This window comes from Bradyrhizobium iriomotense (genome assembly GCF_018129405.1).
Taxonomy (GTDB): domain Bacteria; phylum Pseudomonadota; class Alphaproteobacteria; order Rhizobiales; family Xanthobacteraceae; genus Bradyrhizobium; species Bradyrhizobium iriomotense_B.
On the sequence record NZ_JAFCLP010000001.1, the window covers coordinates 1 to 57,671 of the forward strand.

The 57,671-nt window shown below is 62.5% G+C and carries 37 protein-coding genes (1 of these 37 running past the window's edge); 5 read left to right on the top strand and 32 right to left on the bottom strand.

Annotation, left to right across the window (positions count from 1 at the left end):
* The coding region (locus JQ592_RS00005; RefSeq protein ID WP_246820061.1) for a DUF5801 repeats-in-toxin domain-containing protein at positions 1-3,380 on the bottom strand (3,380 nt) is incomplete at its 3' end.
* A 240-nt stretch (positions 3,381-3,620) separates the two neighbouring features.
* On the opposite strand from JQ592_RS00005, the gene JQ592_RS00010 reads away from it, so the two are divergent.
* On the top strand, positions 3,621-4,049 hold the full coding sequence (locus JQ592_RS00010) for a hypothetical protein (RefSeq protein ID WP_246820062.1): 429 nt from the start codon (positions 3,621-3,623) through the stop codon (positions 4,047-4,049).
* 62 nt (positions 4,050-4,111) lie between these two features.
* On the opposite strand, the gene JQ592_RS00015 is transcribed toward JQ592_RS00010, so the two are convergent.
* Positions 4,112-4,486 (bottom strand): hypothetical protein, encoded by a 375-nt coding sequence (locus JQ592_RS00015; protein ID WP_211400886.1) that lies wholly within the window; start codon positions 4,484-4,486, stop codon positions 4,112-4,114.
* A 111-nt stretch (positions 4,487-4,597) separates the two neighbouring features.
* Positions 4,598-5,128: a hypothetical protein gene (locus tag JQ592_RS00020; protein ID WP_246820063.1), complete on the bottom strand. Its 531-nt coding sequence runs from the start codon at positions 5,126-5,128 to the stop codon at positions 4,598-4,600.
* Positions 5,129-5,717: 589 nt separating this feature from the next.
* Here JQ592_RS00020 and JQ592_RS00025 point away from each other — a divergent pair.
* Positions 5,718-6,089: a hypothetical protein gene (locus tag JQ592_RS00025; RefSeq protein WP_246820064.1), complete on the top strand. Its 372-nt coding sequence runs from the start codon at positions 5,718-5,720 to the stop codon at positions 6,087-6,089.
* A gap of 128 nt (positions 6,090-6,217) precedes the next feature.
* On the opposite strand, the gene JQ592_RS00030 is transcribed toward JQ592_RS00025, so the two are convergent.
* Positions 6,218-6,490 (bottom strand): hypothetical protein, encoded by a 273-nt coding sequence (locus JQ592_RS00030; RefSeq protein WP_211400887.1) that lies wholly within the window; start codon positions 6,488-6,490, stop codon positions 6,218-6,220.
* Between the two features lie 98 nt (positions 6,491-6,588).
* Here JQ592_RS00030 and JQ592_RS38165 point away from each other — a divergent pair, with 98 nt between their 5' ends.
* On the top strand, positions 6,589-7,770 hold the full coding sequence (locus JQ592_RS38165; RefSeq protein ID WP_246820065.1) for a hypothetical protein: 1,182 nt from the start codon (positions 6,589-6,591) through the stop codon (positions 7,768-7,770).
* Between the two features lie 12 nt (positions 7,771-7,782).
* Here the strand turns inward: JQ592_RS38165 and JQ592_RS00040 are convergent, their stop codons facing one another.
* Positions 7,783-7,998 (bottom strand): hypothetical protein, encoded by a 216-nt coding sequence (locus JQ592_RS00040; RefSeq protein ID WP_211400888.1) that lies wholly within the window; start codon positions 7,996-7,998, stop codon positions 7,783-7,785.
* 199 nt (positions 7,999-8,197) lie between these two features.
* Here JQ592_RS00040 and JQ592_RS00045 point away from each other — a divergent pair, with 199 nt between their 5' ends.
* A complete protein-coding gene (locus JQ592_RS00045; protein WP_211400889.1) occupies positions 8,198-8,557 on the top strand; it encodes a hypothetical protein in 360 nt (119 codons plus the stop codon).
* Positions 8,558-8,614: 57 nt separating this feature from the next.
* On the opposite strand, the gene JQ592_RS00050 is transcribed toward JQ592_RS00045, so the two are convergent.
* From JQ592_RS00050 to JQ592_RS00140, 19 genes are all read right to left on the bottom strand, one after another.
* Complete coding sequence (locus JQ592_RS00050; RefSeq protein ID WP_211400890.1) at positions 8,615-8,947, bottom strand: hypothetical protein; 333 nt, start codon at positions 8,945-8,947, stop codon at positions 8,615-8,617.
* 268 nt (positions 8,948-9,215) lie between these two features.
* On the bottom strand, positions 9,216-9,464 hold the full coding sequence (locus JQ592_RS00055; RefSeq protein WP_349630430.1) for a PilZ domain-containing protein: 249 nt from the start codon (positions 9,462-9,464) through the stop codon (positions 9,216-9,218).
* On the bottom strand, positions 9,465-9,764 hold the full coding sequence (locus JQ592_RS00060) for a PilZ domain-containing protein (RefSeq protein WP_211400891.1): 300 nt from the start codon (positions 9,762-9,764) through the stop codon (positions 9,465-9,467). It lies immediately after the preceding gene.
* An 804-nt stretch (positions 9,765-10,568) separates the two neighbouring features.
* Entirely contained in the window at positions 10,569-11,102 is a 534-nt protein-coding gene (locus JQ592_RS00065) for a hypothetical protein (RefSeq protein ID WP_246820066.1), read from the bottom strand.
* A gap of 105 nt (positions 11,103-11,207) precedes the next feature.
* The gene (locus JQ592_RS00070; RefSeq protein ID WP_211400893.1) at positions 11,208-11,744 is read right to left on the bottom strand and encodes a tetratricopeptide repeat protein; all 537 of its coding nucleotides are present in this window, start codon (positions 11,742-11,744) and stop codon (positions 11,208-11,210) included.
* A gap of 108 nt (positions 11,745-11,852) precedes the next feature.
* Positions 11,853-12,251: a hypothetical protein gene (locus JQ592_RS00075; RefSeq protein WP_211400894.1), complete on the bottom strand. Its 399-nt coding sequence runs from the start codon at positions 12,249-12,251 to the stop codon at positions 11,853-11,855.
* Positions 12,252-12,263: 12 nt separating this feature from the next.
* A complete protein-coding gene (locus tag JQ592_RS00080) occupies positions 12,264-13,919 on the bottom strand; it encodes a type II and III secretion system protein family protein (RefSeq protein ID WP_211400895.1) in 1,656 nt (551 codons plus the stop codon).
* A 431-nt stretch (positions 13,920-14,350) separates the two neighbouring features.
* Positions 14,351-14,776, bottom strand: a complete 426-nt coding sequence (locus JQ592_RS00085; RefSeq protein WP_246820067.1) for a TadE/TadG family type IV pilus assembly protein — start codon at positions 14,774-14,776, stop codon at positions 14,351-14,353.
* Positions 14,776-16,101, bottom strand: a complete 1,326-nt coding sequence (locus JQ592_RS00090; protein ID WP_211400897.1) for a pilus assembly protein TadG-related protein — start codon at positions 16,099-16,101, stop codon at positions 14,776-14,778. Before JQ592_RS00090 ends, JQ592_RS00085 begins: the two co-directional genes overlap by 1 nt.
* An 8-nt stretch (positions 16,102-16,109) precedes the next feature.
* Positions 16,110-16,577: a hypothetical protein gene (locus JQ592_RS00095; RefSeq protein WP_211400898.1), complete on the bottom strand. Its 468-nt coding sequence runs from the start codon at positions 16,575-16,577 to the stop codon at positions 16,110-16,112.
* Between the two features lie 15 nt (positions 16,578-16,592).
* Positions 16,593-17,495 carry a type II secretion system F family protein gene (locus JQ592_RS00100; protein ID WP_211400899.1) on the bottom strand — a complete coding sequence of 301 codons (903 nt, stop codon included), beginning with the start codon at positions 17,493-17,495 and terminating at the stop codon, positions 16,593-16,595.
* A complete protein-coding gene (locus JQ592_RS00105; RefSeq protein WP_211400900.1) occupies positions 17,492-18,424 on the bottom strand; it encodes a type II secretion system F family protein in 933 nt (310 codons plus the stop codon). The genes JQ592_RS00100 and JQ592_RS00105 overlap by 4 nt, the downstream gene beginning before the upstream one ends.
* On the bottom strand, positions 18,421-19,857 hold the full coding sequence (locus tag JQ592_RS00110) for a CpaF family protein (RefSeq protein ID WP_211400901.1): 1,437 nt from the start codon (positions 19,855-19,857) through the stop codon (positions 18,421-18,423). The genes JQ592_RS00105 and JQ592_RS00110 overlap by 4 nt, the downstream gene beginning before the upstream one ends.
* Positions 19,854-21,050, bottom strand: coding sequence for an AAA family ATPase (locus JQ592_RS00115; RefSeq protein ID WP_211400902.1), 1,197 nt, complete (start codon positions 21,048-21,050; stop codon positions 19,854-19,856). Before JQ592_RS00115 ends, JQ592_RS00110 begins: the two co-directional genes overlap by 4 nt.
* Entirely contained in the window at positions 21,050-22,006 is a 957-nt protein-coding gene (cpaB, locus tag JQ592_RS00120; RefSeq protein WP_211400903.1) for a Flp pilus assembly protein CpaB, read from the bottom strand. The genes JQ592_RS00115 and cpaB overlap by 1 nt, the downstream gene beginning before the upstream one ends.
* Before the next feature lies 1 nt (position 22,007).
* Complete coding sequence (locus tag JQ592_RS00125) at positions 22,008-22,514, bottom strand: A24 family peptidase (protein ID WP_211400904.1); 507 nt, start codon at positions 22,512-22,514, stop codon at positions 22,008-22,010.
* Positions 22,515-22,595: 81 nt separating this feature from the next.
* The gene (locus JQ592_RS00130; protein ID WP_349630431.1) at positions 22,596-22,763 is read right to left on the bottom strand and encodes a hypothetical protein; all 168 of its coding nucleotides are present in this window, start codon (positions 22,761-22,763) and stop codon (positions 22,596-22,598) included.
* A 169-nt stretch (positions 22,764-22,932) separates the two neighbouring features.
* The gene (locus JQ592_RS00135; protein ID WP_211400906.1) at positions 22,933-23,145 is read right to left on the bottom strand and encodes a hypothetical protein; all 213 of its coding nucleotides are present in this window, start codon (positions 23,143-23,145) and stop codon (positions 22,933-22,935) included.
* A gap of 430 nt (positions 23,146-23,575) precedes the next feature.
* Complete coding sequence (locus JQ592_RS00140; protein WP_211400907.1) at positions 23,576-24,067, bottom strand: pilus assembly protein N-terminal domain-containing protein; 492 nt, start codon at positions 24,065-24,067, stop codon at positions 23,576-23,578.
* A 167-nt stretch (positions 24,068-24,234) separates the two neighbouring features.
* On the opposite strand from JQ592_RS00140, the gene JQ592_RS00145 reads away from it, so the two are divergent.
* The gene (locus JQ592_RS00145; RefSeq protein WP_211400908.1) at positions 24,235-24,534 is read left to right on the top strand and encodes a hypothetical protein; all 300 of its coding nucleotides are present in this window, start codon (positions 24,235-24,237) and stop codon (positions 24,532-24,534) included.
* A gap of 142 nt (positions 24,535-24,676) precedes the next feature.
* Here JQ592_RS00145 and JQ592_RS00150 read toward each other — a convergent pair whose 3' ends face one another.
* The 8 genes from JQ592_RS00150 to JQ592_RS00185 form a co-directional block, all read right to left on the bottom strand.
* Positions 24,677-24,958: a hypothetical protein gene (locus tag JQ592_RS00150; protein WP_211400909.1), complete on the bottom strand. Its 282-nt coding sequence runs from the start codon at positions 24,956-24,958 to the stop codon at positions 24,677-24,679.
* Positions 24,959-25,517: 559 nt separating this feature from the next.
* Positions 25,518-25,781, bottom strand: coding sequence for a cold shock domain-containing protein (locus JQ592_RS00155; RefSeq protein WP_211400910.1), 264 nt, complete (start codon positions 25,779-25,781; stop codon positions 25,518-25,520).
* 86 nt (positions 25,782-25,867) lie between these two features.
* A complete protein-coding gene (locus tag JQ592_RS00160) occupies positions 25,868-26,701 on the bottom strand; it encodes an efflux RND transporter periplasmic adaptor subunit (RefSeq protein ID WP_211400911.1) in 834 nt (277 codons plus the stop codon).
* Positions 26,698-28,698: a preprotein translocase subunit SecA gene (locus JQ592_RS00165; protein ID WP_246820068.1), complete on the bottom strand. Its 2,001-nt coding sequence runs from the start codon at positions 28,696-28,698 to the stop codon at positions 26,698-26,700. The genes JQ592_RS00160 and JQ592_RS00165 overlap by 4 nt, the downstream gene beginning before the upstream one ends.
* Positions 28,699-28,705: 7 nt before the next feature.
* Positions 28,706-30,856 carry a peptidase M50 gene (locus JQ592_RS00170; RefSeq protein WP_211400913.1) on the bottom strand — a complete coding sequence of 717 codons (2,151 nt, stop codon included), beginning with the start codon at positions 30,854-30,856 and terminating at the stop codon, positions 28,706-28,708.
* A 10-nt stretch (positions 30,857-30,866) separates the two neighbouring features.
* A complete protein-coding gene (locus JQ592_RS00175) occupies positions 30,867-32,600 on the bottom strand; it encodes an efflux RND transporter periplasmic adaptor subunit (RefSeq protein WP_211400914.1) in 1,734 nt (577 codons plus the stop codon).
* Positions 32,601-32,851: 251 nt separating this feature from the next.
* The gene (locus JQ592_RS00180; RefSeq protein WP_211400915.1) at positions 32,852-33,661 is read right to left on the bottom strand and encodes a SapC family protein; all 810 of its coding nucleotides are present in this window, start codon (positions 33,659-33,661) and stop codon (positions 32,852-32,854) included.
* Positions 33,662-33,691: 30 nt separating this feature from the next.
* Positions 33,692-57,671: the 3' portion of an LEPR-XLL domain-containing protein gene (locus JQ592_RS00185; RefSeq protein WP_211400916.1), read on the bottom strand. Its footprint extends 4,514 nt past the window's final position; only the last 23,980 of its 28,494 coding nucleotides appear in the window; the start codon falls outside the window, past its right edge; the stop codon is at positions 33,692-33,694.

The following is a 57,671-nucleotide window of genomic DNA, read 5'->3' on the forward strand; positions in this document are numbered from 1 at the left end:
ACCTGCGATGAAGCGTTCACGGACGCCGTCACCGCCGGACCGTCGTCATGGAACAGGATCTGGCTGCCGACGTTCACCGCGTTCGACGAGGCCGTGTCGGCATCGCCGTCCGTCACCGTCACGATCACCGACAGCGCGCCGTTGGTCAGGCTCGTCGTCTCGTCGTAGCTGGTCCCGCCGGTCGGGTTGTGCAGCGACAGATACTGCTCGACCGTCACCACGCCGGTCGTGCCGTCCATCGAGATCGCAAACGCAACCGTGGTCGGCTGCCCCGCCACCACGCCCAGCACCAGGGTCGAGGAGATCTGCACCAGGTCGACCTGCGTGCCGTCCGTCAGCGTCACCCCGGAGGCGCCGGCCACCGCTGCCAGCGCGTAGCTGGTGCTGCCGCTCGCCGCCGGACCGTCCGCGCCGAATGCCGGATTGATGGTCACCAGCGCGCTGCCGCTCGACGCCGTCGAGATGTAGCCGGTGCCGGCAACGTCGAGGTCGTTGCCCGCCGTGTAGCCGGCCGGGACCAGCGTCGCCGGCGTGCTCGTCGGCGGCGACCCTGCATTGGTATTGCCTTCGTCCAGAACGACCTGCGCTTCTACGTTCAGGGAGGCCGTCACCGCCGGACCGTCGTCATGGAACAGGATCTGGCTGCCGACGTTCACCGCGTTCGACGAGGCCGTGTCGGCATCGCCGTCCGTCACCGTCACGATCACCGACAGCGCGCCGTTGGTCAGGCTCGTCGTCTCGTCGTAGCTCGACCCGCCGGTCGGGTTGTGCAGCGACAGATACTGTTCGACCGTCACCACGCCCGTCGTGCTGTCCATCGAGATCGCAAACGCAACCGTGGTCGGCTGACCCGCCACCACGCCCAGCACCAGGGTCGAGGAGATCTGCACCAGGTCGACCTGCGTGCCGTCCGTCAGCGTCACCCCGGAGTTGCCGGCCACCGCCGACAGCGCATAGCTGGTGCTGCCGCTCACCGCCGGACCGTCCGCACCGAATGCCGGATTGACGCTCACCAGCGCACTGCCGCTCGACGCCGTCGAGATGTAGCCGGTACCGCTGACGTCGCCGTCGTTGCCCGCCGTGTAGCCGGCCGGGACCAGCGTCGCCGGCGTGCTCGTCGGCGGCGAGCCTGCATTGGTATTGCCTTCGTCCAGAACGACCTGCGCTTCTACGTTCAGGGAGGCCGTCACCGCCGGACCGTCGTCATGGAACAGGATCTGGCTGCCGACGTTCACCGCGTTCGACGAGGCCGTGTCGGCGTCGCCGTCCGTCACCGTCACGATCACCGACAGCGTGCTGTTGGTCAGGCTCGTCGTCTCGTCATAGCTCGACCCGCCGGTCGGATTGTGCAGCGACAGATACTGCTCGACCGTCACCACGCCGGTCGTGCCGTCCATCGAGATCGCAAACGCAACCGTTTGCGTCCCGGTGACAACACCCAGCACCAGCGTCGCCGACGCCTGGACAAGATCAACCTGCGTGCCGTCCGTCAGCGTCACGCCGGAGTTGCCGGCCACCGCAGACAGTGCGTAGCTGATGCTGCCGCTCGCCGCCGGGCCGTCCGCGCCGAACACCGGGTTGATCGTCACCAGCGCGCTGCCGCTCGACGCCGTCGAGATGTAGCCCGTACCGCTCACATCGCCGTCGTCGCCCGCCGTATAGCCGACAGGCAACGCGATCGCCGCCGCCTGGCTCACCGGCGGCGCCCCCGCATTGGTGTTGCCTTCGTCCAGAACGACCTGTGCTTCCCTATCCACGGTCGCCGTCACCGCCGGACCGTCGTCATAGAACGTCACCTGCGGGCCGAGATCGATGCTCGCGCTTGCCGTGTCACCGTCGTTGTCGATGATCGTCGCCGTCAGCGTCACCGCACCGCTGGCAATGCTGATGCCCTCGTTGAGATCCGGGCTGGTGCCGTCGGCTTCCTTCACCGCGCGGTTATCCGTGAACGTCACGAAACCATTGCTGTCGACCGACAGCGTGAACACCAGCAGGTCGCTTGCCGCGGTGTGGCCTTCCACCGTCGTGCCGTTCATCACCAGCACGACAGCTTCGCCGGTCTGCGCGTCCACCAGGCCGCTCGACTTGGAGACATCGATCGACAGCGCATAGCTGATCGGATGCTCGGAATCGGGCACGCCATCCGCACCCGAGATCGCCTGGAAAATACCGCCGAACCACGCGGTCATCGCGTTGATGCCAGTGGGGGTCGAGCCGTCGATGCCGTTGGTCGCAGCCGTCAGGTTGCTCTCGTCGACGAACAGATTCGGAACCGATTGCTCCTCACCGTCCAGGACGACGTGAATCGACGGACCATCGTCCTGCAATGTCAGATGCGGGCCGACGTCGATGCTCGCGCTCGCGCTCTGGCTACTGTTGTCGGTCACGGTGACCGTGAGCGAGACAAGACCGGCAGGCACATGCGTGCCCTCGCTGACGTCGCCGTCCTCGCCGCTGCCTTCATGCACCGAGCGCAGATCCGTCAGCGTCAGCTTGCCGCTGGCATCGACGGACAGCGTGAAATCCTGCGGGCCACTGGCCGCTGCAGCCGCATCCTTGCCTTCGCGGCCGACCACGACTCCGTTCTCCAGGAACAGAAACACGTGATTTCCGGTCTGCGAATCGATCAGCCCGGTGTCCACGCCCGGCGCGCTGATCGACAGCGCAAAGGTCAGGGACTGCTGGCCGCCCGGCACGTTGAGCGTGACGGACAAAACACCCGACGCCACCGTACTCGCCGAATCAGGCGTGGAGCCGTCGATGCCGTTCGTCGCTGACGTCAGGAAGCTCTCGTCGACCACCAGTTCGGGCAGCGTGCCCAGCGCAATCGTCGGAGCCGGCGGGATCGGCGTCTGCGGGATAAAACCGGTTGGCGGCTGATCTGGAGTCCGCGGCAGATCCTCCGGGCCAGCCAGGATGTTGGTGGGCACCGGCGGCAGCGGATCGACAATGGGAGCGCTGAAGTTCGCGCCGCTCGCCTGCGCGTTGTTTTGACCCAGCGAGTCGCCGGCTGCGGGGAGAACGGACGAATCGGTAATGATCGGGAAGGCGCTGGCGAACTCGGCGACTGTCAGATCGCGACCCGGCGCAACCTGGATGGTGAGATTGCCGAGTTGATCGTGGCGGGAGTCGAAGAACGGCTCGACCGTCACCGTGGAGTGATTGTCGAAAAGAATGATCAGCTTCTCGCCGATATGAACGAGCGTAATCTTCTCGTTCGCAATAGCCGAAAAGTCGACTTGAACCTTCTGGTCATATCCGAGGTTCAAAACGACCGCCTGATCGGCGAATGGTTTGGTCAGCTTGAAAATGCGTGGCGGCGAGGCGCTATTCGAATTTCCGGCACCAGTAACCTGGGCAACCCGAAATTGCTCATTCATGAAAATCTCTCCGCCAAAAGGACGTGAAGTGAAAAATTGCAGGCAAATTTACGTCGAAGTGTATCTTTAAGCTATTGTTAACCCCGGCGAGGGTCAAGAAAACTATTTGGTTAATCAATACTTTCGATCAGGATGTGGTAAAGGGACCGCGCGGCCGCGATATGTCGCAAAACGGGCCAGATAAAAGCCGTTTTGGCGCATGTCGCTCCAGGCCCTGAAGCGCGGCAGCTGGAGCAAAGGATGAGGAAATTACTGGTAACGGCGGTGCTGGCCGGATCTTTCGGGTTGCATGCCGCCGCAGCTCAAAACCAGCCGGCGCCGGACGCCCAGATGGTCGAACGCACGGTCAAGGCCCAGCCGAACAAGGACACTCAGATCGGGCTTTACATTAACGTCAGACCCGATTGCACCTCCGGCCCGCTGCCAACCATCCGATTGGCGACCTCCCCGACGTCGGGAAAGGTCGTCGTAAAGCCCGGTAAGGTGAAGGCGACCAACTACAAGGCCTGCCTGGCGCTGGAAGTGCCGGCTTACGTGGCCTTTTACAAATCGCCTCCGGACTTTGTCGGCGACGATACGCTGACCATCGAGGTCAAGTATCCCGGCGGACGGACCGAGATTCAAAAGATTACGGTCAACGTCGCAGGACCCGGCGGCCAGAAGATCTAGGGCAAAAGATCATTGCGGGCTCGGCGCAAACGTTGCGCAGCCATCGTCGACCGGACTTGAATTCAGTCCACCCGCGTGACCTCACATTGGCTGCGTGAGTTCGGTCCGACCACGCCGATATTGACGTTCTTGAACTGGTAGCTCTCATGCGCGGGAACAGGCTGGTTGGCCCACACCAGAACTTTCGTCGCGCGCTCTCGATCGTCGTCGATCCAGCAAGTCAGCTCGACACTGTCGATCTTCTTGTCGGTGCCGTTGGAAAGCACAAAACTGGCGATGCCGTAATTATCGGCCCGCCGCGTTGTCTGGAATGAGTCGATCTTGACCAGTTCACCCAGGCCCGAGGGTGCAGCGGGCGGTTGCGTATCTTGCGCCGCCGCCGCGTCAATCAGGGCGCACAGCCCCACACAGCAGACGATCCCGGTCAACGTCCTCATTGCACGCCTCATCCCCGAACGCGGCGATACTTCCGCGTCTGCGGGGCTGGCGCAAGTGCCTGCCGCTATTGCGGCGCGGAAACTGCGCAGCGGCCTTGCGGTGGCGCAACGTCAGTGAGAGAGCGTCTTCGCGCCCGAATTCTGCTCCGGGCCGGCACTGCAATCGCCGATCCGATGTGCCACGACCAGCTCGACTCGCGGCATCTGCCCCTCACTCAGCTCGTTCTGCTCAGTGTAGGACTCCTCGCTATGAACCGTGATCACCGTGCTGACGGGGCCCATGAAATCGCAACGGTTCGCGAAAGTGTATTGATTGTTCTTCTTCTCGGGTCTCGCAGAGACGCAGCTGCCGACCGAGGGAGACGAGAACGTCGCCTTCATCGAGACGGTCGGATCGACACAGGCCGTCAGCTCCCGCTCGAGCAAACGGTGCTTCGGCTTGCGATGAGCGACCATATCGAGCGTACGAACGAAGTGCCACAGACCTTTGCGGAAGGTCGGCCCCTGGAATTCATCCGCCTTGGCTACAGTGGTGGTTGAGGCGATCAGAAGCGCCAGAGCGGCACAACGAACGGAAGAGGTCGCAAGGATTGAACGCCGGCCTGTGGTCATTGTCTCCATACCTGCTCGCTTGCGCCCCAAGGATCAGCCGCACGGTCGAAAAGCACTGCCTCAGGTTCGGGCACTGTCCTAAAGCAAACATTAACATTGCGAGAGACCCGTTAAATTACGGAAAACCCGCCTGCCCGACCTGCTGTTTCGAATCGCGCGTGACTACTCCTGCTCCCCACGCGACTTCTTGTCACGGCGTCGGACGGCCGGTCAACCACGCACCATTACGGAAGATCAATGGCAGGGCTTAAAGGCAGTTCACGCGCCATAAATTCCGGCGACCGCGGCATTTCGGTAACAGTGAGCCGGCCGGATCGGGAGAAGAACCCAACGGCCAAACAGACCGGTCGCGAGCGCGCCGGTATTCCAGAGACGCAACTCGCCGGGCTAAATCGAATTTATCCTGGCACTCGCAAATCCGCCGCGCCAGAACACGTTCCGCGGGAACGGCAAAGGCTTTCTGAAAAGCTGAAAATGGCCGATGCTCGGCCCCCGCGCGAAGCGCCTGGATGACGCGCCGCGAAGAGTTCGGCGCACTCCGAAAGGAGGCCGCGCTGATTGACCTTTGATGCCATTTTTGCTCTTTTAGCTGAATATTTCTCGCTTTTGGGGGGCTGCGATGCAGAGCAGATTCAACGGATTTCTTTGGGGCGCGGCCTTCTTGAGTCTGGCACTCGGCACGAGCCAAGCCAGCGCGGCCGATCTGGGCCTGATGGCCTCACCCGCAGCGGTCGGAAACTGCAGCGAGCTGGTGTTTGTCTGCGAGAATGGCAAGCAATATCCGCTTTGCCCGATCGCGGTCTCGGTTGCCGGCGAGGTTGTGACGGCATCTCTGCACACCGGACGCCATGGCGGTGCGCATGTCCGGCTGGTTCCAATGGGGGTCGGGTATCGCTACGCCGGACGCGGCATCTGGCTCGACGGCTTCCGCGAAAATGCCCTGCTAAACTTCGGCAAACACAGCCAGATCGCCTGCACCCTCGCCCACTAGAGCCTTTCCCGTTCCGATGGAATCGGAACGGGGCTCTAGATTCTTGTTTTGACGCGTTTTCTTGACGCGAACGGGTACCCACTTCGCTCGAAAACGCTCTAGGGCGAGGAGCGCCTGAGGCGAGCTGATCAGCCCTTGGTGCGCAGCACGGCTCCCTGCGGCCTTGGATGCATATAGGCCTTGGGCTGAACATAGACCGGGCAGTAATTATTCCATTGATACTGCTGCCAGTTCCACTTCCAGCAGCCAGCGTCAATCTGCGGCGCGGGGCCGAAATCCAGACGATATGGCTCGTCGCCGAAGGGATAGGGACCGCTGTGCGCGGCGCTTGAAACGAACATGACTGTCAGGGAAATAGCGGTCGCGGTCAGCAATTTCGGCATGTTGCCCTCGATCTTCATGCGCTAATGCGCGACAGTGCCAAAGCGGGAGTTTCCAATCAAGGCCCCAGCGTGCGAATAGTTGAGCGCCGTCCGGTTGTTCGCTCGTTCCGCCTGTTTTGGCATCCCGCCTGATCATCGTGGTCGCCGTGCAAGCCAACCTCGCCATCCTTGCCGCACTTGCGAGTCGTCCGAACGGACGGATTGCGTTTGCCGAGCTCGAGCTGCAACTGCAGGCGCATGACGAGACTGGTGAGATCGAAGACCGGATAGAACAACAGGTCTCCGCCGGAATCGAGCTGATTGAGGCCGGCCTCGCCATCGTGGATGGCGACAGCCTGGAGATCACCGAGGCCGGTCGTGCGGTCATTGAAGCCCTCCTCGATCGCTCATTGCCTCAGTCGAATTCGCTTGAAAGCATTGATCATCTGATTGGCGCCGAAGTGCGCTCGAGGATGTTCAATCTTGATCTCCGCGAAGATGCCGAAACCCACTCCTCCCAAGGCTTGAACGCTCCCACGACAGACGGCGCCGATCGCGCACCGAGGCAGGCGGCCGAGCCTGGCACCGCCGACCTGGATGTGAACGCCGCCGCTCCCGAACCGGCCATCCCGCCAGCTGTCGCGGCTCCGCCATCGACAACGGCCCGTCGCCACTCCTCACGCGAACCAGATCCTGCGCCGGACAATGGTGCCTGGCGAGCTCGCACGTTCAAGGCAATTGCCGGCCCGCTGCATCGCCTGGCCGCGCTTTGGCGGCGGCACCTCGAGCAGGATCTGCCGAAAGCGCGGATGGCCACCCGGGGAACCAGCGTCAATGGAATCGTCATTGCGCTTATCAGCCTGCTGGTCGTCATCATCTGCGCCGGCGCCGTGATTGCCCTGCGACAGATCAGGTCGCTGCAGACGGAAATCTCCTCCCTGCAGCGAGAGCTCTCGCCGCTGAAGGAGCGGCTTTCGCGGTTTGATCAGGCAGAAAAAGCACGGCAGGCCGAGGAAAAGGCGCGGGAAGAACGCAGCAAACGGACGGCAGACAATCCGCCGCAGCAGGCGCCTCCTCTCGCTCTGTCACGGGAGGAAATTCAACTCATTCGCAACTATATCAAACCCGCCCCTAGCGTCGGCTCCTCCACCGCGCCGGCAGTTGGCGACCCGATCGGCGGAGCGACGATCCCCTTCCCTTCGCCGGTCACGGAAAAGGTGCCCAAATTGCTCGGCGCGAGATTCGCGATCCGCAATGGGGCCATCGTGATCGTCAGAAGGGACAGCCGTCAGATCGACGCCGTACTTGGGCCGAACTGAACGTCCGGTTCATCAGAGCGCCAGCGAGTATGGAAATTGTCTCGTCAGATCGAGATTGAGATAACCGCTGCCATCGATCCATTGATGTGGGCAATAAGCGAGCGTGGATGGATCGACGAGCAGACCGTCTCGAAGAATTGCCTCGCGCGTGCCTATCCTCCCCGTCGGTATCTCGCCTTCTTGTGGATCGAAGCGCAACGCATCAAACACAGCGGTATCGTTTGTCACCCGAAGCCCCTGCTGAAATGAACATCTCGAAAGTGACAAAGACTATCGATCCGATTAACCGAGGCAAGCCTTATCGTTTTTGCAGCTGCTAACTCACCGGCAGCCGCGTACCCTATTCGCTATCGCTGTCACGCGAGAGCGGATAGGCTCAGGTGTGTCTACTCCTGTTTCTGACATCCAATTTGAGAGGAGAAACGCGATGCGAGGCACTTCATACATTCTGGCGGCTGCGGCGCTTCTTGGGATCGGCACCCTCGTGACATCAGGATCAGCCGTTGCCGGCGGAACGCGGATGGGAACGGGCGGCCTTCCCACCGTCGAAAATGCGTGGGGGTTTGGATACGGCCAGGGCCCGTCCTTCTATGGACAGTATGCGCCCCTTGCGGAAGACAGCTACGTCTTCAGTTACGAGTATCCTGTCTTTGCAGGCCGCGACGTGCGAGCGATCGCCGTCGACCTCTCCAATTCGCGCTTTCGGCACCGCCCGGTCGCCGGCCCTGGAATTATCTACTACCGCGGCCAGTATCCCCGCCCGTACCGCATGAACCAATATTGGTGAGCTGATCGACGGAGCTCCCTGCGCGGCCACCAGCGCCGCGCGGGCGAAGAAGACGCGTCATCCCTCGTCTGCTTGCGCGTCCCCGTTGGGGCGATCCGGGGTCTCTTTCAATTTATGCACGCGCTTGCTGACCAATCCCTTGATCGCATCGTAAGCTTCGAGCAAAGGCGGCGTTAACGAGAAGAAAGCGCCAAGCGCAATTGCGATGACGACATGCCGTAGCAAGACGCTCTCGTCCTGAGTTTCAGTCGTGCCGGATTTCATCCCGATTGCGACGCCCGACCCTCTGGCGACGTTCGCCGTCCGCGGCCTACGCGGCGGAATCATCACCACGACGAAGAGAACGTTAATCAGCAACCAAATGCCGAGAATGATGAACAGCGTCCTCATTCGTAAAATCCAAAAAATCGATACGGATAAATCTTCGATATCCGAGGGCTAAATGTGCCCATGGACCAGTCACAGTTGTCCAGGCCACTCCCTGATGCAAGCCTAAATCTTGGTCGTTAAATATTAAATATGCCAATAAAACGTGATCGGCGCGGCGGCCCGGGTTTCCCTGGCCCCGGCATGGGCTTCCGATTTTCGGTCTGAACGGCAGTCTTCTCGAACACGAAGCGACCTGCCGCGCATTGCTGGTATCGCGATCGTGCAATCCTCAATCCAGGAACTCGACACCGATACGATTTCCGCTGGACCAGACGACGCGGCAATCCCGGACGATGCGATCCTTCTCCAGCATCAGCTTGATGCGGGGTCTGACGTAGACCTTGTCCGCCATCTCGATGGCGGCGCCATAATCGGAGAGACTGACGACGCGGCATCGCATGCTGGATCCGTCACCTGCGATGTATGCGACCTCGTCAACCGTTGCGCGCTGCTGTCTGCGACGCTCCTCCACGACCACTCACCTCTTGCTCAAGTTCTTGCCGCGCAGGAAGTGGACTCCAATGTTGTCGCCGTTGATCCAGGCCAGTTCGCAGCGGCGGAAGGCCGCTCCGGTCGTCGAAAGCAGCAGGAAAAACTCCTTCAGCGCAAGCCCCTCGATCGACCCGTCGATCTTGAGCTTCGCTCCGGCTTCGGCCACGTCGGTCATCTTACATTGACGGCTCCACGTACCGTCGATGGCCACCATGTGCACGTCGACGCCGCGCGAGAACTCGATACGTGCCGTTCCACGTTTTTCGGGTGGTAGTGAACCAGACATGTCAGGACGAAACCCGGATTTGAAAATTCAATCGAGTCGCAGCTCGCCACCTGCCGGACAAACCTGGCCCGCCGGCGCGAGACGCCCTTACGAAATCATGCACCCTTCGGCCGCCGGCCGAAGCACGCGCCATTGAAATTGCGCGTCGTCCCCATAGTGCGGGACAAAAATTCAGGAAAGGCTAATGGGCCTGTCGGATTTCGGCAAATCGCAACCGGGTTCTCCGGCTGCGGCGGCCCGGGGCGCAAAACCGGATTGAACACTCGCAACGCCCCGCCCTTAGCCGAATTTACGATCGTAAATTCGGCATCAGCCATCGTAAAATCGACTTAACTCGATTTTGGGTTCCGGTAATCCTGCGGATTTCAGGCAGGGTTCCATGGTGCTACGGTTCCATCGCGAGCGACGGAACCCTGCCAGCCCCGGGTAGAACGGCGCCGCAAACGACCTTGGCCCGCCTCCACCGCCCTTTTTGCCGGAGGCGGGCTTCCTTTCCATTTACCTGCCCAAACTGAAAGGGGCCGCTCAAAGAGCGGCCCCTTGCCGGTTGAAATGATTGTCCGTACTGAAATTCCAGCCCCGGCATCAACACCCTAGCGGTACTGAAGTGCCATGTGGATTCCGTTCGACTACGGTGAACAATACTGCCGTAATTTCAGGGCGGTCCCGGACGCCAAGGCCAGGTTCGCCAGAGAAACCAGGGGTCAGCGCGCAGGCGGGGGCGCGGCCGCTGATCTGCTCCACCGCGTTCGCATCGTCGGGCGCCGCCAGCTCGCCTTCACCTGATCGGAAAGCGCTTCGAAATCAATCGAGCTCGTGGACGATGCGGGAGCTTCCCCGCAACCGACGAACCAGAGCACCGATTTCCTGATGAACGGCGCGGAAATACAGCAGATGCGTGATTGCAAAGGACAGCATGCAAGTGCCGAGGATGGTCGCCATCACGAACAGCCCCCCCGATGGGACCGCAATGGTCTCGAGCGACGCCTGTCGGAGGGTCGGCATGCCAACCTGCCAGGATGCCACCAGAAACACGGCGTAGGCTGCGCTGAGATGCGTTGCGATCGTGAAGAGCGGCCGGGATTTGGCAGCGAGCCCCAGACAGGCAAGCACGAAGATCGGAAGCGCAAGTCCGAACAGTTGAAAACCATCGACGCCGACGAAATAGCTCAGATAGGCATCGCTTCGCTGGAAGATGCCGAACAGCTTGAGATTGATGAACCAGAGTATCTCGGAGCTCGGGGCGTATTCAAGCGCGCGCACGGCGAGTTCGGCGCTCAGCGTGGCGGCAAAAAGTGCCAACGGCCCGAGAAATTGCAATTTAAACAGCCGGTTCATCCGACAAGCCATACGTTAAAGACGTTGAGCTTGTCTTAAAGGGTCCCCTGGACCGCGCCGGCGGGCTTGATCAGCCCTAAGCAATCACAAAATGCGGTTTATGATTCACGGCTGATTGTTCGGCGGCCGTTCGATGAACCGGCGGCTGCCATTGAGAAGCTCGAGGTTATTGGCGATGACCGGATTGCCCGGGTCGAGCGAGTAGGCTTTCTCGAACTTGCGCCGCGCCGCGCTCAGGTTGCCGCGCAGCATGTAGGAATAGCCCTGATCGTTCAGGATCTGCACGGTCTCGCCGCCGAGGCGGATCGCCTGGGCGTAGGCCTGGTCGGCCAGATCGAAGCGGCGCAACCGGTCATAGCTCGCCGCAAGACCGATCCAGGCGGTCAGGTCCTTCGGGGACTTCTCGACGCCATCTCTAAAATAGCGGTTGGCAATGCCGTAATTGCCGCGGTTGAAGTGCTCGAGCCCCAGCCGCACCGGCTCGTCCGACGGATAATATTTGACGTCGGTCGGCTCCTGAACGGGGTCCGGGCCGCCGGCGTCGACGGGCGCGACGATCGCGGCCTGCCTCAGCGTGTAGTCGCACGCGGCAAGGCCGGTCGCGAGCCAGCAACAGGTCAGCATCAGAAATAGACGCCGCATCAGTCCTTGTCCCCCGCCGGATCGCAGCGGCCTCCGCCAGCCCCCAGCAAAATGCTGCAAAACAACCCCATGCACAGTAGACTTGTCATTGAAATGATTTGAGTTTTTTTATCTTGCTGCAGGCCCACCCACCGGTACCGAGATACCGGAAGACGCACCAGCTCCCAAACCTTGCACGTCGATGCTCTGAGTCGGCGTGGGCCGTACCCCCATTTGCTTCGTCGCATCGCTGATGTCGGGAAGCTGATCCACGGGCTGTTTCGTGTTGCCATAGCGCGTGACCGCAGCGCCGGCGCGGCGCGCATCGGTCGCGATCCGGGTGTCGCCGACATAGCGCGGCCATGGCGTGATGGTGTGGGTGACGGCGTTGACCTGCTTGGCGTCGCCGGCGCTCATGGTGATGGTGTCGGAGCGCTGGAAGTAGCGGTCCACCTCGTCATGCCCGGCGAGCCCGTAACATCCCCCGAGCAGGAGGGGCGCGCACAGAGCCAGATACCTGATGGTCATCTCTCGCGTCCTTCAATTGAGGGTTTTCACGACGGGCTGGTCGGCTGCCGCGGCCGGAGGCGGAACCGGCGTCCTGAGCTCGGGCGCGATGATATGGCCGTACGGCCCCTTCACCTCGCCGCCGGAATTGACGTAGTCGTCGTAACGCTTGCGGACTTCCATCTGGCCGTTGAGGAAGAAATCGACGTCGTTGGCCGGCAGGCGCGAATCGAGCGGCGAGGCCAGTTGCTGCCCCGGCGCTGCCGGCGCAACCAGGCGCGGCGTCACGATGATGACGAGATCGGTTTCCTGCTGCTGATAGGACTTGCTGCTGAACAAGCTTCCAATCACCGGCACCGAGCCGATCCAGGGCAGTTGCGAGACGTCCTGGCGGTTGCGGGTCTGGAGCAGGCCGGCGATGGCGAAGCTCTGGCCGTCGCGCAATTCGACCGTGGTGCGCGCGTCGCGGCGGGTCAATGCCGGGACCGTCGTGCCCTGAATCGTCACCGCGTTCTGGAAATCGAGTTCGCTGACAGATGGCTCAACCCGAAGATTGATCACACCGCGCGAGAGAACCGTGGGAACGAAGGCCAGCTCGACACCGAACTTCTTGTATTCGATCGAAACCGTCGGAAACCCCGCCACCGACTGGGTCGGTATTGGCACTGGAAACTCGCCACCGGCCAGAAAGCGCGCGGCGTCCCCGGAAAGCGTTGTCAAGTTCGGCTCGGCCAGCCGGCGTGCCAATCCCTTGGTTTCCAACGCAGAGATCAGCAGGTCTACTGAGCCACCTCCGCTTGTCCTGACGATACTGGTCAGCAAGCTTCCGAACGGGGCCGGAGCGACGCCGCCCGCGGTGCCAATGAGTGTCTGTGCGGTTCCAAGAATGGGAAGGCTTCCCGTCGGGGGAGAACCGACGGCGCCTCCGCCAGTGCCGAGGGCGCCATTGGCGGTATTGATACCGCCGATCGGTGCGCGGCCCACCCGCGTGGCGCCGCCGAGCCCTGTATTTCCGACGTTCGTCCCATTGGCATTCGCCGCATAGAGATTGACGCCGATGTCGCGCCCAGCGTCCCGACTGACCTCGAGGAAGCGCACTTCGAGCATCACCTGCTGCGGTGCCGCGACGCTCATTGCATTGACGACGGTGCCGCCCTTGCCGACCGTGCCGGTCGCAATCGCCATCGCCCGCTCGGCGGCGACGGCATCGACGACCGTTCCGTTCAACACCACCTGCCCCTCGGACGAGGAGACGCGAATGCCGGGGGAGCCGGTGCTGGCGCGGATGTTCTGCTGCAGGCTGTTGGTGTCGATGGCGACCTCGACATCGAGGATGCCGATCTGCTTCATCGAGGAGTCGAGCAAAATGACGTTGGTGGTGCCGGTCTGCTTGCCCTGGATGTAGATCAGGTGATCGCTCAGCGACTTCACGTCGGCGATGTCGGACGAGCCGGCAACGATGGTCGCAAAGGCCTGATCGACCCGGAAGGTCCTGGACTTGTTGACGATCACCTTCACGCGCTGGACGTCGTTCATCTCGCTGACGAAGACGCCACCAGGGGAAACCCGCCGGTCGGCGGCGCCCACGTGGTCCGCGGAACCGACCAAGGCAAGGCCGGCGCCCAAAGCCAACACGCTCAGCGCGCAACGCCTGCTTCCGGCCCCAATGAAAACGCGACGGCCACCCATTTCCAAACCCCTTGCCGCATTCTACGGCTGTCCCCGACAATGCACTCCCGGGCGCTTCAGCAACTCTCCTTCGTACGCAACGCCACAGAGCTTACAATTCGTTCCACTACAAACCGTTACCGGGTATTCCCGGCCGTTACGTCAGGCCTAAAATCATTCCCCGCATCCGCCCGGGGGCCAAGGCCGCCGGCCGCGCAAAGCAGCACCGGGATCATCATCAATCCTGCAGTGCATTGGCAAGGTGAGACCCTCGCCACAGTGCGGCAATGCCACAGAAAACTGATTAATGTTGCCCTCGGGCACCACTTCTTGTTGCCGATTCGCAGCACATTGGCCGTTACGATGCCTACAATCTGCGGATGCTATCGCATCGCAGAGCCTACCGCATCGCGGCGAACAGTGCTGCCCTCCCGGTAAATTTCAGACCATGGCTAGAACGGAACCTGGGTAGAGGCGCTCGGCGCGTCCAGGGACGAGCCCCAGATCGGCATCAGCATTTTGAAGCCCGGCTCAGACGCCGTCACCGTAAGCGAAGCGGCTCCCGTCGTCACATTCAGGGTCGGCGCGAGACCGCCTGCAAACAGGAACGGCGCAACGTTTTTTTTGGCCGTCTCGGATGGCAGAGGGTCGCCGCTGCATGTGGGAGTCGTTCTTGCGATTACGGCATCCGTGTAGCACGTGCTGCCCGATGCGCCGACCATGGTGGCCCGAGCACCGGCATTCGCGAGCGCCCGCAGTGATTGCATGGTGATTGCATAACGTCCGAGATCGAAGATGGTGAATACCAACGTGAAGAATGCCACGGCAACCAGACAAAACTCAAACGCCGCGACACCGCGCTGGTCGAGCCTTTTCATCACTGCACCAATCGAACGATCTGGCTTTGAACCTTCACACTAGCGGGGCATCCCGAGTTGTCAAAGTTGGAGTTGCCAGCGAGGGTGATGCCTTTTGCAATGACTTCAACGCAAGTGTAAGACTGCGTGCTCCCCTGATAACTCACATCCGCATTGGGAAAATAGACGATACCGTTTAAGTAGTTCGCAGAATTTCCCGTTAGGCTGACGGTCTGATTTTTGTTGGTCTTTTCCGGATCATAAATTAGCAGCTGGCTCATCAGGCTGAGAACCGAAACCAATGCGGCCGGCACTTGGGTAGAGAGTACGGTGCTGGATGCTGTAATCTGAATCAACGGACCACCGTTGATCGTCAGGGTTGATCCGGGAAGCAGTATCAAGGTGGCGGAGGATCCGGCTAGCGTCTTCAATGTAGTGCCACCGCCGATAGTCACGGGACCATTGAAGAAATACACCCCGTTAAGATTGTAGGTCTGATTCCCGAACTTGAATTTGTTGGCGCCATTGCCCATGTCGTTGTAGCACTGATGAGTGGCGTCATAGGCCGTCAGAGTCGAGCCACATGAACCAGAGAAACTGCTCGTGCTGAGCGTCGACATCGCCGCATTCAAGCCGCTCAGCGGATCCGGAACGGGCGGCGCATAGGTAATTGCCTTGCTGCATTGTCCGCCGCCGTTGTCATGGCAGTCTCCTTGTCCGGAGATTGATCCAGCCTTACTGACGTCGAGACCGTTACCGGTAAAGTTCAGGGAATTGGATTGCGTGCTGTTTGATGACAGGCCGCATTGTTGCGCCTGTACGGTTGTGCTTCCCTGAAATGCAAGTGGGTCCGAGAGAGTCAAGACGCAGGGGTTCGCCAGGATCTTGACTTGGGCGGTTGCCGTCGCGCCGATCGTCACAGAGGTTAATCCCAGGACTCTTGCCAGGTATGCCGGCTGTGTCTGGGAGACGGTGGCCTTAACCGCATCCGTGCCCTGAGGAGTGATCGTGACGTTCTGAGTGGTGCCGCTCGCAAGAGTGGTACACCGCCTACCCGGGTACGCGGTACCGTCGCCGGTGTTGCAGAAGGCGTTCTGTGACGCAAACTGCTTGCCGCGATAGTCCATGGATTGCGCATCAACAGTACAGGCCGTCGGAGAAAGGGAGCAAGCCAACCACAAGCCGCCTGAATAGGCCGCCGCATCCGCGGCATTCTGCGCGTGTTGCTTGGTGACGTACCAGGATCCCGCCTCGGCCCCAAGGGCAACGACTCCGATCAGCGGCACCAGGGCGATAACGGTTGCGAATGCGACCGAACCACGACGACAACGAAGCAGGTTACGCATGGGACATCCTATTGAAACCGCTCTGAGTACGACAGCGTGAAGGTGCAAGAAGGGCTGCACAGCACCGCCTTTAACAACATCGGCGCCAGGGTAACGGTCGTCTGATAGGAATAGTATTTTGGCGTTGCGGTGTTGGCTGACGAGCAGAGAGCACCGCCATCCCCGCAAACGAGCTTGAAATTGGAGATGGGATGCTTGGAATCAGCCTTGGCGAGTGCGCTTGACGTCCAGCTTGAAGTGTCCGTGAGATCCGTTGGCGGAGAGTACTGAATGGATTGCCCGAAGCTGCGCAATGCTCCCCACGCCGATATGAACTGGAAGCCGGCGATGGCAACGTCGGCTAGCGGCAGCAGCAGGCTGAATATGAGGAAAACCGTGATAACCGGCATCTCCAGTGCAACGGCGCCCCGCTGATCCGCCAGGAAGAAATGCTTCCGGCTCCTGAAACTGCCGCGGCAGGCGCGAACCGTGCGCATGGTCTCTTTTCCGTCCTAAATCTGCTTGAACGCACGAATGAGATGCAGAAACGGGCTTCCACCCAGTATGACGAACATCGCCGGGAGCAGAAACAACACCATTGGAATGGTGAGCTTGGCGCCGAGCTTATGAGCGCGTTCTTCCAGCTTGGTAATGCGTTCGCGCCGGAGGTCGGCGGCGATCGTGCGCAGAGCCTGACCGAGCGGCGTGCCGTATTGCAAACTCTGGCTCACCATGGTGCCGAAGCGCCGAAGTCCGTCCGAGATGGCCCCCAATTTCTCGAAGGCCTCGGCGCGATTTGGCAAGATCCGGAGATCGTCAAGCAAACCGTGCAGCACCCGTGCCATGGCCGGATTGGTCTCGTTCATCTCCTCGGCCACGCGCTGCAAGGCACTCTCCAGGCCCATTCCCGCTTCGCTGCAGACTACGAGCAGATCGATCGTATCCGGCGTGCCGAGCCGAATGGCAGCATCGAAACGCCGCCTCAGGATGAGTAGCGTAAGCCGCGGTCCCATGATTCCGATCACCACGCCGGCCAGCGTGAAGATCAGCACGTCCATCGGCGGCCTCCCCGAAAGCTGCGCGAAAAGGAAGACGACGACCGGCAATACGAACATGCTCACGACTTTGACACCGATCCAGATCGGCAGCGTTCGATGATGATTGAAGCCTGCCGACTGGAGGATCGTCTTTAGTTGGTTCAGGTCTTCCTCGGCGTAAAAGCGTTTGTACCGCGTGCCGATCGACGAAAACCAACCGATCAGATCTCTTGAACGCATCGATCGATCCGGGATGCCCAGCACGGCATTTGACACTCGCGCGTCCAGTGCGCGGATGTGGAGTTCGCGGATGATCAATACGAAGGTCGCCGCCGCCGCGACGATCGCCAAGGCGACAAAACCGAGACCGGCAGTCATAGTGCCGTCTCCCGTCGGATCATCCAGCGTATCACGAAATGCCCGACAAGCACGGAGCCGGCGGCGTAAGCCAATAGCGTGTTTCCGACCGGATCATAAAACAGCAGATCGATGGATTGCGGATTGATCACGTACAGCAAACCACCCACAATGAGCGGCGCCATTGAAAGCGCGCGCGAGGAAAAGATCACCTCTCCCGCGAGCGCCTTGGCACGAGCGGCGAGCGCGACGCGTTGACTCACGGTCTCTCCGAGAATCTGCAATGTCTCAGCCAGACTGCCGCCTGACTTCAACTGGACAGCGAGCGTCACCGCAAACATCGCGTACTCCGCCACCTGCGTTCGCCGATAGACCGCTTCCACCGCCTCTTCCGGAGGTCTTCCAAGGCTGAGCTCGCTGCATACGATCGCAAACTGTCCCGCCGTTGGCTGCGGCATCTCACGAGCGATGGCGCGAAACGCCTCGTTGACCGGCAGGCCGGCGCGCACGGTACTCGTCACCAGTTGAATCGCGTCGGGTAGTTGTCGAAAAAGCTCATTGGCAAACCGGCGTTGCTGCCATCCAAACAGACCTCTCACCACTACAAGCGCTGCGATTGCAGCTGCAATCGACACCGAGAGCGTGGGAAACGCGAACACCCGATTTGCATAAAAGATCGCTGACGCTGCAACGACGCCGGCAAGCAGGACGTAGACCGGGTGCCAGACATAGACGATGCCCGGACGGTAGTTGGTCAAACGGTGCAGAAACCGCGAGCGGGTGCCACTCTCCAGACGACGAATTGATGGCAGACTCGCCACAAGCGAGCTGGGCAAAGCTTTGGTGAGCTGGCGTTCCATACGTCGCTGTCGTCCGTCGAGCCAGAGCGACACGGCGATAGCACACAGCAGGAGCAGCAGAACCGCGACGATCACTGATTGCGGTATCATATGGACCTCATTGCCTCGTCCCAGTTTCGATCAAGCCCGTAGTAAACGAGGCGGCTCTTGAATTTCGGGACCGCGTGAGTGGACCTGTAGGTCCCCGATATGCGCCCGTGAACGTCCTCCTCCTTGTACTCGAACGCAGCGATGTCGTTGGTGGTGATCACCTCGCCTTCCAGGCCGATCACCTCGCTGATCTGGACGATACGGCGCTGTCCGTCGCGCATGCGCTCGACCTGCACGATGAGATCCAGCGCCGCGACGATCTGGGACCGGATCGCGCGCGAGGGTAGATTGACCTGCCCCATCTGCACCATGTTCTCGATGCGGGTCAGGGCGTCGCGGGTGCTGTTGGCATGCACGGTGGAGATCGAGCCGTCATGGCCGGTGTTCATGGCCTGCAGCATGTCGAAGGCTTCGGCGCCGCGCACCTCGCCCACGACGATCCGGTCGGGGCGCATGCGCAGGGCGTTCCACAGGAGATCGCGCTGGGTCACCTGCCCGGTGCCTTCGAGGCTCGGCGGCCTGGTCTCCAGGCTGATCACATGCGGTTGCTGGAGCTGCAGCTCCGCCGCGTCCTCGATGGTGACGATGCGCTCCCTGGGATCGATGAACTGGCTTATAGCGTTGAGCAGCGTGGTCTTGCCGGAGCCGGTGCCGCCGGAGACCAGAATATTGAGTCGCGCCCGGCCGGCAATCTCCAGCAACTTCGCAATGGCCGGGGTCATCGAGCCGTTCTCGACCATGCCGGCCATGTCCAGCCTGCGGCTTGGAAACTTGCGGATGGAAATGCAGGGGCTGTGGATCGCGAGCGGCGGCAGGATGATGTTGACCCGGCTGCCGTCCGGCAGGCGGCAGTCCACCATGGGGCTGGACTCGTCGACGCGCCGCCCCACCTGGGCTGCGATCTTCTGCGCCACCGAGGCGATGTGGTCATTGTCGCGGAACCGCACCGCGATCCGCTCCAGCTTGCCGTTTCGCTCGACATAGATGTTGCTGGGACCGTTGATCATGATGTCGTTGATCGATTGATCGAGCAGCAGCGGACGGAGCGGGCCGTAGCCCGTCATGTCGTCCGCGATCTCGTCCGCCAGCACGATCTGCTCGCGGCCCGACAGTTCGAGCCGGTCCTGGTTGGCGATGCCGTGGATGATTTCCTCGATCTGCCGCCGCAGGATATCGCGCGACACGGTCGCCGCGGCCGCCGGATCGATCTGCTCGATGACGCGTTCGCGCAGCGAAGCCGGCATCACGGGGTGATGAACCGGCGCTTCCTCGCGCCTTGGTGCCATGACGGGCGTCGCGGCAGGCACGCTTGGGGGCGGCGACGGCAGACTTGTCGTCGCTGCAGGCGCGCCAGGCATTGGCAAGGGCGAGCCCGCCGCCAGTGCAGGCAAACGATCCGGCATATCGTCCGGGCGCTGACCGAATTTCTTCATAGCCTGAGCAGCCTCCTCAGCCGACCCTTGTGCTCGGCGCCGATACCCGTGATCTCCCGAACGATCGGAGTGAGGTGGCGCCGCAACCTTCTGACGTGCTTCAGGGCGGGGATGCCGAGATTGACGGCCTGGGTCATGCCCTTGCCGAGGTCCGGAATCACCATGTCCGGCTCGGCGCCCAGGGCCTTGACCATCGTGGCCCTAGGAAGCCCGCCCGCGCGATCGGCCCGGTTCAGCAGCGTGAACACCCGGTCCTTGCCGGCGATGTTGGTGACGGCGGTGCGCAGCGCATGGGCGTTGCGGAGCCCAGTGACCTCGGCTTCCAGCAGGACCAGCACGTGACGCGAGAGTTCGATCACCGAATGCATGGACGGCGGGAACGGCACGGGCACGTCGACGATGACATAGTTGAAACGCTGGCGGAGCAGACCCAGCACGTGCCGCACGCCCGCCTCGGTGATGTCGAGCTGCGCGTCGAGCTCCTCATCGGCCGAGATCAGGGACACCCGTTCGTTGACCTCGATGGCCGCGCGCTCGAGAAACAGGGTGTCGGCGCGCATCGGGTTCTCCAGCGCGATCCGCAGCCCCGGCCCCGGCCGAACGCCCAGCATCACGGCGGTCTCGCCGCCCTGCAGATGCAGATCGAGCAGCGCGACCTTGGCCTTGGTGGTCTCGGCGATTTGCAGCGCCAGATTGATGGCGATGCTGGTGGCGCCGGCACCGCCCTGCGCGCCGCAGATCGAGACCACATGTCCGCCGCGATCGGCCGCGACGTGCGAGACGTCACCCAGCAGCTTCGGGCGCAACTGGTCCAGCACGACATCGCGCGTCAGCGGCTTGGGGAGATACTCGGTCAGACCGAGATCCATCAGTTGGCGGTAGAACGTGATCTCCCTGTTGTCGCCGACCAGGGCGACGCGGACATCGGGCGGGCAGACGCCGGCGAGGCGCTCCAACTCGGGAAATGGATCATCGATGCCGCTGATATCGGTCACCAGCGCGAACAGATCGGTGTCCGTCTCCAGCATTTTGATGGCGCTGCGAATCGTGCCGTGCCTGACGGTGAGGTTGGTGCCTTCGAGACCCTTGCTCAGCGCGCCGGCGCTGATCTCGTCATTGACGAAACAGACGATCCGGTTACGCGTGAGCACGGATGTCGTTTCCTGGGGCGGAGTGATCACGGCCATGTTCATCAGCGTTTCTCCGGCAGTCTGGAAGCGTAGCCGACTGCACTGGCAGTCCGGCTGGCAGCTTCCGATCCATCGCAGCTCACGGTGGCGTCGCTGTCTTCGGCGTCCTGCTTCCTGACGGTGTACTGCTTGACCTCGCCGCCGGAATGAACCACCACCGCAGTTCGCTGTCCCGCGATCGCATTCTGGCGCGCAAGCTCCGGCGACACGTCGCAGCTCGAGATCGAACCCGTGTCTCCCTTGTCCCACTGATCAATGGCGGCCCGCACCGCCAGAGAGAGCGTGCCGAGCTGCTTGGCGACCGTGACCTTCTTGACCTGCTCCTGCGTCAGCTCCAGCGACACCGTCTGCGGCAGCTTGCCGGTCACCGAGCTAACGCCGCGCCCGCCCTGCACGATCTCCTGGTCGATCGCGATCACACGGACATTGCGCAGGACGGTCTCGCTCATCGCGCGACGTGCGGGATCCGCCTTTTCGAACACCTGGGTCAGCACGACATCGACATGGTCGCCCGGCCTGACCAGGCCCGAGACGCCAGACTCTTCATCCACTTTAATGCTGATCGCCCGGCTGTCCGGCGCCAGCACGCTGGCGAGGAAACCACGGTCCCGGGGGCGCAGGATGTCCTGCAATGTGATGGGGCTGCCGGCGTCGACGAACTTGCGCACCAGAGAGCCGGGGAGCCCGGCCGAGGAGTCGGGGGTTTCAAGGATCGCGCCCGTCGGGACACGATCGGGCGGCACCTGGCGGAGCGTGAAATCCTCCTGGCGGGCCAATGTGCCCTTTGGCAGCGGTCGCGCCGCAACGAAATATCCGACAGTTGCGGGTGCCGCCGGCCCCTTTTCGGCGACCTGCGTGGGGACCTGTCTTGGCAGGCTCATGTTATAGGCAATGAGCCCGAGCGCCGTGGTTGCGAGCAACAGCACCATAATGATCGAGATGCGCAAAGCGGATGACATGTCAAAATCCTCGACTGAAAATGGCCCAGATGCCGCCGCAAGCGATGGCAACTCCGTAAGGCAATGGTGCGTGGCGCAAATGGCGCCAGCGCTCAATGGCGTAAACGCGGCGGGCGAACGACGATCCGGCGGGCGCAAGCCGGGGATATGGCAGGTTGCGCATCACCAGATGCGCCATAGCGAGAACGCCACCGGCCAGCGCGGTGATGGTCAGCAACTGGACGAGGCCCATCAGCGGAAGACCAACCGCCAGGGCGACCAGCAGCTTGACGTCGCCGCCGCCCATCCATCGCCGCGTGTAGACGACCAGCAGCAGCAAAAAGAGGATCGCTGCCGATATCAGCGACTCGGCGATTTGCATCGGGCTGGCCAATTGACTGGCGATCCCGAGCAGCGCCAGCGCCAGGCAGATCTCATTTCGGATCAATCGTGTCGCCACATCGAGCGTTGCGACATAAAGCAACAACAGGATTTCCAGAATCGAGGCTATGGAAGCAATCCAACTCATGAAACGCGGCCTCAAACTCATTAAATGCAATAGTTAGAAAGGGTAGTCGTACATGCCGATGTCCCCGCCCAGACGCCGGTATCAACCTCCTACGGCAGCATTGACAGCGGTGCCGATCGTGCTCATCGCATTCGTCAGCACATCCTTGATCGGACCACTTGCACCGGCCTTGAATACGGCACCAACGATGGTGACGATGCAGACCGAAAGGATCACATATTCAAATGATGCAACGCCGTCCTTGTCCACGTGCAGACGCTTCAACGCGTTGATGGCCCCTGATCGATGCCGCAACAAAGGAATATCCCTTCTTCTCGAAGGTAAGTTTTGAAGTCGAACCAGTCCAAATCACGAAATGAATGCTGCAGAATTGTGGGGGGCGCACTTCAATGGCCCCCCACTAGGACAGACGGCCGTGTTAGCCGACGGCGGTAGTCACCTTGGTGGTGATGGCGTCGATCGCACTCTTCAGTGCAGCACCGATGCCGGTACCGGTGGTGGTGCCGAACGCAGCAGCCACAGCGGCGACGACGCACGCCGCAACGATCACGTACTCGAACGACACGACGCCGTCCTTGTTGTCACGCAGGCTCTTCAGGGCTTCGGTGGTCTTGATGTAATACTTCAACATAGGAGAAAATCCCTCTTTACTAAGATTAACTGACCATTACCGTTGGCAGGCAAATTTTCGCCAACTGACTAAAATTCTAATATTTCGCCCGAAAGTTGTCACCTGCTAATCGTTTTTTAACCTTACTCGGGGCGCCCGGAAGACTACGGTTAGGAACTCGGCCACGCAGGCATTTAAAGCGGCGGAATCCCGTTAAAATGCGGGTTAATTGCACCTGCCGCAGGCAATCAGCCGCGCATATGGCCAAAGCAAGCGGCAGACCCCGGCTGGCGCGGAGACGCGGCCGGAAGTCGCATGGCCGACTATGCTGATTTATCACCGCCTGCCGGCTTGCCAGTAAGCGCCAGCGCGGGTCCGAATTTCCGAAGGGCAGCAGGCCGCAGGCGCCAATGCCTATGCATCCAGCGCCGCCGCCCTACCGGTCTATCCCTCACCGAGACTCCCTTGGCGGCGCGGCGGTGCTGCCGTCGCTCCGCTGCTGGCTCTCCGGTGTCGCCCCGTAAGGCAGCGGCTTGGCGTCGGGATCGGCGCGACCACACGAGCGGCTGGTGCAGAAAAAGCCGACATAGTCCTTGACGTCCGCCCGATAGATTTTCACCAGCCCCTGGGTCTGGTCCACGACGATGTTGGAGCGGTGGACCACCTGACCATCCGCAGCATAGGCCGTCATCATCACGCGACCGGCTTTCAGGCCCCGGATCGTGAAGACGCGATCGGTTTCCGGAATGACCTGCGCGATGTCCTCGACGGAAAGGGAGAACCTGGCGACCGGCTGATCCAGCGTGAAGGTGCGGGCCTGCTCGGCCCGAAGCTCGATCGTCTCGGTGGCGACGATCTCCTGCATTCGCTGCGCGTTTGCGGTGCCACCGGTGCAGAGGGCAAAGAATGACAGCAACGCCGCCGGTAAAATCATTTGTTTCATAAAAATTCCTCCCGAGAAACAGGAAGCTCATGACCGCAAATTACGCGGGCGGCGAAGACTAGCATAGCCCGCCGCGGCAGTCTCTTTGGTGTTAATCCCGAAAGCCGCGACCTTGCGTTTCCGCCGGGCTTGGGAGAAGCTGAATCCCTGGGCGGCTGGGGGCAGGCATGCGCATTTACTTCGGTTTATCGGTTTTTATCGTTTGCTCTCTCGTTTACTTCTGGATTTCCGCCGGTGGCGCGCACGGACAGACCGCGTACCTGGTCGACGAGAGGCCCTGCCCCGACCTCGATCCCCGGCTGCGGCAGCCCCGAGACAATGAGTGGTGCGACTACGTTACCAAGATCAAGCGTTGCGACGGCGATCTGGCCGAGCGCCTGTTTCAGCAAAGCCGGGCTCCGGCCTATCTGATTTCCGAGCTCGGCACGGAGCATCCTCGCCGGCTGATCTGCCATCCGAACGAGTGAGCGTGGTCGGCGGCAACCTGTTCGCGGCGCGTTGGGATTACGACAGTGATACGAACGTAAATTACCGAAAATCGGTCCGCACTTGCATTTTAAAGCCGATTTATGGATGCGGCTTGGAAGGTTTCCCCCTTTAAGGGATTATTTATCCCGGATCGGCCGCCTCTGTTGCGGCCCCGATCAAGAGGAAACGGAAGTTTGGCTTCGGCAACGTACGGCCGTCCTGGTCGGACAGGGCCTTGGCGTGCTCGCGTGTATGCTTGGCCTCGGCGACCAGAAGGCAGCGCCTCAGCTCCTCGCTGCAGCGCTTTGCCTGGGCGCGCATCTGGCACTTGTCATCAGCAGAGCTGGAGGATTTGGCGAGACTGCTCCATGTCGCTGCGAGCGACTTCTTGAGCAGCTCAATCTTGCGCTCCAGATCGTCCAAACGCTGCTCCGTCAATCCCTCTACGGATACACGCTTGGAACGGAGCTAAGCCGATTCTCCCGCTTCGTGAAACCCCGTAGCGGTACTGTCCCCCTCGCGGCCCGCCTATGAAGCGCCGAGCCTCGTCCAGACAGCATGGACAACGAGGAAAACGGACAACGCCCCCAGCAGCCACCCCAATTCGGTGCCCATCTGGCGCTCGTCAAATTCAAGGTTGGGGTCGTTCTCGCGGCCGAACGGGACCTCTGGTGCCGGCCGTTGCGGGCGACCCGCTCGTCCGGCTGCGCGCCGCAACAGTCGACGAACGATCGTCTCCCGCTCGACAATGCTGCCTCTGTCGGAATCGTCCGGCATCGTCAGTCTTGCCCGGCCTTGCGAAGAGGCCGTCGTTGCATCAAGGACATGAGGCGCACCAGGCGGTTCACGCGGCGAACGCTGTCGGAAAAGCGGGCTGCGGGGGTACGGTGTCGAATGTGGAAGACGAGCTTTCGAAGGCGACCGAGCATGATGTTCCTCGCAACATGACAGAGCGCAGAGCTTGCAGCCGAGCGGCTAGCGGCTAGCGCGGCAGACGTGGTGATCTCACATAGCGCGTCAGAACAGGCGCGCTATGGGCATTGGCGAGGACCCGGATGCCGACGGCCTGCCGCTTGCCGGACCGCTGATCGGGAGCCAGGTTGTAGCTCACCCGGGCACCGGCCTCGGGGGTGAGGCCGGGAGAGAATGATTTGAGGTGAAAGAAGATGTCCGTGCCGCCGGAATCCGGCCTGATGAAGCCGAATGCCCTGTCGCCGTGATATGTCTTGATCGTACCTTCCAGCATCTTGCAGCCTTTTCAGTTCGATAGACGCATGGTCTCGGGAATTGCTAATGGACTAAGCAGATTTCTTGACCCTCTCGATATCAGTGTCAGCCAACGCCGGGAAAACGGACGCGGCATTTGAGCCCGGCGGGCAGCGCGTAGTTCGGATTTGGCAATTCAAGGCGAACACCGATCGTCCCGCTCGCCGCATCGAAAACCTGATCGACGACCGTCACGAGCGCGGGGTATCTGCCTCCGACCGGCTCCTCGGGATAAACCTCTGCCGACGCACCCACACGGATCTTTCCGAACTGGCCGAGCGGAACGTAGACCTCAACCAGCAGCGGATCGATTTGCGAAACCGTCAGCAGATGGGCCTGGTCGAACGCATACTCGCCCGGGCCCAGCTTGCGCTCGACCACCACGCCGTCGATCGGGCTCCGGATGGTGCGCAGCTTCAGGACTTCGTTGGCGCGAGCCACTTCCAGCGCCGCGAGGGCAAGGTTGACCTTCGCTTCCTCGACATCCTGTTCGGCCACCCGCGCACTCGTCTCCGCCTCATCGGCAACCGCGGCTGAGACCGAGTCATTCTTGCGCAACAGCTTGGATCGCTCGTCCTTTCGCCGCTGAAACTCGAGCTTGGCGATGCTCGAGCGAACCGTCGCCTCGTTTTCGGCACGGGCTTTCGCCAGCGACACCGCCGCCTGCTCGACGCCCGATTCGAGGCGAGCAACGACGTCACCCTTCTTGATGATGTCGCCACGGTCGACCAGCATCTCGCTCAGAAGGCCCGGTACGGAGGTTCCAAGCTTGAGCACCATCTTCGGCTGGATCAGGCAGTCGAATTGCCCCTCCGGTCTTCTCTCCTGCGCATTGGCACATCCTGCTTCCGCGGCGACCGAGACGACCAGAATGGCGAGAAATGCTCGAGCTCGTTTCATTCGCCCCTCCCCGAAAACGCAAGCACCCGGTCGAGCCGGCGATCCAGCTTCACATTCTGGACGCGCACATAGCCATGTCGCCGTTCCGCCTGGAATTGAGCCAGCCAACGCAACGACTGGTAGACTCGCAACGGAATGGGAATCCGGCTGCCGACAAGTCGCGCAATCAGGCGCGTCATTGATCCTGCATGGATCATGAACACCTCGTCCTGAAGTGAAACGATAGCCTCGCAGCTGCCGGGATCGCCCTGTCGTGCGCAGCGACCGAACAGCTGGCGATCAACCCGCCGCGAATCGTGGTACTCGGTCAGGATGACATGCAGGCCGCCTCGCGCGGCAACGCCCGGGTCAAGCCGGATATCGGTGCCGCGACCCGCCATGTTCGTCGCGACCGTCACGCGCGCGGGCTCGCCAGCCCTCGCGACCACCTCCGCCTCGTCCTGGTCCTGCTTCGCATTCAAAAGCGCATGCGCAATGCCACGTGCATTCAAGGCGGCGCTGATCTCCTCGGACGCCCCGACCGAGCGCGTGCCGATCAACACCGCCCTGCCCTCGGCCACAGCCAGCCGTTCCACCCTGTCGGCAATGATCCGCAGCTTTTCAGCCGGGGTCGTGCAGACCAGAGGAGGCGCCACGCGGCGCCGCGAGGGCCGGTTCAGCGGGATGCGAACGACATCGAGTCCGTACACGGACTTGATCTCCCGTGCGACCTCACGAGCGGTCCCCGTCATTCCGGACAGGCGAATGTAGCGACGAAACAGGCGTTGATAGGTGATGCGGGCGAGCGTCTCGCGCCGCTCTGTCAGTTCGCAATCTTCCTTGACCTCGATCAGTTGATGCAGGCCGCGCTCCCAGGAGCGGTCGGGCATCACGCGTCCCGTCGACTCGTCCACGATTTGCACCTTGCCGTCGATGACGACATAGTGCTGATCGCGGTTGAACAGCATCATCGCAGAGAGGGCATGCGTCAAAAGCTCCTCGCGAGCGCGATGCGAACTCCAGACGCCTTGCAGCCCCTCAGCCAGCCTGCCGATCTCCCGACGACCTTCCTTGGTCAGCGCCAGACTTCGCTCTGCGAGATCGATCTCATAGTGCTCGCCCGCAGCAAGGCCGCTTGCGAATTCGAGCGCCTGCTCGCATTGCAGTCTTTCCTCGCCGGCCCCCGTCGACGATGACAGGATCAGCGGCGTGCGCGCTTCATCGATGAAAATACTGTCGGCTTCATCGACGATGCCGAAATAGAGCCCGCGCAGCACGAGATCCTCGTCACGCTGCAGGCTGCCGCGCAGCCGCTCGAGCGAGAGGTGCAGGCTGCTGCTTCGGTGCGCCAGAGCGACACGATCGCGCAGATAGTCGAATGCAAGCTCCTTGTTGGTGCAATATGTCACCGAGCTCGCATAGGCGCGACGCCGCTCGGCTTTCGGCATGCCCTGCACCACGGCCCCCACACTCAGGCCCAGGAACTCATAAAGCGCCCTCATCTCGCCTGCGTCACGCTGGGCAAGATAATCGTTGACGGTGATGAGATGCACGGGATACCCGGCGAGTGCCACGGTCGCCGCAGGCAGTGTCGCAGCGACCGTCTTGCCTTCTCCGGTCGCCATCTCCACCAGCCTGCCTTTCAGCAGTCCGAATCCTGCGATCAGCTGGACGTCATAGTGCCGCTGACCGATGGTCCGCGACGCCGCCTCCCGCACCAGCGCGAAGCAGCGGCCAACGAGAGGCGGCGTGAAGCCCGAATTCCGCAGTCTCGCACGGACACCGGACACCTGCAGACGCAGCTCTTCGTCGCTCATGATCCGCAGGGCGTTCTCATGTGCGGCGGTGTACTCGACGATAGGCATCAAGGCGCGAACGGGATCCCGTAGCCCCTCGAACGCGCGTCCGATCAGACCCTTCGCCAGATATTCGGCCACCCGATCGTGGACCGCCGGCTCGCGGTCCGCGCGCTCCGGATAGGGACGGCCAACCGCCAGGTCGCGGTGATCGAGTTCCATAACGCTCTTAGACATGGAAGTTCGTCAACAATAGCAGTCTGACGCCGCGATACCATTGCACCGCCAGTGGCTCCATCCGATGTTCGAACCGAACGAAGACGTGCTGGCCGAAATGGTCCACCGCCTCCAGACCTTGAAGCTCGATGTCGAATTGAAAGGTCCGCTGCAGCGTCTTCGGCCCCTTCGCATCACGCGGATCAATCGCGAAATCCCCACCACCCTCCACGCCCAGTGCCGCGCTGGGCAGGTATTCGCCGCCGGCGGGCACCGCACGCAACACATGCCCCTCCAAAATCAGGCGCGGCTGGTCCACCGGACGGACCTGGATGCGATCGGTGGTAATGCGCACCCTGTCGACCGCCTCCTGCGGCACGACGACACGCGCCAGCGGCGTGGTGTTTCCGACGACGTAGCCGAGGAGTTCGCCCCGACGGTAATAGCGGCCGGGCATATCGACCATTTGCGGCACGACGAACACGCCATCACTGCGCGCGCGAGCCACGAGGTCGGACGCGCGCTCACGGGCGAGGCTCAGATTTGCGCGCTCGAGTTCAAGTTTGTCGCGAACAATCTGCGCTTTCGCGCGATCCGACACGAATTGCGCTGCATACTCGGCCTGCAGCTCCGCCACCTTGGCTTCATTCCTGCGCAGCTGCGCAACGAGCGTCGGCTCGCGACTCTGAATCAGCGGATCTCCCTGTGCGACCTGCGTTCCTGGCGTGACCAGAAGTTCATGGACGAAGCCATTCGAAGCGGCGCGCACCATTGCTTCTTCAGGCAGCCACAGCACTCCCTCCACGTTGGAGTAATAGGGCATCGGGACGGCGAGCAGAAAGACAGCCAGGCCGAGCACGAGACCGGCCGCGATCGTGATAGACCGGGCACGATGCTTGCGCAGACGGGGGTTTTCAACGAGATGCCGCACCGCCTTTGCAACGGGCAGGATCGCCATCGCCCCCACCGCCCAGATGGCAAGAATAACGCCAATGAAGAAGAATTGCCCCGCGATGAACAGCGCGATCAAGATCGTCACCATGATGCGGTAGACGGTCGAAGCCAAGCCGTAGAAGAAGAACCACGCCCGCTCCACGCTGGAAGCATCAGGACGCTCCAGATCGGAGACGCCGAGCAGGTATCGCTCGATCAAATAGCCCCAGTAGCGCGACGAGCGCGCCGCCAGATTTGGAATTTCGATGAGATCCACCAGGATGTAATAGGCATCGTAGCGAAGCAGCGGGTTGCCGTTGAACAGCAGCGTCGACACGCTCGCGATCAGCATGACATTGAACAGGACCGCCCGCACCAAGCCAGGCTCGACCAGGAGCCACATATAGAACGCGATCGCCGCGACGAAGAGCTCGACCCCCATCCCGGCGGCACCGACAAGCGCGCGCCGATACTTGGACCTGAAAACCGTCGCCGCCGACGCCTCGACATAGGGGACCGGCAGCAAGACCAGCAGGATGATGCCGAGATCGTGGACCTCCCCGCCTCCGGCCTTGGTGGCGGAGGCATGCCCCAGCTCGTGCAACGCCTTGATCGCCGGAAAGACCAGATAGATGATGAACAGATTGTCGATCGCCAAGACGCGGTCGCTGAAATTGTGGCTGAGCTCCGGCCAATGCGGCCAGACCAGAATGAAGGCCGGAAGCACGACTGCCAGCCACGCGATGGCCCCCCAGCCGCTCCAAACGAAGCGTACAAGACCCGCCCAGCGATTGAGCAGCCGATCCGGATCAAGCAGCGGGATGCGGATCGCCATGGGATTGCCATAGGACCGCAAATGGCGTGCCCTTTGCTCGCGCTCGCTGCGAGCAAAAAGCTCGGCGACGTCAGGAGTAACATCGCTTTCCAGCAGATCGGCGGCATGCAGCTGGCCCAGCAGTTGGATGAGCTCGTCCTGGCTGGGTGCGTCCTCGCCGAGGTGCCTGTTCGCGAGCTCCCACAGCTGCTCGACGGAATGCGTCCCGTCCATGAGCGAGACAATCAGCCGAGCCGAAGGACTGAAGCGATGCACCCGCGACGAAGCGGGGTCCTGCAACAGGTACCAGACCTCGCCACGATAGATGTGCCGATGCAATCGCGCATGCGAGCGCAGCTTTGGCTTTCGCGCTGCGACCCGATACCACCAATTGCTGAGCAACGGCGCGTTCACCATGACCTCGCAATCAGAACAGCCATTTCCAAATCGACAGGCGGACCCAGTCCGCGAAATTGTGCGTCCAGATCCAGATCAGCTTGCGCTCGCCGACATCGACCTTTCCAACGCCCTCCATACCGGGTCGCACCCGTTCGGATGCATTGTGGAGCCGCGCCTCGACGCGGAAATAGTTGCGGCCCTCCTGGGCCGTCGAGACCGGCGTCATTTGCTCGACCGAGAAGTCCATCCGCCGATGCGGGATACCCGAGAGGGTGAGTTCGCCCTGTTGACCGAGCTTGACGTAGGAAATGTCCCGTTCCTCGACCTGCAGGATGACGCGATAGCTGTCCAATGGCGCGACCGTGAACAGCATCTTGCCTAATTCGACCGGCGTCCCGAGCAGCTGGTGCAAGTCGCCCGCGACGACGACGCCATCGAAGGGAGCCAGCAGCGTGGCGCGAGCGAGCTTGTCGGTGACGAGCGACAGCATGGCATCGACCTGCTCGATCTGGGCCTGGAGGATCGTCATGGTCGCGCGCTCTTGGGCAGCCAGCGCCTGCCGATATTTGCGATCGAGCTGCTCGCGCTCGGATGACAACCGTATTTGCTCAAGCTTGAGCTCGCGGTCGTCGAGTTTGCACAACACCTGCCCGGCATGCACGGTGTCGCCTGCGCGGACGAAGCTTTGTGCGATATACCCGTCGAACGGTGCCGCGGCGATCCGCTGGACCGCTCCTTCGATCACGGTCTTTGCCGCAACACGATACGTGCCCGTCGCGACACTGAAGAACAGGACGACGCCGACCAGCACAAGCGCGATCAGCTTCGCGCCAGGATGGCGCGGTCCGAACAAGAGCTCCATACCATGGTGCAACGAGGTCGCGGCATGTCGCAGAACGCCGCGTTCGCTTTCGCGCTTGAGCTTCAAGATCGGACCGAGCAGCGCGCCAACCGTCTTGCACAGCTCGATGGTTTCGAGGTCGAACGGCTCGCCCGCGGCCCGTTCCAGGGTCAACACGCCGGTTGCATGCCCGCCGTCTGTGAGCGGCACCGAACAGACCGCAATATCCCTGTACTCGCGCGCGAGATCGGCGTGCGCGAGTGCCGCGCGCTCCACATCGTCGCGTGGGGGGAACACCAGCGCGACGTCGAGGTCAAGCACCTCGTCCATGGCGTTGCCGATGCGCCGGCCAAGATCCATTTTTGGGTCGAAGGTCGCGGTATGCGAGATCGCCTTGACTTCAACGCTGCCTGAACGCTCGAGCCCCACACTCACCCGGTCGCACGCCAGGCGTCCCGCAAGTTCGTTGGCGACTGCCAGCGCCGCCGCCGAGAAATAGCGCTCCTGCATGGCAGTCGCCACGATATCCATGGCGAGTCCCATTCGCGCGAGCCGCGCGTCGCGTTCCTCCAGCGCGCCCTTGCGGAACTGGTCGATCAGCCAGGCGCTTGCCCAATGCAACAGCCGCAAAGCCCGCTGCAGCGCCGCTTCCGGGCCGGGCCCGATGTCGAGCACGACGACCCCGTGCAGGGTGCCGGACACTTCGATCGGATAGCCGATAAAGGCGTGGTGCTCGCGCAGAGCGCCATGTCCCTCCGAGGGCAGCACGATTCCGCGGCGCTCGGTCAGAGCCCGTTCGGCCGCCGGGCTGAGATATTGCATGTCCAGACCAGGGTGGGGCCACACCGCCGCCGGCACGTAGCTGCCATCCTTGTCGGGCCCCAGTAGCAGCAGCCCGCCGCCGACCCGCTCGACCTGCATGCAGAGGATTGCGAGCCAGCTCGCGCAAAACTCGGCACTGTCCTTGGCCGCCGAGAATTTCGCCCAAGCTATCGATTCGGCGCGCGCTGCGTCCTCGGTAAAGGAATAGATCGGGGACGCAGTGCTCATGGCTACTGATCGCTCTCGGAGCTATGCCCGCGATGCTGCAATAACGGACAGCATCGCGGCGCGCGCGACGGAAGCGCCACTGAGGCGTCGCAATCACACGGGGACACGGTGTGATCCGTTCTCTAGGCGGATGCTCTCGCCCCATTCAGGCGATCGCCTGCTTCCGCCTCCGCGGCGTCGTCAGGCCCGCTCGCCGTCGGAACTGTCCCCTTCACGACCGCGAGGCGCGACGGAAGAGCCTGGAAGTTGCGCATCGACTGAAGGTGAAGATAGAGCAGCTCAAGCTCATCCGTCTTGGCAAGCTCGGCAAGTTTTTCACCGGGCAGAGCCTTCAATTTCTCCCGGTTCACCGCCATGAATCCCGCGAGCGACAGTTTTTCGCCCGAGGCGAGCTCGACTTGTGCCTGCATCGGCTCGAGCAGATCAAGCTCGCGCACCTTGCGGCAGAAGGCCTGGGTGCGGTTGAACTGGGTCTGATATTCCTGCAGGAAGGTCAGGATGTTCTGAACATACTGGGTGGGCTTGCTGTCGTCATCGAACAGCTTTTGCCCGCGACCGTCACGGTTGAATCCCGAATAGGCCTCGTCGATGCAGAGGACGAACCTCTCGCCGTCGGAGCTGGTCGAGAACACGAACGGATAGCGGCGGAGAAAAGCCGGGACGTACTTGGCGTCCCACTTGGAATCCTGCGACAGGAACAGGTTCTCGCTGTCTCGGACGCCGAGAATGACGGCCGGCATGACGTTGTCCTTGGTGCCGGCGAACACGATTGCATATTCCGATGCGGCAGCAGGAAACTCGACGGCCATCAAAGGCACCGAATTGGTCTTGCTGCTGAAGCCGTAATTCCTGGCCGTCTCGACTGCGCAGCCGCGATGCCGCGCGGCGGACAACGGAATAACGGTTTCATAAATCAACAATTGGGCAGTCATTACTATGCTCCTTCCCTTGCAATTTCGGGCTCAGGCATGGCCCTGAAGATTCATCGACAATGGACGTACGCGGAGGCCGGCGTTCGGATTCCACTGGGCCTTGTTCTGGCCCACGTGGTTGAGGAAATCGTCGAGCCACTCCTGCGAACCATTGGAAGGTCCTGAGGCGAGATGCTCAACGGCATCGAGACTATTGTGCCAGTTTATGCTGGTTGTTTCCTTCGCGCTATTGATATTGCGCGAGGAGTGATGCTCCGGCGAAGAGAGGTCGTCTTGCGAGACTGTCGAGCTCTTCGGGACACCGCCCGTCAGGCTTGCCGACAGCGAGACAAAGGACTTGCCGGGATCCTCGGTTGTGCCGACGGACTTGCGGAACTCGCCGTTCTGCGAAGCGCTTGCGATCGGGCTCAGGAGGATGTTCGAGATCAGCGTAATGCCGCTGGGCTCGTCCGCCTTGGCGACCGCCGGTAGCGGCGGCGCGATCGTGGTCGTTGCCGGTGCAAGCGGGATCAGCGTCATCTGCGGCGCGACTTGAGCGGCAGCCGCGCTCTGCAACAGTGCCGCGGAAGCCGGTGCCGGATGTCCGGCCGGCTCCGGCAGCCGCCTTTCGCCCGCGCGCAGGGTCATGCCGGCCACGTCGTCGCCGAGATCTTCCGGCATTCCCATGGCGTTGCCCATCTCATGGACGATCGTCGTGAGCAGGTCCATGTGTCCGGCAGCCGGGCTTGACGATGCGGCTTCGAACACCTCATACGACAGCCGGATCGCGAACTCCCGGTTGTCGCCAGGCGTCGGGTCGACGAACCATCCCCAACCGGCCGCCGCGGCATCAAGAACGATCGTCGATCCCGTCGTCGCACCCAACATCTGATCCGGCAGGTCGGCGATCAGGACCGTGACCTGATCGAGGATCGACAGACGCGGATCGGCCGGTCCAAGTGCGGCGGTCCAAGCCTGTTTCGCAGCCGCAACAATCGCCGTCAGCTGGTCGGCCGTCACCACGGCGACGTCCGTCGCCGGAGGCGCCGCCAGCGCGGCCACCTGCGGCGTACCGCCACCGGCATAAGCGATATCGTCACCGCGGATCAGCACGTTGTCGAAGGACGCATTGCCGTTGCGGGCGTAGAGCCCGAGGCTGCCGTCGTGCACAAGGACATTGTAGTTGAAGTTCAGGACGCTCTTGCCGTTGAGGACGACGTTGACGTTGTTCGTCACGCCCTCGGACAGGGCTACGAGCAGACTATAGTCGGTCCCGGCAGCGATGGTCGTGCTTGCGACGGCGTCGACGTACCAGTTGCCGTAGCTGCGGTGTCCGAGCACGACCTGGTTGGTTCCGGCGATAATGCCGGCATAGAGGAAGTCGTTGCTCGATGTGTACGCAAAGGTGAGCCCTGCCGACGTGCCGGCCTTGGCCGCATTCACCGTCGCCGAGTATTCGACGTAGGACAGTGGTGCAACCGCGAACGCACGCGTGGAGAAGGCGGCGTCGTTCGCCGGCGGAACCGCAAAATAGCGGCCGCTCGTCCCGCTGGTGGTGGTCCATGTCCCGGTCTGGGCCGCAAAGTTATTTGCGACGCCGTCCGAAAAATCTTCCAGCACATTATAGGTGAAGCTGATCGGCAACCTCTGCACCGTGTACGAGGTGTACGCGGCGATGGAGTTATTGGTGCCGACGCCGACCATTCCCGTGTTCAGCGGCGCGTTGAACGCATAGGACACCTTGAGCGTGCTCGCGGCCTTGCCGCCGTTTGCACTGGTCACCGTCAGGGTCGCCACGGTTCCGTTGACCGAGAGCAACAGTGTGTTCTGCGAGTTCAGGCCCAACCCGGGCTTGCCGGCGGAAAGTGTCGCAAGATCAGTCCAGCCGGTGTCCGAACGCTGACCGATCTTGATCAGGTTGTTGGTGACGTCGATACCCGCGTACTTGAAGTTGTTCGTTCCCTGATAGTCGAAGATGATGAAGCCGTTCTGCAGGGTGCCACCGCTGGACACCTTCATGGTGGACTGGATTTCGAAGAAATTGCCCGGCAGCCACATATCGAGGTCGAACAGGCTGACGTTGTCGCCGCTCACCTTCAACGTACTGTTCTGGTAGGTGCTGTTGGTCACGGACCAGCTGCCGCTGTCGGCGAACATGCCGGTTACGGTGTTTGGTGCGTAGCTCGCGCTGCGCAGCACGTCGCGCTGCGTGCCCGGCGTGTTACCAGCCTGCGGATCGGTCGGGGCACCGGTCTGGGCGTGCCAGGCGGCATCCTGCTGCAGCACCAGACCGAGCTCGCCGGCCGGCTCGCCATTTCGACTCGGGATGGGGTCGTTGGCCTTGGTCGGGGCCGGCGGCAGCGCGCCATTGTTCAGATCGGAGTAGCGCGTGGCGTCGACGCCGTCGCTCAGGGACTCCGCATACAGGAAGTGGTGCAGGAACGGCTGCATCGTGCGGCTGACCGTCGCCATGCCGAATTCGGAGAACGGCACGAGATAGCTGTTGTACTCACCGACCCAGTCGATGAGCCGGTCGCCGCCGGTATTGGCGATCAGAACGTCCTTCCCTGCTCCGCCGTAGGCCCGATCTTCGTAGGTCGGTGCGGTCTCCGGAACGTTGTTCAGCCCGTTCGCCGTCGTCAGGTCGTCGTCGGCGTTGAGCAGATCGTTGCCCCAGCCGCCATAAGTGTGGTCGCGGCCCGTGCCACCGACGATCCAGTCGTTGCCGTTATCGCCGAAGATATCGTCGTTGCCGTCGTCGCGGACCGGCCCGTACGTCACGGACTGGTTCTGGTTGCCCGGCGTCGTGCCACCCGGCCTCAGGACGCCCTCGGTCTGGTCGAAGTTCAGGAAGAACTCGAGGCCGGTACCCGTGCTGCTGGCAGTCCCATCCGCATTGAGGAGAATCTTCCGCATCGGATTGTTCTCGTCGTACAGCGCGAACTCGCCCGTACGGTTCGCGATGTGCGGATGGGTGAACTTGCCGTCCGGATCCGTCGGATTGAAGCGCAGCGCGTCACCGGGATTGAACGGATGGTAGTAGTCGGTCTCGGCGATGCCGTTGAGATCGAGGAGGCCGTTCTGCATCTGCGTGTAGGAGAGCTTCAGCGCCTCGGCGCCCGACACTGCGTCGTCGCCGGAGCCGCCATGGATCCAGTCGCTGCCGAGGCCGCCGAAGATGATGTCGTCGTTGTGCCGTCGGGTCTTGCCGTCGCTTGCGGCGCCGTTGTTCTTCGTGCTGACGACCGAGAAGTCGTCACGGGTTCCGTCGAAGCTCGGGTCCGAGCTGAACGGCGTCAGGTCGACGGTCTTCTTCAGGGCGCCGCTCACATTGATCGTGTCGATCTGCATGTTGCCCGGCGTGAAGATGTACTCGTTCAGCGCGTTGCCGTTGCTGTACTTGGGATCGGCGTCGCTGGAGAGCAGCGGGGCGATGCCGAAGAGCGGCTCGCCCACGCTGACCAGATAGGAGGCATTGGCGGGGTCGGTGCTAAGGCTGTTGCGGCTGGTGAAGATGCGGCCGTCGTCACCGATGATGCCGTCCGAGCCGGTGCCGCCGGAGATCCAGTCGTTACCATAGCCACCGATCAGGTCGTCGTCCTGGCCTTCGCCGTACAGCCAGTCCTCGCCCTTGCCGGCGTAGATGAAGTCGTCACCAGATTCGCCATGCAGCTCGTCGGCCGCGCCGATGTCGGACGGCTGGTGCACCGGATCGAAATCAACGCCGCCCGGCGTGTAGTCGAGCAGACGATCGACCCGCGGGATGATGCGAACGAAGCCCACGGCGCTGTTGTAGTTGTCGTAGTTGAAGGACAGGAAGCCATTGAGCGTCTGGACCGGATTGCCAGCCTGCGCGATCGCGCCGGCGATGACGAGTGCGCCGACCGGTGGCGCAACCTGACCCTTGATGCCAACCAGGCGGATGACGTCGCCGTTGTCGCCGATGATCGAGTCGGAGTCGTTGGCATGGCCATTCGGCGTGGTTGCAATCAACGCGTTGCCGTCGATCCCCGCATCACCGATCGCGTTGCGGGCGATACCGCGGCCCGAACCACCGAAGATCAGGTCGGAGCCGTCGGGCCGCTTGGCCGGCGTGTTGAGGCTGAACAGATCGGAGCTGCCGCCGATCAAGTCGTCCTGATTCTGGTTACCGAACAGGATGTCGTTGTCACCGCCGCCTTCGATGTAATCCTGTCCGTCGGACGCTCCATCGAATGACGGACGCAGGAACAACGCATTGGCGGCGTCGCGGAACAGGTTGCCGGCGATGTTTGCGGCGACGTTGAGAACGCCCACTCGCCCGCCGATCGCGGTGGAATAGCTGGCGCTGCCGTCGCCATTGTCGATCAGCGTGTGAGAGACGTACTCGATCGAGCCGTCGCCCTGCGCGACGTCGTTGCCCATTTCACCGAAGATCATATCGTCGGCAGCGCCGCCGGCGATGTAGTCGTTTCCGTACGAGCCGGCCGGCGCCAGCACCGTGCTATTGCCGTGGTCGAACAGGGTGATCAGGTAGTCGCCCCAGCTGCCATGGCCGCGCGGATCGGCTTGCGGCAGGCCGTTGGCGTAATCCAGGCCGGCGGCCAGGGTGTCGGTGCTCAAACCGGTGCTGTAGATCTGCGAACCCGAGAGGGTCTCGAAGCGCCCGTTGCGGAAGTCGCCGAGATGTGTCGTCCGGCTGAGCGCGACGTTGTCGCCGAACAGCAGGTCGCGGCCGTTTTCGCCGTCGAGCGAGTCGTTACCCATCCCGCCGATCAGGATGTCTTCGCCGCCATTGCCGAAGATCGTGTCGTTGCCGCCGTACTGCCGGGACTGGCTGACGATGGTCCGGGCCAACAGCGTCGTCTCGATGCGCTGCGGCGTGAGCGAAACCGGCTTTGTGGTATCGCGCCAGCCGGAAGTGGCCTGCCCGATGTCGCCGAGGTCGCCGAAGATCACGTCGTCGTAGTCGCCGAACGCGTCGGTTGCGGTCGATCCTGGCGCGTCGCCGTAGATCAGGTCGTTGCCGCCGTCGGTGACGTTGTCGAGCACCGTGGTCCCGGTGTTGCCGGCCGTCTGCGCGACATTGAGGACGCGCGTGATGACGTCGACGTTGAAGCCGGAATCGCCGTAGATGTGGTCAACACCGCGCTGGCCGATGATCGTGTCGTTGCCCGACCCGCCGGCGAGATGATCGCCGGCCTGGCTGCCGATGATCGTATCGTCACCCTTGCCGCCGTAAGCCGTGATACCGACCGTCGGCAATTGCCCGGCCGGGATATTGCCGAACAGGTTGTGCGCGTCGATGACGTCGTTGCCCGCGTACCTGTACTCGTTGGCCAGCGGGAACACGTAGAAGTCGGCGTTCTGGCCGAGCCTGTTGCGCTCGACGATCGTGCGCGTGAGCGTCGGCGCCGAATTGCCGTTGTTGGTCAGCGTCAGGAAGGCGGGCTTCAGGTCGAACATGAACAGCGTATCGACCTTCGTCCCCTGCCCGGAGATGATCGCCTGCTCGGGACCTTCCGCGATGACACTGTTCGACACCTTCAGTACCAGCACCGAGCCTGCCACATGATCAATCTGGAAGACACGCTTGTTCCCGGGATCTCCCGGCGAGCCTGGCTTGTCCGGCGTGCCGTAGACAGCGATGTTCATGCCGGCCTTGAAGCCGTCGTCAGACCAGTTGAGGCCATCGGACCTCGTGATGGTGTCGCCGGCCGCATTCTGAGCAAACGTCACGAGATACTGCGAGCCCGCGATTGCGACAGCGCCGACGTCGGCCGCGATCCGTGCGCCTTCCGTGATCGTTGGCGCGCCCGGATCCGCCAGCGTCGTCGGAATGACGCTGTTCTTGACCTCGAGGGTCAATGTATTCGCGGTGACGTCCACGAGTGTGAAGTTGACGTTGTTGTAGGTGGTGAGCGAGACCGAGATGGTCTGGCCCTTGGCAAAGCCTTCGGCCAGCCAGTTGCCGCCGTCGAACCGTGTGATGGTGTCGCCGGTATTGGCACGGGCAAACGCGACCTGATAGGTGCCGCCGATGGCGATCAGGCCCTCCGGCACGAAGCCAGGATCGAACAGGCCCTGTCCCGGCTGCAGCTTGATCGTGCCGCTGTTCCACTCCTTGATCGTGTGGTTGCCATTCGCGAAGGTCGTGAAGGCGGGCGTCAGATCGCTCAGGATCAGGGTGTTGTAGACCAGCGGATGAGCCGGATCGGTTCTGGTGAGAGTCTTCACGTTGCCGACTGGCGTGCCGTCGATCGTGATGAGGCCATCGACCAGGAAGCGGGTCAGATCGGTGCTGCCGTTCCAGTCGCCGGTCGTGCGCTTGATGACGCCGAACGTGCCTTCCAGCGTCGTGAACGTCGAGAATTCGAGGCCCAATCCGGCGACCTCGGGGTTGGCCTGCCCCAGGGACGGCGTCGCCATGGTGAACGACACGTTGTCCATGTGCGGCTGCGGCTTGTTGCTGAACTTGCCGAGCGAGGAGGATTTGTCCGCCTTGCCGTTGTACCAGATGCCGTCCTGCGTGGTGTCGCCGTAGACGACCAGAGGCGCATCGACGTTGACCGTCATCGGGGCCGCGAAGGTGGGTAAGCCCACCGCGCCCTTGACCAGCAGCGTGTCGCCGGCAACGGCGCCCGTGGCGAAGCCCGTCACCAGGAAATTGCCACTGATCCCGATCGTCACCGGCTCGGTGCCGACCGTAGGCACGACGGTGTTGACCGCCGTCAAGGTCAGGGTCAAATCCGTCACGCTCTTGATCGTGAAGTTGCCGTTGTTGGTGAGATTGCCGTTGGTGCTGGTCGTGCCCGAGAGAACGATCGTCTCGCCGGCAACGAAGCCATCCGATAGCCAGCTGCCGGTGCTGCGCGTGATCGTGTCACCGTTGCCATTGGGATTGCGCGCAAATGTGACGCCAGCGTACGACCACTCACCGGTGATGGTGATCTGTTGGCCGACGGCGAACGCGCTGTCGCCCAAATTGTCCGAAGCCCAGCCATGACCATCCGACCGGGTGATGCGGTTGGTCGTTCCCTGCGGATCGCCGTCCTGTGCGGCCGCGACGGTGTTGATGCCGTTGATGTATTCCGTCGTGCCGTTGACATTGATCGTATCGCCGCCGATGCGGACGATTGCCACCTTCTGGATCGCGGGCAGCGCGGTCAGATCACCGCCTGTGAGCCTCAGCTTCGTGCTGGTGGGATCGTCGGTCACGAACCACACGCCCGGCTGTCCGTTGATGGCGACTGCCTGGCCCTTGGCGAAGCCGTCGGCAATCCAGCTGCCGCTGCTGCGCGTCAGCGCCTTCGCCGCGACGGTAAACGGTCCGGACACGACGTTCCGGCTGGTCACGGCCACGGTGCCGACAAGTCCGGTTGCGGGGGTCAGCGTCGTGTTGCCGAGAAGCAAGGCACTGCCGAAGCCGGTGCCGGACGGCGTGCTGGCGTTGTCGAAGCCAAGGACAGTGGCGTTCCCGACATTGCCGTTGGACAGCGAGAATGACACCTGCTGCCCTGCTGCGAAGCCGAGATTGTCCCAGGACAGGCCGTCCCGGCGGATGATGCGGTCGGCCTGAACGTCGAAGTTGCTGGTCACCTGCAGCCAGTCGGTCACCGAGATCGTCCCGGTGGCGTTGGCCAGAAGCGTCAGTGCGGGGGCTCCGTTGGCGGCAAGCAGAACCAGGATGCTGCCGGGCTTGAGGTCCTGATCGAGGATCGCGGTGATCGTGTAGGAACCGGTGACGGCGCCGCCGACCGTGTCGAGGCTCAGCATCACTTGCTGGCCCACGGCGAAGCCGGCGTCCACCCACGAGCGGCCGTCCGTACGCTCGAGCGTGCCCATCTTGCCACCCAGGCTGGGCGTGATGTTGAAGGCGTTGGTCGGCGCGATGCCGGCCGTCATCTGGATCGGCGCATTGCCGCCACCGTGGACGGTGGTGAGCCCGCCGTGCGCGGAAACGAGCCCGATCGTGCCGTCGGCATTGTGATCCGGCCCCGGGATCAGCGTGCTGTTGATGTCCAGCCGGTCGTTGCCGGCGCCGAGGAAGATGTTCACCGACTCGATCGTCGAGTGGCTTGCATCGGTGCTGAACTCATGCGTGACCGGGTCGACGACGATCGATCCGTAGCTGATGCCGCCCGGATACTTGACGGACTCGCCGAATGGCGCCGGCGCACCCGCCAGCAACTTGCTGAAATCGAGGGTGCCGCCCATCTCGAAGCCCGTCAGGGCCGTCGAGGTCAGCGTGCCCGTATCGTTGGCGACCGTGCCGTCGTTGTAGATGTTGAGCACGTCGATCGACTGGGTCTCCGGCGGCTGCGGCGGGATGTTGAACAGCGGGCCATTGGCCTCGCCGGGCAGCAGCACGGCCTGTACGAGCGAACGGTCGGCCGCAGTGGTGCCGCCTTCCACGGCCAGCGGCCCACGGATGCCGTCGAGACGGTGCGCGACTTTCGGGAAGGCGCGATAATTCTCGTGGCCCGGCTGGATGTCGAACCATGGGTCGGCGATCAGCTGAACCGTAACCTGCTGATACCAGTTGCCGGTGTCCGGATAATTGATGTCGGGTTTGGGCGCAGGCGGCGTATAGGTCACGCGCGCGGCCATCTGGATGACCGTCACCGTAACGTTGTTGCCGTTGCCGCCGAGTGACCCGCTGTAGATGCCCGACGCCGGGTGGTCGGTCAGCACCAGCATATCGAGCTTGTCCGGGGTCGTGCCGGTGATGAGATCGATCTTCTCGATCTTGTCGCCGCCAATGCCCTTGATCTTGATCAGCTGGCCCTCGAAGAAACCGCTGTCGAGCCAGCTGGTGCCGTCCCTGCGGACCAGCACGTCCAGCATCTTCCTGATGCTGACGTTCTGGTACGAAGCAGCCGCAGCCGGACTGCCGCTGAGTGTCAGTTGCGAGTCGCTCACCCCGGTTACCGTAAGTGCCGTCCCCAGGGCACTCTGGTCCGCCTGGAGGATGGTGATCACCTGCCCGATGGCAAAATTGTCGTTCTTGAAGCTGCCGACGTCGTTCCTGGTGATCACGTTGCCGGACACGCTGATGTTGCCGGTGAAGAGCTGGAACGGCACGTTCGTGACGCTGTAGTCGACGTTTCCGGTGTACCGGCCGCGTTCGACGACCATGTCGATTGCCACGGTCTTGTCGTCGTCGGTATCGAACGTACCGAACGCCGTCGGCAGGGCCGAGCCACCTGCATCCGTGAGGCGGATGGTGCTCGCCGTGACGCCGTCGTTCGCGGAATCGATCGTGTAGAAACCGCTGGGCAGATTGATGTCGCCGTTGTCGACACCGGCCACGCCGGTTCCCTCGATACGGATGCGCTGGCCCGGCAGGAATCCGTCGCCGATGAAGCTGCCGGTCTCCGAACCGCTGGCGCGCGTGATGATCACAGTGTGGGCATCGACACTGGTCACGGTGATGTGGCCGGTGAAGAGCTGCACGGGCTGGAGCCCGCCCGTTTCCTGCAGACTGACCCGGCCGCCGGTCACGAGGTCGGTCTGTCCGTCCGTCACCACGTCGACGTTGACATCGGACTTCGGCGGGCTCTGCAGGCGCATCGTGTAGCTATCGCCCTCCCCCGGCCCGGCCGAGGTCGTACCAGCCGTGACCAGCGTCCGACCGGCGCTCTCGAGCAGGAACACGCCCGCCGTCTCGTCGTCCAGCACCTTGGCATAGATCGGCGTGTCGCTGCTGAACGCGGCGTTCTTGTATGCCGTGTTCGTCGTCGATACGAGACCGTCCAGGTTAACGGTGCTCAGGAATACGCCGCCGGTGAAGGTCGGCACCACGTTGGCCAGTGTCTTCAACGTCAGCGTCGTCTCGGTAGCAGCAGTGATGAGATAGACGCCAGCGTTCGGACCACCCGTGATGGTGATCCTGTGACCGACCGAGTAGCCATCGGTCAGCCAATTGGCGCCGAAATCCGCCGGATCCTGGCGGCTGACCGTGGCGCCGGCGAAGGTGAGATTCAACGACTGATCAACGTAGATCGAATGAACGATCGTCGTGTTGTGCGGATCCTGGACCTCGCCGTCGTTCACGGCCGAGGCGACAATGATGACCGGGCTGTTCCAATTGCTTGAATCGAACGTCAGGTAATAGACTCCCGAACGCACGCCAGACTGATCCAGCCCAACCTTCAGACGCGACGGATCGAGCGAGCTCAGCGTCATCCGGCTGTCCTGCGGCTTCAGCGCAATGGTGACCGAGCCGCCGACGGGCTGGTTCTCGAGCTCGACGGCATAGAGGTCGGTCACCTTGGTCGTGTCGTCACCCTCGAGGACGATCGTGTTGTTGTCGCTCGGATGGTTGAGATACTTCGCCGGATAGTTGACGGGATCGGTCGTCGTCGGATCCAGTTGCGTGATCAGGATCCCCGGCTGGTCGTTGTCGTGAATCGTCACTTCGACGTTGCGCACGATGGCATGGTTGAAGGAGGCATCGTCGCTCAGGACGCTGTGGCTCGTCACCACCGTCCGCACACCCTCCGGCCGGTCGTCGTCGACCGCCATCAGATGGACCAGATGCTCGTGCGCCTTGTCCCAATTGGTGTCGTCGAACACCAGCACGATGGACCGCGCCGGGACGTGGATGAGGGTTCCGTTGAGGTAGATGTCGCGGTCATAGTTCGTTGCCGCAATCGCTCCGACCTTCGAATCGTCCTCCGCCAGAAGCATGCTGTCGCCCGGCGGCAGGCCGTTCGCGTCAAGAGGAACCAGGCCGTTGCCGAGCTCGTCCAGGATGTCGCCCGAATGCAGCAGCCCGTCCTTCACATGCTCTTCCTCCGGCGGCATCGCCGCCGTGATGGTGACGTAGACGTGGGTGCCGTGGACCGGGGCATGCTGCAGATAGACGCCATAGACGTCCTGCGTGCCGCTCTCGCTGATGTCGGTGAAACCGCGGCTCGCATCGCCGAGCACTTCCTCGTCGATGATCACCTGTCCCTGGTTGGGCCGCGCGACGCTGAGATCGATGCCGTCGGCAACGATACCGTCATAGGCCGAGTCATCCGAGGTGACCCGGTTGTTCACCATTCCACTCGTGCCTTCGATATCGCGTGACACCACCGGGCCGGTGACGTCACCCGCAACGTTCAGCGTGTCGTTTCCGAGGCCGCCGATGACCCGCGTCGCCACGCCCGGCTGCGTGCTGAGCACGTCGATGATGTCGTCTCCCTCCAGCGCATCGACCTCGAGAACCTCGATGTTCTGATAGGTCACCGTCAGGCCGGCTCCGAAGATGCCCTTTTCAGTGACGACGATGTGGTCGGCAAACTCGGTGCCGAGGATCACCAGTTTGTCGAAGCCGTTGCCGCCGTCGACCGACACCGGCGCGTTAATGTTGTATTCGACCTGGTTGGCACCGGCGCCCGTTCGAATGGCGGTTTCGGCCGCCGTCGAGAAGCCCCTGGTGAGCTTTGGCTTTGCGATCTCCTGGACCGGATCGACCCAGACGATGTCGCCCGTGACCGGGTTGGTCTCGGCCAACGCGAAGGCCCGTACCGTGAAGAGGTCGTTGCCATCGTCGCCTTCGAGGCGCAACGGCGATTGATTGCTGTAGACGGTGAACGTGTCATCGCCCGTGCCGCCCTCGGCCACCAGCGGCGAGGTCGCACCTGCAGAGAGCCAGCCGCGCGTCGTGGCGACCGTCCCGTAGATGCTCTGGGGCGTCAGCGAATTGACCAGTTGCGGGAACTGATCGTAGGGCGTCACGACCGAACCGCCGAACGTGTTGCCGAGCGGCGCCGGCGAATGCGTGCTGCCGTCACGCTGATAGCCGTAGATCTGGCCGATCTGGAACGAGTCGTTGTCGGCCCCGCCATCCAGCGTCGTAATGGCGGCATTGTCGTCCACCGCAAAGTAGTCGTTGCCGCCCTGGCCGAACACCATCAAGCTGCCGTTGATGGAGCTGTCGTAATTGATGCGCTGGACGCTTTGCGACCGGACGTTCGGATCGTTGTTGGGATCCGAGACCTGCGCCTGCGCGAGGTTGTTCACATGCAACAGCGCCACGAATGCCGAATCGTCGGCATAGAGCACCGGCCGGTTCGCCGTCTCCTGGGCGATACCGGTCGTGCGACGCAGCAGGAACACGTCATCGAAGCCCTTGTTGGCTCCGCGATAATCGGCATTCGGATCGTTGATCGCGTTGTCGTCGCGACCGTACACAGTGAGGTTGTCGACGCCGTCGGCAGCGGCGCCGGTATCGAGCACATTGACCACATAGTTGCGGACATCGCCATGCGTGCCAGTCGAGTTGACGACGTAGGTATCCGATGCCGACTGGCCGTCCAGCGTCAGGGTGTCGCCCGTTTCGACGCCGGTCTGCGTCTCCTGGGTGATGACCATCGACTGCAGCTGGTTGACAATGAAGAAGTCCTCGCTGTCGCCTGCCGGGGCCACCTTGTTGTTCTTGACCTTTGCGGAGACGGACTCGGCCCTGACAAAGTTCACGGCCGAGAGCGTGAGAATGGTCGCCGTAACGTTCAGCACCGTGAAGCTGCGGTTGTTGGGATCGTCAGCGATCCCCGTGTCGACCGTGACGATGTCGCCGATGGCGAATCCGGCCCACGTTCCCGCCGCGGCGGTAATCGTGTCGCCGCCGGCATCCCGCGCGAACGTCATGGTGGCGGTGACATTGATCACCTGCGTCGGCGTGTTGCTGCCGAACGCGCGGGTCTTGCCGCCCGAATAGCTCGACATCAAGCCGGCATTGCCGATACCAAGGCCCGTCGTGAACCCGCCATCGGGGATGACCTGGGAGGTGCCGCCGCCCAGGATTGGCGAGCTGGCGGTACCGCTCTGGCCACCGAGGTAAGTTTCGTCGAAGTAGATCTGGTCGGTATCGGCGTTGCCGAAGACGCGGGTCAGGAAGCCGCTCGCCGTCGCGCCGTGGGCGATGACGCCATGCAGGTGCATGACGGTGCCATAGTTGGGATCGCCGACATCGAGGTTGGCGCCGGTGGTCCGGGCGAAGTCCCCGTAGATGTCGACGTTCTTGCTGGCCAGGATCTGCGAGTTTGGATCCGTCGTGACGTTGTCCGCGACCCGGAGCAGGATCGAGCCGTTGGCTGCGTTGACGAGGCCATGAGCAACCTGTTCGGTCGCCCCCTCGAGGAAGAGCACCGGCCCTGACGCAAGCAGATTGAAGTCTTCGCCCTGCTGCGCGCTCTCGCGGACGGTGAAGCGGACATTGCCGACACCCGCAGTCCCGAGCGACTGCAGCAGCACGACCTGCGCATCGCGCGCGAAGAAGCTGCCTGTCGTCGGCAGGGTCTCGGTCAGATAGATGCTGCCGGTAGCCCGCGCCCCGATCGTGCCGTAAGCGTAGGCCTGCGAATCGATTTCCAGGTCGTTATTGCCGTTGGCCTGCGGGTTGGTGATATCTCCACCCGTGGTCTCGCCAATGTTGCCGCCGTTGGCAAACAGGTTGATCGTGTTTCCGATCACATTCGCTGCATCATCACCGCCGACGCCACCGCTGCGGTCCACGAGCGAGCCCGCGACTGACGAGAGCGCGACGTCACCCTTGGTCTGGATGATGTCGATCTTCATGTCCCCGACGGTTTCCGTCAGGAACACGCCGTAGGTCCCGACACCGGCCGGGCTGAACGGCGGCGATGCATAGCTGAACGGAGTCGTATTTGAGGCGATGTCCGTCGCGTTGATCACGCCGAGCACGCCGCCGTCGGAATCGACGTTGACCTCGAGGAAATTGCCGGGTGTTCCGATCCCGCCACGCCCGGACTTGTCGTCGGTGTCGCCGATCAAATTGTTGCCGGCGGTCATCGTGATGTTGTTTGCCGCCGTAACGTCCGCGGTGGTCAGGATGCCGTCATTGAGCGCGTCAATGATCGCCGCCGGCGAACTCAGCGTCACGTTCGCCAAAGTCGAGCGGATCTCGCCGACCCGCAGGTCGTCGGTCTTTTCAGCGATGGTAATATCGCCGTTCGTCAGCACATCCACGTGGTGAACGTCGCCAGCACCTGCGGCCCCTCCGCCAACGATCTCGGTAATGCCGTAGACGTTGATGATGTACGGACTGGCCGAATTCGGGTCCGCCGCCTTGACGATGATGTTCCGTTCGGACGTGATACCGGCGCGGTAGAGGGCCCCAACGCCGTTGAGCGCTCTGATGTCGTAAGTGCTGTTGATGTGCGTGGCTGACGCACCTGCATTGGTGAACAGACCCGCGTTCAGTGGGCCGCCGTCGGTGCCGTCCGGCGTGTCGAAGAAGGTATGGTGCAACTCGCCCGGGAAGCCAGGCCCGCCTGGATAGATGACGTCGACACCGCCGATCTTGCCGGCCGTGGTGCCCGTATAGGTCACGACGCTGACGTCCGTCTCCTGCACGCTGCCCCTGAGCAGGAGGTCCGCGTTGCCCGACGTGTTCACGGCATCGACGATGACATTGTACGTCACGTCGGGATTGGACACATCCTGCCGCACGTGGCTGGCGGTGTCGCGCAAACGTGCCTTGACGTCGAGATAGGCATTGCCTGCGGCGCTCGGCGTCCCGTCGGCAACGACGGTAAATCGCTGAGCCGGCGTGAGCTTGTGCGAATTGGTCAGAGTCCCTGCCGACGTGATGTCGACGATGGCGCCGGGCCCGTCCTTGAGGACCTGCGCCAATTGCAGGCTCAGACCGTCATCCGACACGATCGCGTAGTAATACTGGCCGCTGACCAGTCCGCCGAGCGGGGTCGCCGACTCGTACTTCACCAGCTCGCCGGTAAAGAATTGATGCTGGCCGAGCGAGATCGAATTGTCGGCGACACTCACGCGTGCGCTCAGGAACGTCGTGGCCGCCGGGACCGTCTCGCTGTCGACGACGTCGACATTGATCCGGTTCGAAGAGGTTCCGATGTTCCCGTTGTGTGCTTCGAGGTCCAGGATGTTGGTCCGGATCAGCGAGCCCGGATCGCTGTCGTTCACGCGATTGCTCGTCGAAAGTATGTCGCCATCCGCAACGGTGACCCGCGTCGTTCCGATCGGATTTTCGATGACACCGTTCAGCGTGATGTTCGGCGGATCGTCGTTCGTATTCTCGATGTCGATGAACGTCGGCGCCACGTCTCGCTTGATGCTGAAGTCGAGCGTCCGCGAGTTCGTATTCGATACGTCGACGATCGGATCAACCGTGGTGTTGACCACCTTGATGCCGTTAACAATCAGGTTCTTCTTCGAATGATTGACGATCTGGACCTTGGTGAACGTGTCGCGGAAGGTCCAGGTGCCGGGGCCGGCGCTGTTCTTGATTGCACTGGAATCGACGTTACCGGTGCTCAGATAGGCCTGACCGGGATCATCATTGACGATGTTGTCAACGGTGATGTTGTTGCTCGCGTCATATGCGACATCGCCGACATTCTGAGACCCGAGGTTCAGCAGATTAAGATTGACGATCTTGGCGATCTTGCCGTTCTCATCGATCTCGAGTTGCGGCGACTTGCCAGACAGAATCAGGACATTGGCGCTGAAGTCGATCACGGGTTCGACATGCCTGTCGTTGACGGGCGAGTCTGACCCGTCGACCGCCAGCGATCGGAGACTGGTGTCGTTGGGGGTATTGACGCTGATCGCACCGTTTTCGGCGCTGACGAACAGCGCCAGGTGATTGTATTGACCGCCACCGACGTCCTTGTCCTCCAGCGCCGGATCGTTCGACGGATCGCGCGGCCCCGCCGTGATCTGTGCGTTGGCTTCCGCGAGGATCTTCGAATTGAGCGTCGTATGGTTGACGGAATCCGCCGAGACGTAGCCGAACAGACCGGTGGCGCGCGCGAAGGAATCCGCAGTCGTGCTGATGACGTCAGGCGGAACCGTGCCGGGCGCGTAGCGCGTCACGAGATCGACGCCCTCGTAGCCGGTAATCGCACCATGATCCTTGAGCGTGACGTTCGCATTCTGGGTCGAATTGACCGTTGCGTCGGCCGTTCCGATGGCGACAAGTCCGCCGCCCTCGCCGTCCGCCCGCGCATAGACGTCCAGCTGGGTGATCCTCGCCGAAACGGATACGGTACGCCCCGCAAGCGACGAGGCCACATCGATCAGCGCCGCGGTGGTGCCGTTGTTCGTCACGTCCGCATCTGCATTTCCGTCGCCGCCGATGCCGACGCCGGTTGCGTCTGCGCTCGTGTGCTGGAAGGACCGCGACTCCGCCTTGACCAGCGCGTTGTTGCCGGCCAGGACGTCGGCGCCGCCCTTGATGGAAACGGTGGTGTTGTATCCAATGGTGGAGTCCACACTGGAGACCGCTGCGCCGATCAGACCGCCCGTGATGGTGCGACCGCTGTTGTCGGAGTTGTTCTGATCAAATGCCGAGAGAATGAAGTTGCGCCCGGCAACCAGGTGGCTGCCGCCATCGACATAGGCGTCGCTGGTGACGTTTTGCGTGCTCGTGGACGGGGCGATGCCGATACCGATCAATCCACCGCCCGCGTTCGTGCTGGTAGCGGTCGATGAGGTCGTCGACAAGCTGGTGATGGTGATGTCGAGACCAGCCCGCATCTGGTCCGAATGGACATAGCTTCTGACCGTCGGGTCATTGTTGATGGTGGCGTTGTTGTACTGGACGCTGACGGCTCCGCCGCCCGAGCTGTTCGACTTCGCCGACGATGTGCCATCGCCGGAGGGCGGCGAAGTCACGTTGAGGGGCACGCCGCCCGGTCCCGTCAGTCTCTGACCGTTAGTGACGTCGCCGGTCGACGTGATATCGAGCCGCAGGAACTGCGTGCCTGAACCGGCGCCAATATCGATCGCCTCGTGGCCGATCTGATGGTTGTTCGACGCCCCCGGCTGCGCCGCCAGGGTCAACGCCGGCCCAAACTTCGTGAGCGACAGACCGAAGGTACTGGCATCGTTTGTGCCATCGAGCACAACGAACAGCGTTTTGCCGTCCAGGCTCGCACCGTTCCCTGTCAACGGCAAGTCACTGAGCTTGATCAGGCTTTGGATCGTGCTGTTACCGACTGCCTTGGTGAAGCCACCGTTGGTCACCTGATTTGCCACCGTCAGCGTCAGCGTCGTTCCATTCACGGCGGCAATGGTATAACTGCCGTTGTTGGCCCCAGTGCCCCTGATCGTGATCTGCTGGTTCTGCAGGAAGCCGTGATCGGCCCAATTGTACCCGGCTGCTGAAATGGTATCTCCGCCGGCATTCCTGGTGAAGGTAAGCGCGAGCGTCGGGTCGCCCGAGATCGCAATCTTACTGCTATTTACCGTTGTGGAGATGTCATTGACCACAGTCACCGTGTTGTTTTCGGTCAACGTCAGGGTATTCGCGCTGACGCCGTTCGCGGCGATGTGGTAGGTGTGAGAATTGTTGCCCCCGCCGCCGATGATGGTGATCGTCTGTCCCGCCTGGAAGCCGCGATCGATCCAGTTCTGGCCCGCGCCCGGTGCGGTGTGGAACGTTATCGTGTCGCCGCCTGCGTGTTGCGCGAAGTCGAGATTGGCGGTCGCGGTTGCACCGAGCTGGATCGTATCGGTTCCTGTCCCATCGGGGTTCAGGATTCGATAGGTCTGCCCGTTCTGTAGCCCCTCGATGACTTTCGCCGGGCCGACTACGCCCGTCGCGCTGTATCTGACGAGATCATTGAGCGCGAAGTTCGGATCAGCGACGACTCCCGTCGACGAGTTGACGAACTGAATGTTGTCCTTACCGGTATCGGGAGTGAGCGTAGCAACGTTGCTGAGGTGGCCAAGCTCCGGATCATCGTAGCTGGTCAAGCTTCCGTCGACATCGACCTGCTGCGTGTTGAACGTGAGAGACGGCGGCGCATGATAAGTCACCGCCTCCCCGTTCGTGAAGCTGTTCGCCAACTGGATTTCGTTTCCGACGATCGTCGGCGTGAACGTGGTGAGATGCAGCCCACCAGCCGGATCGTAGTCAAGCAGCTTGATGCGGTTCGCATCGAGCGCCAGCACCCAATAAGTGGCGCCATCAGTCAATCCGTTGACGGCAGTGGACGGATGGTCAGGGTCCGTACCCTTGGTATAGATGACCTTCTCGCCGGTCTTCAGATTGTGCGGCGCATCGAACGTGATGATGTCCGTGGCAGGATCGATCGACGTCGCGCCATTGAAGATGGCGCCGAGGGACACGTGGTTCGGGTCATCCACGATGACATTGTATTCGCGGTAATCCTTGTCGTTCGGTGCCGGCAGCCCTGTGCTGGCCGCGCCCTGCAGGCCGCCGACGGCCGTCTGGTTGTTGTTGTCGTAGGCAACGACGTCGCCATCGCTCAGTCCGTGGTTCGTGACCGTCAGCGAGTTGGATCCGTCGTCGCTATGGGTGATCAGGTAGTCCGGCACCTGCCCGAAGTTCGGCTCGGCAAGAGCGGTAACCGAAATGCTTCCGAGTTGACCGGCCTCGGTCTTGCCCGACTGGATATAGGCCGTCACCGCCGGAACGACCGAGGTATCCGACTTCGAGCCGCCGATCACGATGCCGCCCACGGCGACACCCTTGGTGACAGCGTCGCCCTCCGGATGCTCGGTCGCGGAAACGGTGATGTTGGAGCTGGCACTGATGGTACCGGTGGTGTCGATATAGGCCTGCACGTCCGGCTTGATCGTCGCATTCGAGTAGTTGAATCCGGCTGCGAACAGGCCGCCGGTCACAGACTGGGACTTCGCACTGGCGATATCGCTCGACTCGGCCGTGACGTCGAGTGTCGAGGCGCCCGCGGTGTCCGAGGCCCCCTTCACCTCACCGTCCAGATGAGCCTTGATCTTTCCTTCCGCATGCGCACCGGAGATGGTGATGCCGATACCGGCCACGCCGCCGGCGATACCCGCCGCGTTCGCCACGGCATTGCTGTTGCCATCCGCGGTCAATTTGACGATGCCAGTGTTGTCGATATCCATGCCGGAACCGACAGACGCCGTAATGGTCGGGCTGTCCGTGGCATCCGCGACAGCGCCCGATATTCCGATCCCGCCCAGCGCCGCCGTAAAGGACGTCGCAGCAGCGCCGTAGCCATCCGGCCGGGTGACCTTGGCCTCGACAGTCAGGTTCTTTCCGACGAAGGTGCCGTCGTCGCCATTGCCGAGCGTGGCCGTCACGGTCGGCTCCAGGTCCGCGATCGAGAATGCCGCACCGCCGGCGAACGCGCCCGTGCTGTCGCCTTCGGCCGTCGCGTCGACATTGCCCTTGAAGGTCGCGGAAATCAGCGATTCACCCGTGACCTTGATGTCGGCGCTGCCGACGGTCGCGCTGACGGTTGGCTTAACCGTCATGAAGCCGAAGTTGATCGAGGCGCCAGCCGCAACACCGCCCGCAACGCCGAGGGTGTGGACCTCTCCGATGACCTCGGAATCAGCCGACACGGTCAGATCGCCAACGGTTTCCGATTGTCCGATCTGGACGTCATCGCCGATCGAAGAGGTGGTCGAACCATTCACGGTTCCCTGGGTGAAGCTCGCGCCCACACCAACGGCGCCGACCGAGATGCCACCCACGTCGAGCTTGAGGTGCTGCTTGCTGTAGGATGTGACGGATACGGCGTCCGCCTTGACGATCGTGCTGCCGGCCCCGATCGATGCGCTGCTGGTGCTGTCGTCGTTGACGATCGAAACCGCCGCACCAATGCCGACCAAGCCGCCCGAGAAGGCGAACGCCACGATCGGCAGATCCTCGTCCAGGTGAGAACGAACGGTGATGGTATCGCCCGCCGACAGCGTACCGCCGGCCGAGGCCGTGACGTTCGAGTGGACGTTGCGCACGCTGATGCCCGCGCCGGCACCGACCACGCCGACGGCAACGCTGCCCGTTGTCGTCGTCAAATCCAACTCTTCGGTCGCCTGAACATCGATGGAGCCGCCTGCCGTCACCGACGTGCTGCCGCCCTCAATGATCGCGGAAGTGCCGCTCGGAGGCGGAGCAGTCAGCTTGCCCTGCGCCTTATTGCTGAGCTTGCTCGAGCCGATATCCCCCTGCGCTTTGGTCGTCGCAGTGCTGATGCGATTCCCGGTCTTCCCCTGCTGGTTCATCGAGCTGTTGCCCATGGTATTCGAACCCATGGTCGTGCTCTTGTCCGCGTTGTCCTGGGCATCCTGGTCCGCGGTTATCGTCTTGTCGCCGTCCGCCGTGCCGTCATTGTTGCTGTCGACTTCGACCTTCTTCTGAAGGACGTTCCTGCTCGTGTCGGTCGCACCGGAATTGCTGCCGTCGTCGATCCGGCTATCGGAATTCCGGCTGTCCTGGTTATGGTATTCCGTCTCCAGCGACGAGCCGATGTTCCACACCGATACGGCACCGGCGGCTCCCACGAAACCGCCCGCAGCACTGATGACGACGGAACCGACGGACTTGTAGGCGACCGCGTTGACCTCGACATCGTCCAGAGCGTGCACATCGGCGCCGGACAGGATGCTGGCGCTGGTGTCATTGTTCAGCACGCCGACGTCGATGGAGCCCGCTGCACCGACGAATCCGCCGGCCGCCGCAACGACAATCGCCTGCACCGTGGCCTTGTCGCTGGCATCGACATAGACATCCTGGCGGAGATCGGCGTTGCCATTGTCATTGGCATTGATGAAGGCGTCACCGATTGTTGCCGCCGTCTTCGCTTCGATAACGCTCACCGCAACCGTGACCGATACGCCGACGAAGCCGCCCGATCCTGCGATCGCCAGCTGCAACACATCTTCCGACGAGCGCGCGTCGAGAATGACGCCGTGTGCCTCGGCCGTGACGAAGTCATGGTTGCCGTCCAGATCGCCGGAGCGGACGTCGGTTTCCCCTGTGCCCTTGCCGAGCGCCGTCACATCGGCATCGTCGCTGATGCGCGCTTCGGTGTCCTTGGATATGACCATGACCCCGACACCCGCGCCGATGCCCACGAATCCGGCACCGAGACCACCGCTGACAATTGTGACCTGCGTGTCGTCGTTGGCCCGCAGGACGACGTCGCCGTCGGCCCGCACCTTGCCTCCAACTTCCGCCGTGGTCTCGCCATTCAGCGACAGGACATTCACTCCCGCGCCGACGCCGACCAGGCCGCCGGCAAGGCCGACACCGACCAGCAACAGCTTCTCGCTCGCGTCCGCGATGACGTGGACATCATCCTTTGCCGTCACGTCGGCGTCGCCTATCGTGGCGGTCGTGATGTTGTCGGTGACGGTCACATCGACCGCCGGCGAAACGGCGACGGTGCCGACGGAGACGGCACCCGCCGCAGCGGTATGACGGAAGTCGTTCGACGCCACCACAGTCACGGATTGGGTCGGATCCGCGTCGGACTGATCCTTGTTGATCTTGGCGTCGTCCGAGATGAAGGCATTCGTTGTCGCGTTGATGACGTTCACGGAGACCGCGACGCCGATGGCAGCGGTGCCCGCGGCCGACACGCCGATCGAATAGCTTTCGATATCGTCGTTGTTCGTCGCCGCAACGATGACGCCGCTGGTCGCCTGGGTCGCAGCAGTCAGATGCACGTTCCGGCCGAGATCGGGATCGTCGACCGAAACGGCGTTGCCGTCGGTATCCTTGACGCTGGAGGCCCCATCGCCGCTGCCGATCGGTGTCGGAGGGTTGATTTCGCCCGAATTCTTGAGATCGCTCTCGCTCGCACCCGCCGAGCTTTTTGCTTCGATGCCGGGCGCATTGGTATCGAACTGAACGAGCGTCTTGGTCAGCGCGCCCGTCAGCCCCTTGTTCGAGGTCAGGACGATCTGGTTGGCGCTCACACTGAAAATCGTGTAGTCGCCGTTATTGCCGCCGGCGCCGGTAACGTTGATCGTCTGGCCGGCGGCGAAGCCGTCGGTGACGAAGCTGCCGGCCGCACGCGAGATCGTATCGTGCGTCCCGTCGTTGCCGAAGGTGACGCTGATCGCCCCCGAATTGACGCTGTCATATTTGGACTGTGCGCTCGCGTTGGACGCGTTCAAATCGAATCCGCCCGTCGGCGCATCCAGCTGGCTATGCCCGTCGCCTGTCACCTTGGCGCCGGCCCCGATGAACGCTTCCGTCGTCTTGTTGGAGACGGTTATGCCTCCCGCCGCCGTGATCGCCGCCGTGCCGGAGAAGGACGCGGCGCCGATCACCTTGTCGAGCTCGGTTTTGTCGTTTGCCCAGACGCGGACGCTGCCGTGCGCGTGAACATCACCCTCACCTGCGGTGAGGATGCCGTCTGTCGGGTCATCCCCGATGAACGCACGCGTGTGGTTCTCTATCACATGTACGCTGACGTCTGCCGTCACGGCGGCCGTAGCTGACGCAGAGAGGCCCGCCGCCACCGAGGTGATGTCTTCGGACACGAGCGCCGTCACGTCGATGTCGCCGTCTGCGGTCGCAGTGACGCCAGAGTCGATATAGGCTGTAGTCGTCTTATCGATCTTGGTGGCGTCGATGCCGACGCCAACGCCGACGGAGCCCGACATAGCAAGCGAACCGGCCACCGTGACAATGGAGGTGTCGTCGCTGGCATGGACCCACACATCCGGCGTGCTGAGACCCGGTGACGTGGCATCGATCAAAGCGCCGCGACCGATTCGCGCGGTCGTCGTTTCGTCGAGCACGTTTATCGTTGCGGCACCGGACACGGCAACGCTTCCGCCGCCACTGCCGGCAGCGGTGATGCCGATCAGATCCTCGCTGGATGACGCGATGACGTGCAGGCCATCGGAACCGTGCGTATGCACCGCCGCGTGATTGCCGACATACGCTTCGACGATATCGGTATGGACCAGGGTCTCGTCGCCTGCACCGACGCCGACGCTGTTGCCGCCGCCAATGGCTGCCGCGATGACCTTGATCGTGATCGCGCCATGCGCCGATACGGTGACGTTTCCGCCCGCCGTGACGATGGTATTGTTGTCCGCGGTGTCGTCTGCGATATAGGCCCGCGTCTCGGTGTGCACGACATGAATGCCGAATGTCGCGCCGATGCCGACGGAGCCCGCGCCTATCCCGGCATTCGCCGCAACCGATATGATGTCCTCCGTCGAATCGGCCGTGAGAGAGACATTCCCTGAGACGTCCACATGGGCGCCGACGCCGACATAGGCCTTCGTGTTCTTCGTGATCGAGGAGAAGTCGAGGCCCGCACCGACGCCTACGCCATCCAGCGAAACCGCGGCGCTGCCGGCGATCGACGCCCAGTCGTAGGTATCTGTCGCGCTAACGTTGAGAGATCCCGCAGACGCTCCGCTCTTACCCGCAACCAAGCTGCCGTTTTCGACGCTCGCCTGCGTGGTGGTATTGATCACGCCGATCGATACCGACCCCGCAACGGCGGCACTGCCGCCACCACCGGCCGCAGAGATGGCCACCGCACCAAGGCTGATGCCGGGATCGTCGATCTGCTCATTGACGCTGTCGGGGAGATCGATGACGCCGATCATGTTGATCGTATGTGTCGCCGAGACGCTCACCGCTCCGTCGGCATGGACGATCGCACCGCTGGCGTCGCCATCAGGCGTCCCGATGCTGGCGATCGTGTTCGATCCGCCTGCGCCAGTACCGATGACATCAAGCGCAATTGCGCCGCCCACGACATTGCCGCCCGTCGAGAATGCAACAGTGGCGGCAATCGCCTGCAGCCCCATGTTGTGCTCGGCGGTCACGGTCACCCCGCCGGTGGATTCCAGATCCGATCCGTCAAGCGCTTCCGCCGTGGTATCGACATCGATCACGTTGAGCGCGAACACGCCGGCAATCGAGGGGTCGTTCGACTTGTTGCCGCTTGCGGCAAAGGCAGTCGCGACAAAGTCGTTGCGCTCGGAATTCGTCGTCACGGCCTCGATGGTGATGCCGTTGCCAGTGATGACAGACCCGTTATCCACGGTTGCGGTGTTGCCGAGAGACACGAAGTTGAGCGCCACCGCGGCCGAAACGCTGGTCCCCGAACTGTCGCTGAGATTGACGGACAGACCATCGGCCTGGGCTTTGCTGTCGACGCTCGCGCGCGCTGCGATGGTGACGGCCCCGCCGCCGGTCAGATCTGCGCCGTCGGTGACGGTCGCGGCGTTCGTCAGCTTGACGATATTGATCGCGACGGCGGCCGCGACGCCCACGCCGCCCCCTCCGGAA

What these genes read in the sequence shown, in the direction of transcription:
- JQ592_RS00170 (WP_211400913.1), bottom strand. Translation starts at nt 30,856, where the DNA reads ATGGTGAACGCGCCGTTGCTCAGCAATTGGTGGTATCGGGTCGCAGCG.
- JQ592_RS00165 (WP_246820068.1), bottom strand. Translation starts at nt 28,698, where the DNA reads ATGGAACTCGATCACCGCGACCTGGCGGTTGGCCGTCCCTATCCGGAG.
- JQ592_RS00050 (WP_211400890.1), bottom strand. Translation starts at nt 8,947, where the DNA reads ATGAGGACGCTGTTCATCATTCTCGGCATTTGGTTGCTGATTAACGTT.
- JQ592_RS00160 (WP_211400911.1), bottom strand. Translation starts at nt 26,701, where the DNA reads ATGAAACGAGCTCGAGCATTTCTCGCCATTCTGGTCGTCTCGGTCGCC.
- JQ592_RS00085 (WP_246820067.1), bottom strand. Translation starts at nt 14,776, where the DNA reads ATGAAAAGGCTCGACCAGCGCGGTGTCGCGGCGTTTGAGTTTTGTCTG.
- JQ592_RS00140 (WP_211400907.1), bottom strand. Translation starts at nt 24,067, where the DNA reads ATGAAACAAATGATTTTACCGGCGGCGTTGCTGTCATTCTTTGCCCTC.
- JQ592_RS00060 (WP_211400891.1), bottom strand. Translation starts at nt 9,764, where the DNA reads ATGTCTGGTTCACTACCACCCGAAAAACGTGGAACGGCACGTATCGAG.
- JQ592_RS00015 (WP_211400886.1), bottom strand. Translation starts at nt 4,486, where the DNA reads ATGAGGACGTTGACCGGGATCGTCTGCTGTGTGGGGCTGTGCGCCCTG.
- JQ592_RS00045 (WP_211400889.1), top strand. Translation starts at nt 8,198, where the DNA reads ATGCGAGGCACTTCATACATTCTGGCGGCTGCGGCGCTTCTTGGGATC.
- JQ592_RS00095 (WP_211400898.1), bottom strand. Translation starts at nt 16,577, where the DNA reads ATGCGCACGGTTCGCGCCTGCCGCGGCAGTTTCAGGAGCCGGAAGCAT.
- JQ592_RS00010 (WP_246820062.1), top strand. Translation starts at nt 3,621, where the DNA reads ATGAGGAAATTACTGGTAACGGCGGTGCTGGCCGGATCTTTCGGGTTG.
- JQ592_RS00075 (WP_211400894.1), bottom strand. Translation starts at nt 12,251, where the DNA reads ATGACCATCAGGTATCTGGCTCTGTGCGCGCCCCTCCTGCTCGGGGGA.
- JQ592_RS00090 (WP_211400897.1), bottom strand. Translation starts at nt 16,101, where the DNA reads ATGCGTAACCTGCTTCGTTGTCGTCGTGGTTCGGTCGCATTCGCAACC.
- JQ592_RS00145 (WP_211400908.1), top strand. Translation starts at nt 24,235, where the DNA reads ATGCGCATTTACTTCGGTTTATCGGTTTTTATCGTTTGCTCTCTCGTT.
- JQ592_RS00105 (WP_211400900.1), bottom strand. Translation starts at nt 18,424, where the DNA reads ATGATACCGCAATCAGTGATCGTCGCGGTTCTGCTGCTCCTGCTGTGT.
- JQ592_RS00180 (WP_211400915.1), bottom strand. Translation starts at nt 33,661, where the DNA reads ATGACTGCCCAATTGTTGATTTATGAAACCGTTATTCCGTTGTCCGCC.
- JQ592_RS00110 (WP_211400901.1), bottom strand. Translation starts at nt 19,857, where the DNA reads ATGAAGAAATTCGGTCAGCGCCCGGACGATATGCCGGATCGTTTGCCT.
- JQ592_RS00100 (WP_211400899.1), bottom strand. Translation starts at nt 17,495, where the DNA reads ATGACTGCCGGTCTCGGTTTTGTCGCCTTGGCGATCGTCGCGGCGGCG.
- JQ592_RS00115 (WP_211400902.1), bottom strand. Translation starts at nt 21,050, where the DNA reads ATGAACATGGCCGTGATCACTCCGCCCCAGGAAACGACATCCGTGCTC.
- JQ592_RS00135 (WP_211400906.1), bottom strand. Translation starts at nt 23,145, where the DNA reads ATGTTGAAGTATTACATCAAGACCACCGAAGCCCTGAAGAGCCTGCGT.
- JQ592_RS00155 (WP_211400910.1), bottom strand. Translation starts at nt 25,781, where the DNA reads ATGCTGGAAGGTACGATCAAGACATATCACGGCGACAGGGCATTCGGC.
- JQ592_RS00070 (WP_211400893.1), bottom strand. Translation starts at nt 11,744, where the DNA reads ATGCGGCGTCTATTTCTGATGCTGACCTGTTGCTGGCTCGCGACCGGC.
- JQ592_RS00080 (WP_211400895.1), bottom strand. Translation starts at nt 13,919, where the DNA reads ATGGGTGGCCGTCGCGTTTTCATTGGGGCCGGAAGCAGGCGTTGCGCG.
- cpaB (WP_211400903.1), bottom strand. Translation starts at nt 22,006, where the DNA reads ATGTCATCCGCTTTGCGCATCTCGATCATTATGGTGCTGTTGCTCGCA.
- JQ592_RS00175 (WP_211400914.1), bottom strand. Translation starts at nt 32,600, where the DNA reads ATGCAGGTCGAGCGGGTCGGCGGCGGGCTGCTGCTACTGGGGCCCGAC.
- JQ592_RS00125 (WP_211400904.1), bottom strand. Translation starts at nt 22,514, where the DNA reads ATGAGTTGGATTGCTTCCATAGCCTCGATTCTGGAAATCCTGTTGTTG.
- JQ592_RS00030 (WP_211400887.1), bottom strand. Translation starts at nt 6,490, where the DNA reads ATGAAGATCGAGGGCAACATGCCGAAATTGCTGACCGCGACCGCTATT.
- JQ592_RS00025 (WP_246820064.1), top strand. Translation starts at nt 5,718, where the DNA reads ATGCAGAGCAGATTCAACGGATTTCTTTGGGGCGCGGCCTTCTTGAGT.
- JQ592_RS00065 (WP_246820066.1), bottom strand. Translation starts at nt 11,102, where the DNA reads ATGAACCGGCTGTTTAAATTGCAATTTCTCGGGCCGTTGGCACTTTTT.